We start from the raw sequence: 53002 nt of genomic DNA on the forward strand, positions 1-53002 counted from the left end.
CCCCCAACCGAATCGACCAACGCCACAGCCGAGGACCCGAAGCCACCCACGCCCACCGACACACCCCCAACCGAATCGACCAACGCCACAGCCGAGGACCCGAAGCCACCCACGCCCACCGACACACCCCCAACCGAATCGACCAACGCCACAGCCGAGGTTCCAGAGCCGCTGACGCCCACGGACGCTCTGCCGGTCGTGAACCTGGCGCCGGAGCCGACAGTGGTGGACCTCGTCGCTCAGCCGGTGGTCCCGACATCGGGTGAGTTCGAGCCGGCGGCGGACGCCGACGTCGCACGGCGGTTCTCCGATCTGACGGAAGCAGCGGAGCGTCTGGAGCCGGCGGCCCCGAACGTGGTCGTAGCGAGCGTCCCGCACACGGAACACGCCTCGTTCCCGTCCGGAGAAGTCACCGACGCCCCCGAGGCGAATCCCGCCGCCGAGCCCGAAGTCGGCGGACACCTCGCCGGTCTCGCCGAAGAGGCCGCTCCGGTCGCGGACGCGGAAGTCATCGCGCCCGGTCAGGCCCCCGACGGCGCGGACGTCCGTACGACCGGGGCGGCCGGCGGTCACCCCACGATCGAGACCGGCGACGGCAGGGCCGCCCTGGACGAGACCGACGGCTCGAGCGCAGACGCCGGGCTCACCTCGGATGGGGTGGCGGAGACCGGTGACACCACTCCGGCGAACGACAACGGCACAGCACCCGACGAGACGGCGCAGACCGGCAGCCCCGCCACCGAAGGCGGCCACCGTGTGGAGCCGGCCGAGGAGCCGATGGCCGGGGCCGCGTTCGGCGCGACTTCGGAGGTTGAACCGGTAAGCCCAGCGCCGCGCCGCCCACAGACGCTCGACGAGTGGCTCAGCGGACCGGTCGAGGTCAAGCCCACGCGCGACCGGGAGGATCTGCTGACCGCCTCGACCGGGGAACAGCCGGCCGTCCCGGTCAGTGGCGGAGCTCCGGGCTTCCGGCCACGTTCGCTGGGCGACCTGCCGAACGTCCCGGTGAGCGCGGGAGCGCCGGCGTACCGTCCGCAGACTCCGCCGAGCGTGCCACGCATCGACGACGAGACCACGCCGGGACGCCGGCCGGAGACGCTCGACGACCGGCTTCGCGGGGTGGCCCGGCCCGCCACGCTCGCGGATCATGTTCCCGAGCACGGCCGGGGCCGCCGTCCGTCGAACGGGGGCCCGTCCTGGTCCGCCGGTTCGGGTGAGCACCCCTACGACCGGCAGGCCCGCCGCCCGGCCTCGCTGGCCGACCATCCGGGCCCGGCACGGCCGGCGGCCGCCGACGATCCGGACTCCGGTTCCACTCAGAGCCCGTCCTGATCCACCTGCCCGCAGCCGCACGGTCTCACCAGCCGCCCTCGCACGGCTATCTCGGAGCACCCGAGACAGCCGTGACGACCGGCCCAGCCGTGCGGACGGTCTCACACCACGCGAACCAGCCGTGCGGACCAGACACAAAACCATCCAGCCGTCACGACCGGCCCGGAACGCGTGCGGTGCCCCTCCGAGTGCGGGACGGCAGGTTCCCCGGTCTTTCCGGCTGGCTGTCGGCGCTGTCTCACTCGCGTTGAGTCAGCCCCGACAGCCAGCCGGAATGGGTCACCGGCCGACATGTGGACACTCCCGTCGCCCGGCTGCTCCCACCAGCCGGGACTTCCGGGCTGCCCTCGCCCCGCGCGTGGCCATCCGGGCTGTCGGCGGTCGCGAGTGGACCGGTTGCTCACCGGTTGGTCTCTTCCGGCTGGCTGTCATGGCTGACCCTACTGGCCAAATCGCCCGGCCCGCCCGCCTGCCCGCCCGGCCGCCCGCCCGCCTGCCCGCCCGCTCTCCCGGCCCGCCCTCCCGGCCCGCCCGCCTGCCTGCCCGGCCCGCCCTCCCGGCCCGCCCGCCTGCCTGCCCGGCCCGCCCTCCCGGCCCGCCCGCCTGCCTGCCCGGCCCGCCCGCCTGCCGGGCGGGCGGCGCACAGCGCACCGACGGTGCACCCTGTCGCACTGGCACTCCGGCGCCCTGTCGTCCGGTGAGCGGAGGGCCGGCGTCCAGGGCGATGTGTGCTCGGAGAACACGACACCCGGAGTGGGTGTGACGACACCCGTTACGGGTGTCACGTCTGCCGAACACAGATAGCCGAAATCCGTGTCCCGCCTCCCCGGACGGGGATTCGTTCCTGCGTGCGCTGCCAGCCGGTAAACGTGGTGGTGATGGCGTGTGGCGGCCGGCCGGTGCCGCACGCTGGAGTTCACGGGGCAGCGTCAGCAGCGGTCGCCGAGGAGCCCTCGCGGGCCGGCCGGGTCACCTCGCCGGTCCTGCCCAGCGACGAGCACACCGTTCACGCAATGCCGTCTACATGCGCAACCGCCGCAGCGGACGGGTCTTCACCGGTCTTGGATCGCCGATCACGGATCACGGATTACGGATCACCGGTCACCGGTCATCGAATGCCTGATCCACGTCCGGTTTCCGCTACCCGGCACCGCGTCGTGAGGCCCGGCAAAGCGGGGCCGGACCGGACATGCGCTGGTAGCGAGCTTGATTGATGAGCCAGCAGGGACAGGGCTGCCTCACTCGCGTTGAGACAGCGCCTGCGGCCAGCAGGAATGGGTCACCGGCCACACCGCCGGGGCGGCCCGGGGGTGACCGGGCGCATCAGCCCGGCGGTCGCGGCACTGCCGGTGCCGGCAGGAAGGTCGCGGGTGCGCCACGGAACGGCCGGGTTGTGTGCGGGACGGCGAACGCCGTACCACTGAAGGGGTTCCGCCGTCGGCCGATAGGAGCGCCGGTAAGTACAGTGCGTGCGGGTTGGAACAGAGGGGGAACTTAGGAATGACCGGATACCCGGACGCCGTAGGTGTGGATCCGGACCGGCTCGCGGTGTGTCTCGCGGTCCTGGCCGAGGTGGAGGAGCTGGCGCCGGACCACCCGGACGCGGTGGCGGTGCGGCGGGCGACGGCGGGGCTGTTCAAGACGGTGAAGTTGCAGCGGCGGCGGGAGCGCCGGCAGGCGGTGCTGGCGAACGACCGGGCGGTGACGGAGGCCACGGCCACCGGGGCGCCGGGGCGGATCGACGACGAGACGGCCGGGATTCCGCTGCGCAGCACGGTGCGGGGCGCCACTGCCGGGGTCCTGAGGCAGGCTCGCGGGTGTTACGTGTGCAAGCAGCGGTTCACCGTGGTGGACGCGTTCTACCACCAGCTGTGTCCGCGCTGCGCCGAGCTGAATCACTCGAAGCGGGACGCGCGCACCGATCTGACCGGGCGGACCGCGCTGCTCACCGGCGGCCGGGCCAAGATCGGTATGTACATCGCGCTGCGCCTGCTGCGTGACGGCGCGGATCTGACGATCACGACGCGGTTCCCGCATGACGCGGTTCGCCGTTTCACGGCGATGCCCGACAGCGCGGACTGGCTGCATCGGCTGCGGGTGGTGGGCATCGATCTGCGGGACCCGGCCCAGGTGGTGGGTCTGGCCGAGTCGGTGGCGGCGCGCGGGCCGCTGGACATTCTGATCAACAACGCGGCCCAGACGGTACGCCGTACCGCGGGCTCCTACGCGGCGATCGCGGCGGCCGAGAAGGAGCCGTTGCCGGGTGGCAGTCTGCCCGAGCTGGAGTATTTCGGCACCGCGGGGGCGTCGCCGGCGGCGGCGCTGACCTCGGGTGTGAGCGAGTTGACGCCGCAGCAGATCACCGAGATGGCGTTGACGGCTCGTTCAGTGGCGATCGACGCGGGCGGTCTGGTGCCGGATGTCACGCCGACGAACAGCTGGAGCGACCGGGTGCACGAGGTCGATCCGCTGGAGCTGCTGGAGGTGCAGCTCTGCAACGTGACGGCGCCGTTCATCCTGGTGAGCCGGCTGCGTGCGGCGATGACGGCTTCGTCGTTCCCGAGACGGTACGTGGTGAACGTCTCCGCCATGGAGGGGATCTTCGCCCGCGGCTACAAGGGCGCCGGGCACCCGCACACCAACATGGCGAAGGCCGCGCTGAACATGCTGACCCGGACCAGCGCGGACGACATGTTCGCCGACGGGATCCTGATGACCAGCGTCGACACCGGCTGGATCACCGACGAGCGCCCGCATCCGACGAAGATGCGGCTGCACGAGGAGGGTTTCCACGCCCCGCTCGACCTGGTCGACGGCGCGGCCCGGGTGTATGACCCGATCATCCGCGGGGAGCTCGGCGAGGACGTGTACGGCTGTTTCCTGAAGGACTACGTGCCGGTCGCCTGGTGACGGACAGCCGGACGGGCCGCACCTTCGACGTGGTGCGGCCCGTCCGGTCGGTCACTTGCCGGAGCCGGTCACTTGCCGGAGCCGGTCACTTGCCGAAGCCGGGAATCCGGTTCTGGGTCTGGATGCTGAGCGCGCCTAGCGGGCTCTTGTGCGTCTTGTGCATCTTGTTTGCCTTGTGGGCGCTGCCCCGCTTGTCAGCCTTGTGGGCCTTGCCGTGTTTATCGACCTTGTCGATCTTGTCAATCTTGTCGAACCTGTCCGACTGGTCGAACCTGTCCGACTTGTTGAACCGGTCCCACGGGTCGTGCGCACGGTGGTTCAGGTGGCTGTACTTGAATCCGTGACGGTTCCGGAACGGGTGGGAGTAGGCGCCACCGATGTGGTACCGGCTGCCGTACATGTAGTGCGGGCGGTGCGGCCAGTCGCCGCGCCATCCGTCCCAGTCGTCCCACTCCCAGTCGTCCTCTTCGACCTGGAGGACCCAGACGCGGCCCCAGCGGAGGTCCCATGCCTCGTAGCAGTCGTAGTCCTCCCACGAACCGACGCGCTCACCCCAGCGGCCGGCGCTGCGGCACTCCCACGGGTTGTTGTACACGCCGACGACGTATTCGTCGTCCCAGTCCCAGCGCGGGCCGTTCGAGACGGTCGTGGTGCTGGACGACTGGTCGGCGGCGGGCGCCGCCTGGGCGGGCGCGATTCCGAGCATCGCGCCGGCCGCCAGGGTCATGCCCGCTAGTGCCAACATCCGCTTTGCGTTTTTCATTGTCACACCTTTTCAGGACAAATCGCCATGACGTGCGTTAGCTCATCATGGGCCGCGAGGCGAATCTGGCGTTTACCGGAATGTCGGCCGTTTGGACGATCCAGACAGTGGCCGTAAAGGCAGGAACGAGACCGGCGCGTTTAGCCCAAAGAACGCACTTGACCAGCGGAAATGCGTTTCACGAGCGAGCCCGTACCGGAGGCGGGCGCGGGATTGAAAAAGTCGCGCCGATGACGATAAAACGGTCATCCAGTAACAAATTCGCCATCGGGTAGAGCGAGGTAGGCGGGCCGCAGCACTTCCGTGACCGGCCGCCCATGATGAACCAGCCCAGGCGCGTCGAGCTGATCGAGAAGTGCATCCGCACGCACGCCCTCGAAAGCCCCCACCGGTGGCGGATCGCCCGCCCCGGCCGCGCCCGTCGCACGCTCACCCGGCCCGGCCGCGCGCTCATCCCAGACACTCGGCCCGGCCGCGCGCTCATCCCAGACACTCGGCCCGGCCGCCGGCTCACCGGCCACGCTCGACCCCGCCGTGCCAGCCGCCGGCCCACCCGGCCCGACCGCCGGCTCACCCGCCGCGCTCGCCTGCACCGCAGTCCGGGAGATCGGCCTCGGTTCGCTCCGGGGCCGGGAAGCCGGCTTCCCGGCCCCGGCAGGGCCCGATCCCGCCTGCGGTGGCTCGGCTGATCCCCAGAACGACACCGGGTCGGCTGCCTCGGCCCACACCGATCCGCGGCGCTCACCCGGACCTGATCCGGCGGCGCCGGCCACCCCGGAGTGACCGGCCCGGAACGCGCCGGCGGCCGGATCGGGATCAGCCCCGACCCGATCGCCGCCACCTGCCGGACCGGACCCGGCCGGACCGGACCCGGCCGGATCGCCGCCACCGGCCGCACCCGGGCGCGCGGTCGCGCCGGACCGGGCCGCGTCGACGGCCGCCGCCTCACGCAGACGCCGCAGGCGCATCAGCAGCTCGTCCCGTGACCGCCCCCGCCAGGTGAACACCTCGAACGGGTCCGTCTCGAACGCACGGGCCAGGGCATAGCAGGTGGCGGCCAGGTGGGCGCACGGCATCGGCCAGCGCTCGCACGTGCAGTCCATCGCCACCTCGTCCAGTGACAGCGGCAGCAGGCTCAGCCCGGCCCCGGCGAAGACCGCCTCGATGCCGTCGGGCATCCGCCCGTCGAGCAGGCCGGCCGCGAACCGCGCCTCGGCGACCAGCGCGGTCTCCACCCGGGCCCACTCGGACGCCCCGAAGGCCCGGACCGCGATGCGTGACCGGAAGGCGGCCGGATCGTCCGGCCCACGGACCAGGGCGACCACCAGGCTGCCGGAGACGGTGAGGCTGCGCACGTGCCCGGCGCGCTCGTCGCGCCGCCCGCGGGCGAAGGTCGGGCCCATCCGCAACGCCTCGAGCATGCCGAGGAAGGCCAACGGGAACTCAGTCAACGATCGCCTCCGGGGCCAGAGCGAACAGGTCGCGCAGCTCGCTCGCGGACAGGGCGCTCAGCCAGCCCTCGCCGGTGCCCACCACCCGCTCGGCGAGGATCCCCTTGTCGGCCAGCACCCGGTCGATGCGCTCCTCCAGGGTGCCGAGGCAGACGAGCGTGTGCACATGGACGTCGCGTCGCTGGCCGATCCGGAAGGCGCGATCCGACGCCTGGGTCTCGGTCGCCGGGTTCCACCAGCGGTCGACGTGCACCACATGGTTGGCGGCGGTCAGGTTGAGCCCGGTGCCGCCCGCTTTGAGCGACAGCACGAACACTCCCGGCCGGTCGGCCCGCTGGAACTCGGCGACCATGGCGTCGCGGGCGCCCCGCGGTGTCCCGCCGTGCAGGTAGCGCACCGGCACGCCGAACCGGGCCGCCAGATGTGGGGTGAGCATCGCCCCGAACCGGGCGAACTGGGTGAAGCACAGCAGGCTCTCCCCGGCGCCGAGCGCGTGGTCGACGATCTCCTCGAGCCGGTCCACCTTGCCGGAGCGGCCGGCCAGCGGCGAGTTGTCCTTGAGCAGCAGCGCCGGGTGCACACAGGCCTGCTTGAGTTTCGTCATGGCGGCCAGCACGAGGCCCTTGCGCCATTTCTCGCCGGGTTCGGCGAGCCGCTTCAGCAGGTCGTCGAGGACCGCGCGGTAGAGGCTGACCTGCTCGGTGGTCATCCCGCACAGGTGCCGGACGTGCCGCTTGACCGGCAGCTCGGCGGCGATGCCATGGTCGGCCTTGGTCCGCCGGAGCAGGAACGGCCGGGTCGCCTGGCGCAGGCGGGCGGCGGCGTCCTCGTCCGCGTACCGTTCGACGGGGACGGCGAACCGGGCCCGGAACGTGTGTGCCGACGCCAGCAGCCCCGGGTTGACGAAGTCGAGGATCGACCAGAGCTCGGCCAGCCTGTTCTCCACCGGGGTGCCGGTCAGCGCGATCCGGTTGCGCGCCGGGAAGCGGCGCACCGCCCGTGCGGTCGCCGCCCCGCTGTTCTTGATGTGCTGCGCCTCGTCGAGCACCACCCGGTCCCACGAGACGGCGGCCAGCGCGTCGGCGTCGCGCACGGCGGTCGCGTAGGTGGTGAGCACGATGTCGGCCTCGCCGGCGAGAGCCTGCGGCGCCTCCCGATCGGCGCCGTGCAGCACCCGCACCCGCAGCCCGGGGGCGAACCGGGCCGCCTCGCGCTGCCAGTTGCCGAGCACGGACAGCGGGCAGATCAGCAGCGCCGGCCCGGCCCGGTGATGCAGCAGCAGGGCCAGCAGCTGGACGGTCTTGCCGAGGCCCATGTCGTCGGCCAGGCAGGCGCCCAGCCCGAGCGAGTCGAGGAACGCCAGCCAGGAGAAACCCCGGATCTGGTACGGCCGGAGCGTCCCCACCAGCCCTTCCGGCGGATCGAGGACCTCGAGCCGCTGGTCGAGCCGCCCGGCGAGCAGGTCGGCCAGCCAGCCCTCGCCACGCGCGTCGGTCACCGGCAGCGGCAGCTCCTCGGGCGGCAGCAGGCGCATCACCCGCAGCGCGTCGCCGGCGGTCATCCGCCCGCCCCCGCGTTTCAGGAACGTCAGCCCGGCGGCCAGCCGCTCCGGGTCCAGGAACACCCACCGGCCGCGCAACCGGACCAGCGGCACCTTCGCCTTCGCCAGATCGGTCAGATCGTCCTCGGTGAGCGTGCGCCCGCCGAGCGCCAGCCCCCAGCGGTAGTCGACGAGCTCACGCAGCCCGACGGCACGGTCACGCAGCACATGCGAGACCGGGTCGCGGCCACGCACCTCCAGCGACAGCCCGAGGCTGGGCCGGCGGCGCCACCAGGCCGGCAGCAACACCCCGTAGCCCGCCTCCTCGAGCAGCGCGGCGTGGCTCAGGAACCGGTGGGCGCCCTCGGTGTCGAGCAGCATCTCGCCGGGGTGGGCGCCGTGCAGCGCCCCGGCCAGGGCGGGGTAGAGCCGGGCGGCCCGGCCCAGGCCGGCGAGCAACCGCTCCTGCGGGTGCGCGGTCCACCGGCGCAGCGGGGCCGAGCGGTCCCGCCAGACGTCGGCGGCCGGCACCAGCACGCTCGGCTCGTCGACCGCTTGGAGCAGGAACTCCAGTCGCCACGCGTCCTCCGGCAGCGGCACCTCGTCGGGCATCACCGGCTCGTGCTCGCGCGGATCGCTCAGCCGGAAACAGACCCGCACCTCGGCACCCCGCGCGGCCTGCTCGAACCAGGCGCCGAGCCGCCCGGCCAGCTCGTCGGCGAGCGCCGGGGCGGCCTCGAACTCCGGCTCCCCGGTCAGCGCGGCGAGCCAGCCGTAGTCGGCCAGGGTGACCCCGGCCTCGGCCAGTCTGGTCCGCACCAGACCGTCCACCAGCCGCTCCAGCGCGATCGGAAAGGGGTCGGCGCCGGTCCGCGGAACCTCGGCACGGCAGGCCGGCGGCATCCGGTCCAGCAGGGCGGCACGGCGGACCGCGTCGGCGCCGGTCAGGACCGGCCGCCAGCGGGCCGACGGCCGGGGCCCCTCGATCCGGACGGACGGCAGCACCCGCCCGCGCCGGACCAGGCTCGCCGCGAAGGCACAGAACTCGACCAGCCAGCCGGCCGACGGGGCGACGCGGCCCTCGAACTCGGCCACCAGGTCGAGGTCGAGGAACGGCACCGTCACCACCGGCACCCGCCACTGCCGGGCCCGTGGTGTGCCGCGCCGGGCGGGCAGCCCGAGATGTGGCGAGGCCAGCGGCCCGGCGCCGGTCGAGGGCAGCACGACGGTGACGGTCCGCGGCTCTCCCGCCGGCAACCCGGACGCCGGCGCCGCGAACGGATGCTCCGGCGCGGCCCCGCGCCCGGCGGTGAAGGCGGCCGCGGCCGCGGCGTCCTCCGCCCAGAGGCCCAGCGACCCGTCCGGCCGGAGCAGCCCGTGCAGGACCCGCACCCCGGCCGCGCCCGCGCGGACCACCTCAGTCATGCCGCCGACTCTAGGCGGACCCCCCGACACTTTCCGGCCCCGGCGACGGCCCGGCCACGCCCGGCGTAACCAGCGTCACTCCAGGGTCCAGGTGATCTCCGGTGGGTGGACCCGGGCGCAGAGCGGCCCGCCGTCCCGGCCGGTGAGCCCGAGACGCCCGACCAGCGCGCGTTCCCCCGGAAGGGCGGCCCGCAGCAGATCCCCCGGGACGTCGCCGAACATCAGCTTCGCCCGCCGGAACATGGCGAAGTCGTCGCCGTGCCCGGTCGCGCCCCAGCTCAGATAGAGGAAGCGGGCGCCGGGACGGCCGTGCACCCACGGGCCGCCGACGTCGACCAGGCCGTCGCCGACCTCACGGGTGTCCACGTCCAGCTCCCAGACGGCACGGTCGGCGTGGACCGGCACCCGGCCGACGACCTCCTTGCGGCGCTGCACCCCGACCTGGACACCGGCCAGCCGGAGCTGCTCCGACTGCGGGCCGTTCGCCCGGCCCGGGAGGTCATGACCTTCGATCCGGATCCGCATGCCCCGACTTTAGGGCCTGTCCGGTGGATCACCCATGGCCGCGGCATGGCCCTGGACGATCCACCGGAGGGGTCGCGGGACGTAGCGGAGCGTGAGCAACGCCGAGCGGGTGGCGCCGCGCGGCGCTAGGGTGCGTTCATGGAGGGTGCCGGCGGGGCGTGGTGTGACGGCGCCGTGCTGCGGTTCCGTCGTCACGACCCCGGGCGGCGGCTGTCCGGGGTCCGGGTGCTCTCCTCGGCGTTCCGCGCCGATCTGGCGTACCGTCCCGAGCTCGGGAGCTGGGAGCTGTGCCGGGAGCGGCCGCCGTTGTGGCGGTTGGAGTACCGGCTGGAGCTGACCCACGCCGACGGCACGCGCAGCGAGGAGGGCCCGCGCGAGCTGCGCTGCCCGGATTACGCCGAACCGGAGTGGCTCACCGTGCCGGCGGCCCCGGGTGTGCGGCGGCGGCTGCGCCTGCCCGGCCTGGGCACGGCAGTCGTGTGGTCGCCGTCGGCGGCGACCGGCCGGGCGCTGGTGGCGCACGACGGCGCCGACTACGACCGGCTGGGTGGTCTGGGGCGGTTCGCGGCGACCACCGGGGTCCCGTTTCACCTGGTCCTGCTGCCGGTGCGGTGGCGCGAGGAGTGGTATTCGGCCGATCCGGGTTATGCGGCGCTGCTCGGGCGGCGGATCCTGCCGCGGATCCGGGCGGCGCTGGGCGCGGGCCCGGTGATCGGGGCCGGGGTGAGCCTGGGCGCGCTGGCGATGCTGCACGCCCAGCGCGCGTGCCCGGAGGGTTTCGCGGGCCTGTTCCTGCAGTCCGGCAGCTACTTCCAGCCGCGGTACGACCGGCAGGAGTCCGGTTTCCGGCGGTGGGGGCGGATCGTACGGTTCACCGGCCGGATGCGGGCCGCGTCCACCGGTCCGGCGGTGCCGGTGGCGATGACGTGCGGCGCCGCCGAGGAGAACCTGGCGAACAACCGCGACATGGCGGATTTCATGCGAAAACAGGGGTACCCCGTGGCGTTCGCGGAGAACCCGGACGCGCACACGTGGACGGGCTGGCGTGACGCTCTGCACCCGCATCTGACCGATCTCCTGCGCCGGGTGTGGCCGGACTGATCTGCGAAGGGGAGGCGACGTGGCCGACGTCGAGCACACCATCGGAATGCTGCTGGGCACCGAGGACGACTGGCCGCGCGCCTACGAGGCGTTGCTGCGCCGGCTCGGGCTGGTCACCACGCCGGACGGCCGCACCCACCGGGCCCGGCCGGTACGCGTGACGATCGAACCCTTCAACCTGCGTGACCGCCCCCGGCACGACCTGGTGATCGACCGTCTCGCGTACTGGTACTACCACCCTCGGGAGTGGCTCAAGAAGATCGCGCTGATGGACGACGTCTACCTGCTGAACAGCCCGTTCACCTTCCAGTCGATGGAGAAGCACGCGGCCTACTGCGCGATGATGCGGCTCGGGCTGAAGGTGCCGGAGACGGTTCTGGTGCCGTACAAGAATCCGTTGGAGAACTCGCGGTGGGCGTACACTGCGGCCCGCTACAACCGGCCGTTCGACCTGGAGGCGACGGCGGCCTCGGTCGGCTACCCGCTGTGGATGAAGCCGTACGACGGTGGCGCCTGGGTCGGGGTGTCGAAGATCCGCAATCAGGCCGAGCTGCACTCGGCGTACGACGCGTCCGGTGAGCGGCTGATGCACCTGCAGGCGTCGGTGGAGGGCTACGACGTGTTCGCCCGGAGCTTGAGCATCGGCCCGGAGACGATGGTGATGAAGTTCCGCCCGGAGCAGCCGATGCACGCCCGGTACGAGGTGGATCACCATTTCCTGTCGGCGTCCGCGGGCGACGAGGTGGTGACGATCTCCCGGCTGGTGAACGCGTTCTTCCGCTGGGAGTTCAACAGTTGCGAGTCGCTGGTGCGCGGCGACGACGTGCACCCGATCGACTACGCCAACGCCTGCCCGGACGTGGCGCTGACCTCGCTGCACTACTACTTTCCGTGGGCCATGACGGCGCTGGTGCGGTGGACGGTGTTCTGTGTGGTGACGGGCCGGCGGCCACGGATCGACATGAACACCGCCGACTATTTCGCGATCGCCGAGGACCGGGACCGGACGTACGCCGACAAGCTGGACGGCTACCGCCTGCTCGCCGACGAGTACTTCGAGGTGGACCGGTACCGGGAGTTCTGCGAGAAGAGCCTGGGCAATCTGGACGAGATCGTGTTCAGCTGGGTCGATTCGCAGGAATTCCGGTCATTGCTCCGCGAGACGGTCCGGGCCATGTATCCGGTGCACGAGCACGAGAAGTTCCTGGCGCACTTCGGCGGACTGATCGACGCGTGGATCCGTGACCAGGGGCGTTGACGCGTAACACGTACGCAATCAAGATGTGTCCATGCCTCTATGGGAGCGCTCCCTAGCGATAGCCACAGTCACCACCCTCATGATCGCCGGCGCCGCGGCGCCGGCCTACGCCGAAGAAGTCGAACAGGTCGTCAACGGCGGTTTCGACAACGGCGCCGACCCGTTCTGGGCCAACGGCGGCATGACCATCGAGCTCACCGACGGCCGCGCCTGCGTGAACGTCCCCGGCGGCACCACCAACCGCTGGGACGCCGCGGTCGGGCAGAACGACATCGACCTGGTCGCCGGCGAGACGTACCGGTTCGCCTTCGACGCCTCCGGCGACGCCGGCCACGTGGTCCGGGCCATCACCGGGCTGTCGGTCAGCCCCTACGACACCTACTTCGAGCAGTCGCCCGTCCTCGGCGACCTCACCCACTACGAGTACACGTTCACCGCGAGCACCAGCACCGCGCAGGGCCAGGTCGCCTTCCAGGTCGGCGGCAGCCCGGACCCGTGGCGGTTCTGCGTGGACAACGTCTCGCTGGTCGGCGGCGTGCCGCCGGAGGTCTACGAGCCGGACACCGGGCCGCGCGTGCGGGTCAACCAGGTCGCCTACCTGCCGGACGGCTCGAAGGGCGCCACCCTGGTCACCGCGTCGACCACCGCGTTGCCCTGGGAGTTGCGCACCAGCGCCGGAACCGTCGTCAAGCGGGGCGTCACCAAGCCGCGCGGCGTCGACGTCTCCTCCGGCCAGAACGTCCACACCATCGACTTCGGCGGCTATCGCCACAAGGCCGCGGGGCTCACCCTCACCGCCGACGGCGAGACCTCACGACCCTTCGACATCAAACCCGGGGCGTACGACCAGCTGCGCACCGACGCGCTCGAGTTGTACTACACCCAGCGCTCCGGCATCGAGATCCGTGACGACCTGCGGCCCGGGTACGGCCGCCCGGCCGGTCACGTCGACGTCGCCCCGAACCAGGGTGACGGCGCGGTGCCCTGCCAGCCCGGCGTCTGCGACTACACCCTCGACGTGCGCGGCGGCTGGTACGACGCCGGCGACCACGGCAAATACGTCGTCAACGGCGGCATCTCGGTCTGGGAGCTGCTGTCGGAGTACGAGCACAACAAGGGCTCCCGCAAGGTGAACCTCACCATCCCGGAGAGCGGCAACCGGGTGCCGGACATCCTCGACGAGGCCCGCTGGGAACTGGAGTTCCTGCTCAGCATGCAGGTCCCGGCCGGCAAGCCGAACGCCGGCCTGGTCCACCACAAGATCCACGATCAGGCGTGGACCGGTCTGCCGCTGTTGCCGCACCTCGACCCGCAGCCCCGTGAGCTGCACCCGGTCTCCACCGCGGCGACCCTGAACGTGGCCGCCACCGCGGCCCAGGCGGCCCGCCTCTACAAGCCGTTCGACGCGGCCTTCGCGGCCCGTGCCCTCGCTGCCGCGCGCACCGCCTACGACGCCGCCAAGGCGAACCCGGCCCGGTACGCTCCCGCGTCCGACGGCACCGGCGGCGGCCCCTACAACGACGACAAGGTGTCCGACGAGTTCTACTGGGCGGCCGCCGAGCTGTACCTGACCACCGGCGAGAAGAAGTACGCGGCCGACGTCCTGGCGTCGCCGGAGCACACCGCCGACGTGTTCGGCCCGGTCGCGTTCGACTGGGCGGTCACCGCGGCCGCCGCCAAACTGGACCTCGCCCTCACCCCGAACCGGCTGCCCGGTCTCGCGGCGGTCAAGGCCCAGGTCGTCAAGGGCGCCGAGGAGTACCTGGCGATCCAGAGGCAGCACCCGTACGGCGTCGGCTACGCGCCCGCGAACAACGTCTGGGACTGGGGCTCCAGCAGCGTCATCGCCAACAACCTGGTGGTGATCGCCGCGGCCCACCGGCTCACCGGCGGGGACCGTTACCGCGACGGGCTGCTGACCGGCCTGGACTACCTGTTCGGCCGCAACGCCCTGAACATCTCCTACGTCACCGGCTACGGCGAGGTCAACGCGAAGAACCAGCACAGCCGCTGGTACGCCGCACAGCTCGACCCGTCGCTGCCGCACCCGCCCGCCGGCACCCTGGCCGGCGGCCCCAACTCGTCGATCCAGGACCCGGTCGCGCAGAACCTGCTCAAGGGCTGCACCGGCCAGTTCTGCTACATCGACGACATCCAGTCCTGGTCCACCAACGAGCTCACCATCAACTGGAACGCGGCCCTCGCCCACCTGATCGGGTACGTCGCCGAGACCAGCTGAGTGCCCCGCTCGCCCTCCTCCCCTAGGCTGCCGGTAGGCACCTTCGGGAGGAGGGCACCGTGCGGGCCCTGCGTTTCGCCACCACCCTGTACGCGAACCGGCTGTCCGTCGCCTACCACGGTTACCTGCGCGGCGACCCGATGTCCCGGTTGCACCTGGCGCCCGGCCGCCGCGACCCGTACGCGGTCTATGACGGTCTCCGCGCTCAGGGTGACCTGACGCCCACCCGTCTCGGCAACTACGTCACCCCCAGCCACCGGGTGTGTGACACCGTGCTGCGGGACCGCCGGTTCGGGGTGCGCGCCGCGGACAACGTCGGCCCGCCCCCACCGGGCACCCAGGTCGACATGTCCTTCCTGGATCGCGACCCGCCCGACCACACCCGACTGCGCCGTCTGGCCCAGCCGTCGTTCAGCCCGCGGCAGATCGCCGGCTTCCGCCCCCAGATCGAGCAGACCGTCGACAAGCTCCTCGAGGAAGCCTCCGCGGCGGAGACCTTCGACCTGGTCAGCAAATTCTCCGCGCCGCTGCCGATCGCGGTGATCACCGACCTGCTGGGCGTGCCGGACGCCGACGCGAGCCGGTTCGCCGAACACGGCGCCACCTTCGGCAGCGCTCTCGACGGCATCCGTTCGCTCCGCCACGCGAGCCGCCTGATCACCGCCAGCCGGGAGTTGGAAGACGTCTTCGCCCGGCTCGTCGCCACACGCCGGACGATGCCCGCGCGGCCGGACGACGTGGTCGGCCGGCTGCTGGCCGCCGAGGGCGCCCAGGTCGAGACCGCCGAGATGATGCCGCTACTGCGGCTGCTGCTGGTGGCCGGCTTCGAGACCACGGTCAACCTGATCGGCAACGCGGTCAGCGCCCTGCTCGACCACCCCGGCCAGTGGGCGGCCCTGTGCGCCGACCCGGCCGGGCTCGCCGGGCCGGCCGTCGAGGAGACCCTGCGCTGGGATCCACCGGTGCAGCGGACCGCGCGGTGCGCGCTCGAGGACGTCGAGATCGCCGGCCGGGCGGTCCGGCGCGGCCAGTTCGTGGTCACCCTGCTCGGGGCGGCCGGCCGCGACCCGGCCGTGTTCACCGACGCCGCCCGTTTCGACATCCACCGTGTCGCGGAAGCCGACCACCTGGCCTTCTCCAGCGGCATCCACTACTGCGTCGGCGCACCGCTGGCCCGGCTGGAGGCGACCGTCGCGTTGCAGCGACTGGCCGAACGGATGCCCGGTCTGCGGCGTGCCGGCACGCTGCGGCGGCGCCGTTCCGGCCTGATCCGCGGCCCGATCCGCTTCCCGGTGGCACACTGACACCCGGATCCGGTGAGCCGCACACCCGGCCGGCCGGACACTCAAATCCAGTAGGGCTGCGCCCCCGACTCGGACGGCAGGCCGAACAGGCTGGTCAGCCCGGTGATCCGCAGCTGCCGGTGCACGAACTCGCTCGGATTGCGCAGCAGGAAGCGGGCACCCAGGTCACGGGCCGCCTCGTGACCGGCGACCAACATGCCGACGCCCATCGAATCCATGAACGTCACGAACGTCAGATCCACGATCATCAGCCGGGGACGGTCGCGCTGAAGCGTCTCCAGAACCGCCGAACGCAGCCCGTCGACAGTGGCCGCGTCGAGGCTGCCGCGAACGTCGACCACGGTCGCGCCGTCGGCCTGCCGCCGTGTCGTCATCACGGCCTCGCCCATCACGCCCTCCGAGCTGGCTGACTGCCCGTTCGTCCACCGTACAGCCGTCGCGGCCACCCTCGCAGGCTGCCGTGGAAGACGGCGATCACGGCGCACAACGCGTACGCTCACGGGTTTCTCATCGGCGGGGCCGCCGCTGCCCGTCCGGCCCGCGGTGACGGCCCGATCCCGGCGGTACCACGCGGACAGGCCATGTCGAACCTCATCCACCACACTCGCCGACCGGCGGCAACTCGGGACGCAATGGTTCCCACATCGCGCTGATCAACTCGGCGTCCCGCTTGCGGAACCAGGGAACAGGGTTGACGGTGGCCTGAGGCGGGCTGATGGAGGGGGCGCGGCATGGCCAGATCAGGACTGTTCGCGATCCGCGACGTACGGTCGATGATCCACGAGACGTCCGGAGAGGAAGCCACGCTCAAGAGGGCGGTCGGGATCACCCACCTGACCGCGATGGGCGTCGGCGCGATCATCGGAACCGGCATCTTCGTGGTGATCGGCGAAGGCGCGGGCCTTGCCGGGCCGGCCGTCATCCTGTCGTTCGTGCTGGCCGCGGTGGCCTGTGCCTTCTCGGCGCTGTCCTACGCCGAGCTGGCGTCGTCGATCCCGGTCGCCGGCAGCGCCTACACCTACGCCTATGCCACGCTGGGCGAACTGGTCGCCTGGGTGATCGGCTGGGACCTGATCCTGGAGTACGGGGTGTCGGTCGCCGCGATCGCTGTCGGCTGGGGTGGCAACCTCAACGCGTTCCTGGACGCGGCGTTCGGCGTCGCGCTGCCGGACGCGATCTCGAAGTCTCCGGAGGACGGCGGCGTCTTCAACCTGCCGGCCGTCCTGATCGTCCTGGCGATCACGTTGCTGCTGGTCCGCGGCGTGACCGAGAGCGCGCGGGTCAACCTGATCATGGTGGCCGTCAAGCTGGCCGTGCTGGTCTTCTTCATCGTGGTGGCGTTCGCGAACTTCAGCACCGGCAACTTCACCCCGTTCGCCCCGGCCGGCGTGGACGGCGTGACCGCGGCGGCCGCGATCATCTTCTTCGCCTACATCGGGTTCGACGCGGTCTCCACCGGCAGCGAGGAGGCCCGCAACCCGGCCAAGGACCTGCCGCTGGCCATCCTCGGCTCGCTGCTGATCTGCACGGTGTTCTACGTGCTGACGGTGGTCGGCGCGATCGGGATCGCCACCCCCGAGCAGATGTCCGGCAGCGACGCGCCGCTGGCCACGGCTCTCGACGAGGGCGCCGGGCTGAACTGGGCGGCCGCGATCCTCGCTCTCGGTGCGGTGGTCGCGATCACCAGCGTGGTCCTGGTCATCTTCTACGGCCAGACCCGGATCTTCTTCGCCATGTGCCGCGACGGCCTGATGCCGCGCCGGCTGGCGGCGGTCAACCGCCGGTACGGCACGCCGGCCCGGCTCACCGTCATCCTCGGCCTGCTGATCTCCGTGCTGGCCGCGCTGGTCCCGCTCGGCACCATCGTGGAGCTGGTCAACATCGGCACGCTGTTCGCATTCGTGCTGGTGAACATCGGCGTGATAATCCTGCGCCGGACCCGGCCGGACATGCCTCGCCCGTATCGGGTGCCGTGGTCCCCGTTGCTTCCGATCCTGGGCGTCCTGTTCGCCGTCTACCTGATGGCCGACCTCCCGCTCGACACCTGGATCCGGTTCATCGCCTGGCTCGCGGTCGGCCTGGTGATCTACGCGGCCTACGGGTATCGCCACTCCCGCCTGCGCCGGCAGCCCGCCGGCCCGGCGGCGTCCGGGCCGCTCACCCGGCCGGAGACGCGACCGGAAGCCGCACAGTTCGACAGCACGGATCCGGATGAGACGTCTCCGGATCGACGTCCCGGCGATCGATAGCGCCGACCGCCCGGCCCCGACCGAGCGTCACTCATCGTCAGCTCCGGTCTGCCGATCGCCCGGCCGGGACCCCGGTCACCGCCGAGCGCCGCACGTCACCAGCTCCGGTCCGCCGATCGCCCGAACGGCACCCCGGTCACCGCTGAACGCCGCTCATCATCAGCTCCGGTCCGCCGATCGCCCGAACGGCACCCCGGTCACCGCTGAGCGTCACTCATCATCAGCTCCGGTCTGCCGGATCGCCCGGCCGGGACTCCGGTCACCGCCGAGCGCCGCACGTCACCAGGTCCGGTCCGCCGATCGCGCGGCCGGCACCCCGGTCACCGCTGAACGCCGCTCGTCACCGGCTCCGGTCGTGGAGAGGGACCGGCCGCTCGAGCCCGGCGGGCGCGGCACGGCCGGGAGTGGGCAGCGCCTCGCGTGGCACACGCGGGACAGGGCTGGTCGCCGGGGGCGATCCACCGCGTACCGGAGAAGATGCGGGAGAGAACCGCCTGGAGGGACCGTCGTCAGCCGGCGCGATGGCGGCCGACGTGATCGTGCGCCGGGCGCTGGCGGCCGGGGGATCGCCTCGGACGGGCGGCGGAGGACGGCACCGGGTTGCTGGTCTGCCGAGCGTCCCGCTCTGCGGGAATCGGCCCGGGCTGTTCCGCGGAGATCACCGGCGGTGGATGTCCGGCCGCCGCAACCGGGCCGGCGGCACCCGCCGAGGACGGACCGGCGGCACCCGCCGGCGCCGGACCGCCGGGCGGCTCGGAGGCGGCGGCGGTTCCGGGTGGTGGGGCCGGGAGGTGGGCTTCGGAGGTGGGGGCGGAGGCCGCGCGTTCGTCCCAGGGGGAGACGGGCGGGGTGTGGCGGACGTCCGGGTCGAGGTCGCGGAGGGGGACGTAGACGCGGGCGTCGACCGATTCGGCGAGCAGGAGGGCGGCCATCAGCGCGGTGGGCCGTTCGGCGGGGTCCCGGGAGAGGCAGCGGGCGCACAGGTCGAGGACCTCGGGTGGTAGGCCGTCGATGTGCGGCAGCGGTTCCGGGTCGGCGAAGCGCTGGGCGATGACCATCTCGGTGTGGGTGCGCGCGTTCCACGGCAGGCGGCCGCAGAGGCAGTGGTGGAGGAGCGTGCCCAGCGCGAACATGTCGGCCGCGGGGGTGGCGGGCAGGCCTTCGAAGCGTTCCGGCGCGATGTAGGCGGGGGTGCCCATGACCGGGCCGTCCGGGTCCGGGTCGGGTGAGCCGACGACGGCGGCGATGCCGAAGTCGAGGACCTTGGCGCCGGCGGGGGTGAGCATGATGTTGGCCGGTTTGATGTCGCGGTGCACGATGTCCTCGGCGTGCGCGGCGGCCAGGGCGGCCGCGACCTCGGCGCAGATGCGCACGCCGATGCGCCAGTCCAGGCGGCCGGCGGCCAGGTGCTCACCGAGGGTCTGGCCCTCGACCAGTTCCATCACGATGTACGGGACGTCGCGGCCGGCGGCCGTTGAGGTGCCGAAGTCGTGCACACCGGCGACGTTGGGGTGGGCGAGCCGCGCGGCGGAGCGGGCCTCGGCCCGGATCAGGGCGACGCCGGTGTCCCCGAGGGTGCCTTCCACCGCGGGCGCCATGATCTTGACGGCGACCGGCCGGTCGAGCACGTGGTCGTGCCCGCGCCACACCTCCGACATGCCGCCCAGACCGATACGGTTCACCAGCCGGTACCGGCCACCCAGCGTCCGCATCGCGCCCCCTCCGACCGGGTCTCTCCCGCTCGGATGTGCCGATACCCAGGTCATCCGGGCACAAACGCCGCTTCCGCCCAGCCGGGCCGAATGGCCGGCTCCGCAATTTTCGGACACGGTTAACGACATCGTTATTCGCCGTTCTTGGAAACGCTCCCAAACAAATCTCCGATGTGGAGGGAAAGAGCGGTCCGGGCCGGAAATGAATGGTGTCCGGCGTCACCCTGCGCACCGACGGAGGAAGCATCACGGAGAGTAACGACGGGAAATGGCGAAGCCCTTCCTCGTGGGTCGGGCCCCGCCATCGACAGCGTGGCCGGTGTCGCGCACCGCTGACGTCCTCGGCCGACGTTAGGCCATGTGGATCTTCCCGTCGAGACCGCTGCCGGCAGGGGTGATCACGCTCTCCCGGGCGGTGCCGGTCCGCTCGCGGACGATCACTGTGCGCGACGAAGTCAGGCCAGTTCGGTGCGCAGGTCGTGCGCCCCGTCGGCGCGGGTCGCCTCGTAGTAGAGCCGCTGCCGCCCGTCCGGCAACGCCACCAGGCTGAGGTAGCGCAGCCCGTGCGGCGCGTGCGGGCTGCCGACGGGCGGCCGCTCCTCGGCGGTGAGCCGGCCGAACGTGCCGTCCGGCAGCCGTCGCCCACGGGCCACGCCGGTGCGCTCCTCCCAGTTCTCCCCGGCCGTGGCGCGCCCGTCGTAGGCGGCCGTGATCTCGTCGCCGTCGACCACCACCGCGGAGACCCGCACGCCGCGCGCGTCCCACTCCCCCGGCCGCCCGGTCAGCGCGGTGCGCGCCCAGGTCCAGTGCACGCCGTCCGGGCCGGTGGCGTACCGGGTGGTCATCCGGTCGGCGTCGTCCCAGCTCTCCAGGGGGTGGACCGAGGCCCACAGGTGCCAGCCGTGCTCGTCGTGGTGCAGCACCGGGTCCTTGACGCCGACGGTGTCGTCACCGGCCAGGACGGTGCGAGCGGGCGCGGTGGCCAGGCCTTCCGGGGTGCCGGCCTCCAGCAGGTCGACTCGCCAGTGCTTGGTCCCGGGCGTGGCGGCGCTGACGTAGAGCCGCCACCGGCCCTCGGGGGTGCGTACCAGTGCGGGACGCTCCAGCGACTCGGCGCCGAAGCGGTCCTTGCCGATCTCGGCGACCACGGTGAAGTGGAGCCCGTCGGCGGAGCGGGCCACCACGTTGGCGATCCCGCGCCCGGCGCCGATCGGCAGCCGGAGGCGGTAGGCCAGGTAGACGTGGCCGTCGGCGACGACCGGGCTGGGCGCGCCGGACCAGGCTCCCGGCTCGGCGCCGGGCGGCTCCACCACCACGGTGGAGTCCTCCCATCCGGGCAGGGGCAGGGCGGTGATTCCGATGGTCAAGACGGCTCCCGGTGGTGTTCGGCGACGGTCCCGCCAAGTCTGCATCAGCTATGGGGATTGCGGTGTTTACCCGGTTCGGGCGTGTCGGTCCAGGCTCAGCCAGTCGTCGTAGCGCTCCCCGGTGACGTCCTGCAACAGCGCGATGTCGTCGGCGAAGTACGGCAGCAACGCGGCCCGCTCCTCCGGGGTGGTGCCCGGCCGGTTCCCGCGTTTGCGGTGCAGCAGGGTGAGCAGCGGCCCCCGGGCGGCCAGGCGCAGCGGCACCGGGAAACGGTGGCCGAAGTTCCCGCCGGCACGCAGCATGTTGCGCAGCACCCGGTTCACCCGGTTGTCCTCGACGTAGTGACGGTTCACGTTCTCCCGTGGGATCACGGTGAGCACCCCGGTGCGCACACCGAGGAAGGAGCAGACCCGGTCCAGCGTCTCGGCCGGGCGGTCCTTCAGGTCGCGGTAGCGCAGCAGCAGCACCTGGTCGCGGGAGAAGCGCTGGTAGAGGTGCTCCAACCGGCGGCCGTACCGGCCCAGCTCGATGTAGTGCCAGAAGTCGGCCCAGCCGGCGGCCCGGCGGGACTCCTCGGCGCGGCAGGCGGCCAGGAAGTCGGCCTCTTCCTCGAGGCCGGCCACCCACAGGTGCGTCCAGTTGGAGTGGGCACGGTCCACCGGGTCGCGCAACAGGAGGATCAGCCTCACATCCGGGACGAGCGCCCTGATGCGGTCGTGGGCCTTCAGGTCGTAGAGATAGAAGGGCGTGGCCTCGCCTTTGCGGGAACCGGGCGGGGCCGCGTCGAACAGCTTCTCGTAGTCGGTACGGCGCCACACGTGCTCCTGGTAGGTCTGCACGTCGCCCGGCCCCCCGGAAGTCGGGGGCGGACCGTCGGAGAGGAAGTGCTTCGGCTCCTTGACCTGCGGCAGGAACAACTGGGGGTGGCCGGCCAGCGCGGCGTGCAGCGCGGTGGTTCCGGCCTTCGGCACGCCGGCGATCAGGAAGTCGGGAAGTGACATGGGGTCTCCCCTCGGCTCGAAGTGACACTAAGCCTACAGAGCCGCTAGGAATTTGCGACCCGCCGACTTGATCCCAGATGCCCGATCCGATACTCAGGGTCATCGAAAAAGAGCGATCCGGTCGATCACCGGACCATCGAGATCGGCCGAACTGGCTGATCACCGGTCGGCCGTATCGACGGCAGGCGGAGGATCCCTCGTCAGCCGAACGGCGGAGGGTCAGCGAATCCTGAACATGCGGCGCCACCAGGGCTTGGCCGGCCGGAAGCGGGGGCAGCGGCCAAGCTCGCAAAGCGCGCACTCCGACCCGGAACGGTAGTGCTCATGCGCCCGATACGGGTGCCCACAGACGCAGAGTCCGGTTTGAATCAGCATCGCCTCACCAACGGCGGACAGGCCCGAAGGCTACGGGCGGCCGGCGATTGTTCGCACGAATCAACCGTAGCGCTCACGGACTGCCACCGGACAGTTACCGGTCAAAGTGACCCCGTTCACAGCGCGTAAACGGATAGGTCCGGAAAGTAAGCAAATAACGAGCGCGGTATAAGTCGATCTTGTCCGTTTTTGCGGTGATCCACTCGGGCTTAATGCATTTGCCAGAGACTCTCCGGACTGATCCATTACTACAGGCTATGTCCGTAACGCAACGTAACAAATGTGGGCTTGATCGCGTGCGCCGACCTGCTAGTACTTGCACTAGTCATACTGCAACTGTCAGTTTCAGGTCACCTGTGACCTGAAGCTTTCTCGTGGTCTGTTGACGCTACGTAATCCGTTGCTAGGTTGATTTCCTGAAGCGAGCGGCTGTGCGATGCCCTTCGGGAATTCGCGCAACAAAGAGTCGCATAGCTGCCCCCGGAAGGGACCGACATGGAGCTTTCGCACTTGAATACGAACACCGACAGTAACCGTCCGCACTCACCGACCGTAAGCGTCGTGATTCCTACCCTCAACGAGGAGCGGAACCTGCCGCACGTGTTCGAGAAGCTCCCGCCACTGATCACCGAAGTGATCATCGTCGATGGTGGCTCCAAGGACCGGACCGTGGAGGTGGCCCGCGAGCTGCGGCCGGACGCGGTGATCGTGCAGCAGACCCGGACCGGCAAGGGCAACGCCCTGGCGTGCGGCTTCGCCGCGTGCACCGGCGACATCATCGTGATGATCGACGCCGACGGTTCGACCGACCCGGCGGAGATCCCGCTCTTCGTCGACAAGCTGATCAAGGGCGACCACTTCGTGAAGGGCTCCCGCTTCAGCCACGGCGGCCACAGCCACGACATCACCAAGCTGCGCAAGCTCGGCAACGACGGCCTCAACCTGGTGGTGAACGTCCTGTTCCGGACGCACTTCACCGACCTCTGCTACGGCTACAACGCCTTCTGGCGCTCGGTCGTGCCGGCTCTCGACCTGCCGGACGTCTCGCTGCCCCGCCCGTCCGACGGCAGCAAGCTGTGGGGCGACGGCTTCGAGATCGAGACGATGATCAACATCCGCGCGGTCGCCGAGAAGCTGAAGGTCGGCGAGGTCGGCAGCACCGAGCACGAGCGGATCTTCGGGCAGAGCAACCTGAACACCTTCCGTGACGGCTTCCGGGTCCTCCGCACGATCTTCAGCGAGTTCGGGCGGATGCGCCGCCGTCGCGGCGCCGGCCTCCGCCCGTTCGTCGAGGGACTGCAGCTCATCGCGCCGCCGGTCAGCACCCCGCAGTCGCGCGGTCTCGGCCAGGTCGTGAACCCGCACGCGCCGGCCGTCCCCGGCTACCAGGCCGCCACCCGCCACCCGGCCGACCCGCGACGTGACGCGAGCCACCTCAACCGGGCGGCCCGCCGCGAGGACGTCGGCGCCCGCCGCTCCGACGACATCAACAAGATCCGCAGCCGCGCGCTGGACGACCTCGGCACCCAGCCCACTCAGGACCTGAGCGCCGCCCGGGCCCGGGTGCTGGACGACCTCGGCAGCGTGCAGACCCAGGACATCAACAAGCTCCGCAGCTCCACCTCGCTCGACGACTGAACGCACCGAGCGGCCCTTCCGCCCACAGGAGCACTCCCCTCGTGATTCACACCCCTCTCGCCACGACGATCGTCATTCCCACCTACTCCGAGGTGCGCTGGGATTACCTGACCCGGACGCTGGCCTCGGCCCGCTCCCAGACGCACACGCCTGACGAGATCGTCGTGGTGGTCGACCACAACCCCGCGATGTACGAACGGATCCAGCGCGAGCTGCCCGGCGTCACCGTGCTGCAGAACGCGTTCGCCCAGGGCGTCTCCGGCAACCGCAACACCGGCGCGTTCCACGCCGGCACGCCGCTGATCGCCTTCCTCGACGACGACATCATCGCGGACCCGAACTGGCTGGCCCGCCAGATCGAGCCGTTCGCGGACCCGTCGGTGGTCGGCACCGGCGGGGCGATCCAGCCCGCGTGGGAGGGCCCGGCCCCGCGCTGGATGCCGGCCGAGTTCCTCTGGGCGGTCGGCGGCTCGTACGCCGGCATGCCCACCGAGACCGCCCCGATCCGCAACGTGTGGTCGGCCAACATGATCGTCCGCAAGGAGGTCTTCGAGGCGGCCGGCGGCTTCCGGGTCGGCTTCGGCAAGCTCGGCTCCCGCAACCGGCCCGAGGACACCGACCTGTGCCTGCGCATGAGCCAGGTCGGCGGCGGCCGCTGGATGTACGTGCCGAGCGCCGTCATCCAGCACGAGGTCCCGGCCGAGCGGGCCAGCTTCAAGTTCTTCGTGCGGCGGTGCTACGCCGAGGGCCGGGGCAAGGTCCAGATGGCCGGCCTGCACGAGAACGACGCGCTCGGCGCCGAGCGCGACTATCTGTGGGCGCTGCCCAAGGCGATGTTCCGCTACCTGGGCGCCGGCCTGACCGGCAAGGGCCCGGACAACTTCCTGCGTTCCGGCGGCGTCGTCGCCGGCGTTGCCGCGGCCGGATTCGGTGGCGTCGTAGAGACCGTCAGCTCGAAGCGGCCCAGCCGCCGTACCCCGGTGGAGGCCACCCCGTGACCGCGACTGTCCCGGCCGCGCCGCGGCTCGACGAGGAGAGCGGCATCCTGCCCGCTGTCGTCCTCGACCTGGAACTGTCCGAACCGCTGCCGTCGGTCGGCGCGGTGGCGCCGGACGGCCGCCGGGTCCAGCAGGCCTGGGCGCTGGTCCGGCTCTTCACCGAGCCGCTCGGCACGATCCTGGTGGACGTCGGAGAGCACGGTCTGACCCCGGGCGACCTGGCCACCGCCGTCGAGAAGGAGCTGGGCGACGTGGTGCGCCCACGACTCGGCGGCGCCCCGGTGCCGTCGCACGGCTTCACCCCGGCCGCCGAGCCCGCCTTCCTGGCCGGCCGGCGCACCGCGCTGGCCGCCGCTCCGGACATCACCGTGGTGGTCTGCACCCGGGAGCGGCCCGGCGCGCTGGCCCGCTGCCTGGACAGCCTGCTCGCCCAGCACTACATGCCGGCCCGGATCCTGGTGGTGGACAACGCCCCGGCGACCGACGCGACCGCCGAGGTGGCCCGGTCGGCGGCCCGCCGCGGCCCGGTCGACTACCTGCTGGAGCCGAAGGCGGGGCTGTCGTTCGCCCGCAACTCGGCCGAGGCCGCGACCCGGGGCGAGATCGTCGCCTGGATCGACGACGACGAGCTGGCCGACACGTACTGGCTGGCCGAGGTGGCACGGGCGCTGGTCGAGAACCCGGACGCCGAGGTGGTCTCCGGCGTGATCGTCCCGGCCGAGCTGGAGACCCGCGCACAGATGTGGTTCGAGCAGTTCGGCGGGCACAGCAAGGGCCGCGGTTTCCAACCGGACACCTTCGGCCCGCACACCGCGCACCGGCAGAGCCCGCTCTACCCGCTGCCACCGTTCGGCACCGGGGCGAACATGACCTTCCGGCCCGGTGTGATCGAGCGGATCGGCGGCTGGGACAACGCGCTCGGCGCCGGCACACCCGCCATGGGCTCGGAGGACACCCTGGCGTTCACCAAGGTGCTGCTGGCCGGCGGGACGATCGTCTACCAGCCCACCGCGGTGACCCACCACTACCACCGGCGCGACTTCGAGGGCCTGCACAAGCAGATGGTCGGGTACGGCACGGGACTCACCGCCGCGTACACCAGCCTGCTGCTCGGCCGCCCGGGGCTGCTCTGGCCGCTGATGAGGCTGGCGCCGACCGCGCTGCGTGACCTGACCGGCTCGGACAGCCTGCGGGTGTCGACTCTGCAGGACGATTTCCCGCGAGAGCTGCTGACGGCCAACCGGCGGGGGATGATTGCCGGACCGCGTGCGTACCTCCGGGGTCGGCGTGCCGCCCGGGCGAAACTCCGGGAAACCCGCTAAACGATCAACGCGGCGTAAGCTTCCACCGCCCTGGCCTGGGCGGTGGAAGTCTCGCCAACAGTGTGGAGGCTCTTTTCATGGGGGACCAGCCGACGTCCGACCGGAAACGGACGCCGGAGGCAGCGACCGCGAAGGACGCGGACTCGCGACCCGACGAGACCGTCGTGATCACCCGGCTCGCGCCGGAGGATCAGGGCGGGAGTGAAGAGGCCACCCGGCCGCTCGCGGAACCGGCCCGGTCGGCCGGCGAGGACACGGTCGTGATCAAGCCGGGCAGGCCGGCGAGACCGGTTTCGCCGGACGACACCGTGCTGATCAAACCGGCCAGGAAGCCGTCGCCGGACGACACGGTGGTGATCCGGGCGACCGGACCGTCCAAGAAGCGGCCCGCGGGCGACGACACCGTCATCATCCGGCTGCCGCAGGCGCCGAGGAAGGCCGCCGCCAGGAAGAAGGCGGGCAGCGACGACACCGTCATCATCCGGCTGCCCGGCGGGCCCAAGCCGAAGACCACCAGCACGCAGGCGCTGACCACGGTCCGGAAGCGGGCGGCCGGCGACGACACCGTTCTCCTCCGGCTGCCGCAGGCGCCGAAGAAGAAGGCGGCCGGACGTGTCGCCGTCGACAAACGGGCCGTCCACGACGACACGGTCATCATCCGGCTCCCGGCCGAGCCGAAACCCGTTCCGCGTACGGCCATCGACCTCGGCTGGGCGCCCTGGGTCATCGCCGTGTCCACGATCGGCGTGGTGCTGATGGCCATGGCGTACGCCGGTGGCCGTGCCGAGTCGTCGTCGGCCATGGCCTTCTACTGGATCGGCCAGGTCATCGTCTTCTCCCCCGTCGTGTTCCGGCTGCTCAGCCGGCTGGCCGGGGTCGCCGAGTCGTTCATCCTGGTGATGGGGCTGGCGCTGAACCAGTACATGCTGAAGTGGATGTACAGCCCGGACCAGTTCCGGTTCCCCGACGAGCTGCAGCACTGGCTGGCCACCACGCTGATCACCGAGTCCGGCGAGCTGTTCCGGCAGAACAACGCGCTGCCACCGGCCGTGCACTTCCCGGGCCTGGCCGAGATGGGCGCCGGGCTGGCGCTGCTCACCGGGCTGCCGGTGACCGCGGCCGGCACCATCGTCGCCGGCGTCGCCCACCTGATCTTCGTGGGCCTGCTGTTCGCCGCGGTGCTGCGGGCCAGCAACTCGCCGGCGATGGCCGGTGTGGCCTGCGTGACCTACGCGACGGCCATGCACTACCTGTTCTTCAACTCGATGTTCCTGTACCAGACCGCCGCGCTGCCGTTCTTCATGCTGACGGTGTGGGCGCACCGCCGCTGGCGCACCGGTGGCGGCCGCAAGTTCTTCGCGCTCGCCGTCGTCGGCATCACGATGACCACGGTGAGCCACCACGTCACGGCGTTCGCCCTGGTCGCGACGCTGCTGCTGCTGGCCGTCACCGAGCTCGTGCTGGAGAAGCCGCGGCCCTGGGAGACGCTGATCCTGCCGGCCGTGGCGCTGGCCGTCGTCTGCTGCTGGATCGGTTTCGTAGCACAGGACGTCATCTCGTACCTCGAGGCGCCGGTGGAACGTCTGGCCGCCTCGCTGAACCAGATGTTCGGCGGGGCCGCCAGTGAGGAGGCGGGCGCCGCCAAACCGGTGCCGCTCGTGCAGCTGGCGGTGCAGGGCATGGGCCTGCTCGGCCTGCTCGTGCTCTTCCTGGCGGTGGCCCGGGACATGATCCTGCGCAAGGACCGGGACACCTGGCGGTGGGCGGCGCTGGTCGGCGGCGCGGTGTTCTTCGCCGGCAACGGCGCCCGGTTCCTCGGCACCAACGGCCCGGAGATCGCCGGCCGCCTCTCCACCTTCACCTACGTGCCGATGTCGATCATCGCGGCCATCGCGATCGTGTACGCCGTGCAGATCATCCCGGCCAAGGACGCGGACGGACGGCGCTGGCTGTCGGTGCCGCCGCCGGGTGTCGCGGTCACCACCGGGCGGCGGCTGGCCGGCCAGGTGTACATCGGAACGGCGCTGATCACGCTGCTGATGATCGGCGCGCGTACCGGCGGGTGGCCGCCGGTGTCGGCGCTGCTGCCGGGGCCGTACCTGGCGGCCGCCTACGAGCGGTCGGTGGACTCCTACGGCGTGGAGGCGGCCCACTGGCAGGAGCGGACCCTGCCCCGGGAGGCCCGGGTCGGCGGCGACATCACCGCGGTGGCGCTGTCCTCGACGTACGGGCGGACCGACCCGGTCCGTGAGGTGGGCGAGCTGTTCTACGCCGCCTCGTGGACGTCGGCCGAGCAGGAGCGGGCCGAGCAGCTGGCGGTCAACTACCTCGTCGTGGACGTGCGGCTGGGCGACCTGCTGCCGTCCAACGACGCGTACTTCCAGGACGACCCGATGGCCGGGCAGATCACCGAGCCGCTGAGCGAGACGCAGCTCGGCAAGTTCGACCGGGTCAACTCGATCTCCCGGCTCTACGACAACGGCATCGTACGGATCTACCAGATGGGACCCTCGTGAACCCGGTACGCGCCGGTGTCCTCGCCGGCCTGACGGTCGTGGCAGGGCTCGCCGTCGAGTTCGGCCCGCTCGCCCTCTCCGTTCCGGGCGGCCTGATGCTCGCCTTCGTGCTGCCCGGCCTGGCGATCAACGACGCGCTGTTCCGGCGCGGCCGCCGCGACATCGGGATGGTCGAGCGGATCATCCTGGTGCCGTCGCTGAGCCTGGCCGTGCTGGTGCTCGGTGGGCTGCTGCTGTGGGCGCTCGGCGGCAACCTGAACCGGACGAGCTGGATGCTGGTGTGCGCGGTGAGCACGCTGGCCTCCATCGGTGTCGCGGTGTACCGGACCCACACCGCGGTGGCGGCCAGCGCCCCGGGCGCGGGCGGCGGTGGCGAGCGCCGGATCCCGGCGATCTCCAGGCAGCGCCTGATCCGCGACGTGCTGCCGCTGGCCCTGGCGGGCGTGCTGCTGGCCGGTGTCGGCGTGTGGTCGTTCACCGACTCGCAGCAGACCTACGATCTCGAGGTCACCTCGCTGTCGGCCGCGCCGCCCGGGCCGGTGGACGCGGCCGGCAACCGGTCGCTGCAGGTCAGCGCGGCCGGGCTGGGCGCCGCGGCCGGGCCGTACACGATGGTTCTGACCGGCACCTCGGGCGAGGAGCTGAGCAGGCACGACATCACCCCGGACACCGACGGCGACTGGACCGGGCGGCTCACCGTCCCGGCCGACGAGCGGGTCACGGTGAACCTGTTCCGCGGCGGCGACCCGGCCGCCTTTCGTACCCTGATCATCGCTGCCGCCTCTTAGGACTCGCCTGTATGACGGACATCGCGCCCACCACGCCCCGGCGCGGCCGCCTCTGGCTGGCCGCGGCAGGGGTCGTCGCCCTCGCCCTCGCCATCGCTTTCGCCGTCACGGTCGATCCGGCCGGTGAGGGGACACCGGTGGCACAGACCTCCTCGATCCCGGCATCCGCCCCGGGTTCGGCCGCCCCGCGCGACGAACCGGTGGCCAACGCCGATCCGCGGTCGGCGCGCGCCCAGATCGCGCTCGCCCGCGCGCCCGGCGCCTGGCCGGGGGCCAACGGCCTGTCCGGCGTCAACGGCTTCCCGGTGCTGAACACCGCCTCGGTCAAGGAGTTCTGCTCGACCCGCGGCCGGGACTGCAAGGTGGCGCACACCTACACCGACCGGACCAGTTACGACTCGATGACCCGCGGCTCCGGCTGGACGTTCGAGTACTTCGCGGACTTCGACGGCGTCCTGGTGATCTCCCAGTCGCTGGTTCCGGACAAGGGCGAGAACCTGGTCGCCGACTGCGCGGCCGGCGTCTACGACCAGAACTGGCGTGACTTCGGCGCGCTGATGGTCCAGCACGGGCGCGGCGACTCGGTCGTCCGGCTGGGCTGGGAGATGAACGAGCCGACGATGGCCTGGCGAGGGCTGAACGCCGCCGACTACATCGCCTGCTACCGCAGGGCCGCCGACGCGCTGCGGTCCGCCAGCCCGCGGGTGATGCTGGACTGGACGATCAACGGGCACAACACGCCGAAGGATCTGTGCGGCGGGCTGAGCACCAACTGCTACCCGGGCGACGACTACGTCGACATCATCGGCATCGACAACTACGACCATCACCCGTGGTCGCCGACGAAGGCCGACTTCGACCGGACCGCCGCCGCGCCGGAGGGCCTGAACTGGCTGTTCGACTTCGCCCGCGCCCACGGCAAGCTGTTCTCGGTGGGCGAGTGGGGCATCATGCCGACCGCCGACGCCGGCAGGGACAACCCGGAGTTCATCCGCTGGATGCACGCGTGGTTCGCCGAGCACGCCCCGTACCTGGCGTACGAGGCGTACTTCCAGCGTTGTGACGGCGACTTCTCGCAGTCGTCGATCCTGCGGCCGAACGACGCGAAGTGCCTGCCGAACACCGGTTCGTCGGACGTCTACCAGGAACTGTTCAAGCGCTGAACCGGGGGCTGGTGGCCATCGCCTTGTACGCCGCGGTGGACCGCGGGTCGGTGTCGAACCGCCAGCGCTCCGGGTAGTTGGGGTGGGTGTCGGTGTCGAACCACACCGACCCGCCGATCGCCGGGCGCTGCGCCACGTACTCGGAGAACTCCGTGATCCAGTCCGCCTTGCTGGTGCCGCCGTAGTCCTTCGAGCCGACCTCGGTGATCAGGATCGGCTTGCGGGAGGCGTACTTCTGGTAGATGGGGTCGAAGAGGGTGGGCGGCTTCTCCCGGTCGAAGTCGTAGCCGGACACGCCCACCCAGTCGACGAACTTGTCGCCCGGGTAGTACGCCTCCATCCGGTTCCAGTGCTCGTCCGGGCTGGATCTCCAGTTCGGGCTCCACACCCAGGACACGTTGTCGGCGCCCTGGTCGTCGAAGATCTCCCGCAGGTGGCGGAAGCACTTGATGAACCCCTCGGGGTCCCGCTTGTTCTGGAAGCCGCCCCACTCGTACCAGCGGCCGTTCATCTCCCAGCCCCAGCGCAGCAGGGTCGGGCGGTCCAACTGCTTGAGGCGGCGGGCGGCGGTGGCGATCAGCTCGTCGGAGTCGCCGCTGAGGATCTTGTCGTACTTCGGGCCGCGCCACGACACCATCGGGATGGCCTTCTTCGGCATGCCCTCGATCGACGTGGGCAGCTGGTCCGGCCAGGCGTAGAAGACGTGCACGATCCGGTGGTCGCGGCCGAGCTGCTTGCGCCGGTATCTGACCGCCTCGGGGTAGCTCATCCCGGTGAGGCCCAGGTACGACCCGAGCAGCGCCTTGCCGGGCGTGAACGGGACCACCCCGCCCAGCTTCGCCGGGTCCGCGACGGCCGCGAACGGGCTGGGAGTGGCGGACGGCGGCGCCGGTTCGACCGGGCCGGTGGCCGACGGCGTACCGGAGACGGTGTGCGTGGTCTCGCGGGAGGCGGCCTTCCACATGCCGTAGACGCCGGCCGCGGACGCGGCGCCGAGGGCGCCCAGCCCGAGCAGCCCTCGGCGGGTCAGGCCCTGCTCCCCCTCGCGGTGCCCGGAGCTCACGTCAGGTTCCGGCCGGCGAGGCGGGCCGTCTTGCGCACCAGCCGCCAGCCCGGCTGGGCCAGTTGCTTGACCCGCGCGGCCAGCTTCGGCCCGCCGCCCTCGACCAGCGCCACCAGGTCGGCGCCGGTGTGGTCGGGGGTGGGCTGGAAGCGGGGCACGGCGAACCGGCGCTCCGACGGGGTGTGCGGGCGGCGGCCCACCTCGGTGGCGTTGTCGTGCCCGGAGGCCTCGACCACCCGGCGGACCCGGTCGCTGTTGTAGCCGTGCGGGTACGCGAACGACCGCACCTTCATCTGCAGCCGCTGCTCCAGCTGGTCGTGGCTGCTGACCACCTCCTCGCGCAGTTGCGTCTCGGAGAGCACGTCGAGCGGGTGGTGGATGAGGCTGTGGTTGCCGATCTCGACACCGGCGGCGGCCACCTCGGCCAGCTCGTCCCAGGTGAGCATCGGGCCGAAGTCGGGCGACCACCGGCCCAGCCAGCCGGCGTGACCGCCGAGGTGGCCGACGGACGCGTACAGGGTGGCGCCGGCTCCGGCGGCCCGCAGGGCGGGCACTCCCTGGGTGAGGAAGTCGCGGTAGCCGTCGTCGAAGGTGACGGCCACCATCTTCTCGGTGATGCCGGCCTCCAGCAGGTCCAGCGCCTCGGTGAGGCCGGCCAGGCGATAGCCGGCGGCGCTGAGCGCGTGCAACTGCTCGGCCAGCCGCTCCGGCGGAACCGCCAGATCACGCAGTGGACCATCGACGGCCGACACCGAGTGGTACATCAGCGCAGGCAGCGTGGTCCAGGTATGGGCCACCGAAGCGGTCACCACGTTCCCCCCATTACTTCCAGGTCGTCGGCCGGGAACCTTACCAATCCTCGGGATCTCTTCGGCTCCCCCGTTCGCACGGTGTCGGATCACTAGCCATCTGACACTACAGCGAGTAATCTTCGAGGCCTTCCGATTCCCCGGCCAGCGCAAACATAGTCACAATGCAGCTACGCAGAGTGACATGTGAACTTCCGTCGCTCCGGATACGTATCAGAAGACGACACCGAACCCGCTCTAACCCCGGGAGCGCGCACCATGTTCCGCCTCATTCAGCTGCACACCGAAGCAGGCGTGCCACGCATCGGCGTCGAACCCGACGGCTACGTCAGCGCTCGCGCCGCACTGGCCCACTACCGCACCGCCCCGGCGACCTACTTCGCCGTCGGCCGATTCGACCACGAGGGCACCCTCACCGAGGTGATCCTCGACCCGATCTGCGGGCTCGACGGCGCCTGCCAGCGCCCCGCGTCGGTCATCCACGCCACCACCTACGAGCGCCTCTGCGAGCGCTGCGCCTCCGGCCTCGACGTGCTCACCGTGCCCCAGCTGGCCCGCCGCCTCGGCATCGCCTGCCGCCTCGCTCCCCCGGTCGCCCGCTTCCGGCAGACCGGGATCGCCGGGTTGCGCGCGCCCTCCGGCAACCGGATCGCCCGCGAGTTTCCCGAGCACGTCCACGACCCGATGTGGCGCCAGGAGCTCTGCGGCGACCTCGCCCGCAGCACCGCCGCCCTGAACGGCCTGCTCATCGGGGTCGGTGCGCTCAGCCACCGTCAGGTGCTCGACCTCTTCCCGGCGCTGTGCGCGCTCGGCGACGAGCTTCCGGCCGGGGTCCGCGCCGATCTCGCCCGGGCCACCGCGCGGCCGCTCTCCCCGGCCGGCGTCTGCGGCCTCCGGCTCGGGCTGCACCCCCTCTCCTGAAAACCCGTTTCCTCGTACGCCGGAGGGCGCGATCCCCGCGCCACCGGCGTCCCGTGCCGCGGGTTCCGGGCTGAGACCGGTGGTCCCGGCCGGTGCTCAGGGCGGTCCCACACGCATCGGGACCGCCCTGAGAACCAGCCGAAGTCGATCTACAGCCGGATCCGGACCACCGTGCCCGCGCCGCGGCACGTGGCGCAGGTGGAGACGTACGCGTCACCACCACGGAGGGCCAGACCGCCCGGGGCGGTCAGGCCCGACGTGACCACGGTGCGGGAGCCCCGCTTGCCCACCCGCAGCAGGACGGCGCCGTCCAGGACGTACAGCTCCCCGGCCGGTGACCAGGCCAGGTCCGCGACGCCGGTGAGGCCGGAGGCGTACACCTGTGGGGCCCGGCCCGGCTCGATCCGCCAGATCCGGCCGTCCCGGGCCGCCCGCTCGCCGACGTAGTAGGCGCCGTCCGGTCCCTCCGCCACCGAGGTGGGCCGCGCCCCGGGGGTGTGCCGCGGCAGGGTGGCGACCGTCTGGAGACGGCCCCGCCGGCTGACCCGGAGCAGGGCGCCGCCGGCGGCGTCCACCACCAGATAGCCCTGCCCGGTGGCGAGCACCGCGACCGGATCGGCCGGGATCTCCCGCGCGCCCAGGTCGGCCATCGCCGCCCGGAGCCGGCCGACCCGCGCCATCCCGGCAGTCTCCGGGGCCGGGCCGCCGCCCAGCCGTACCGTGTGCACCGGGTCGCCCTCGGCGGTGACGGTGACGTCCGACGGGCCCAGCGCGTGCGCCCCGGCCGGCGAGGCGAGCGACGGCAGCCCCGACTCGGCCCGCCACTGCCGCCCGGACTCGGCCACGGTGATCGCCCCGGACGTCCCGAAGCAGGCCCGCCCACCGGCGCCGGCCCGGCACGGCCCGGCGCCACCCCGGCCACCCTCGGCGATGTAGAGCTCACCGCGCGGGCCGAACGCCAGCCCGCGCGGATTGTCGAGGCCACGGGCCACGACCTCCACCGCCGGGCGGACCGCGGAGCCGGGCGCCGGCTCGGCGGCGTGCGCCGGGCTCGCACCGGACAACAGCCCGAAAACCGTGAGGACAACAGCCTGACGGGACCGGAACATGATCAACTAAACCCCCGTGTAGTCGTTTTGTCCCACCGCCACCCTGTCCGGAAGCACGGCCCGCGGGGACGGCTGAGTCGGACATCCGACGAGAGGGCGTACCGGTACGGTCGCCCCATGACGCGCACCTTCCCCGCCCTCGTGGCCCGGGCCCGGCGCCTGGCCGGTGACGGGCGGCGCGCCGTCCTGGGCATCACCGGCCCACCCGCCGCCGGCAAGACCACCCTGGCGACGGAGCTGGTCCGGGCCCTGTCGGCCGGCCCACCGGACGGTCTCGGCCCCGGCCGGGTGGCGCACGTGCCGATGGACGGCTTCCACCTCGCCGACGTGGAACTGGACCGGCTCGGCCTGCGGGACCGCAAGGGCGCCCCGGACACCTTCGACGCGTACGGCTACGCCAACCTGCTCCGGCGGCTGCACGAGGACCGCGACGAGATGATCTACGCACCCGGGTTCGAGCGGCTCCTGGAACAGCCGGTCGCCGGCAGCATCGGCGTCCCGCGCTCGGCCCGCCTGATCGTGACCGAGGGCAACTACCTGCTGCTGGACGAGCCCCGGTGGGCGCCGGTGCGGGCCCTGCTGACCGAGGTCTGGTACACCGACCTGGACGACGGCGAACGCCTCCGGCGGCTGGTCGACAGGCATGTCCGGTTCGGCAAGACCCCGGACGCGGCGGTGGCGTGGGCCACCGGCACCGACGAGCGCAACGCCGAGGTGATCAAGGCCACCCGGGACCGCGCCGACCTGATCATCGGCTCCGGGCCGGGGACGGACCCCGGCTGAGCCCGTTCTCAGGTTCTGTCGCACCCGAGTGGCATGCTTGCCCTCATGTCGGTGGATGAGGCGGCGGTCGCGACCGAGCCGCGCGGGCGCGGCCCTCGGGTGGCCCGGTTCGGCGCGATCCTGTTCGTGGTGCTGGGGCTGCTGTTCGGCGTCCCGCTGGTGACCCTGGTGTGGTCGGGCAACGACTGGCCGGGGCTGGTGGCGGCGGCCGGCACGATGCTGTTCGTGGCCGTCGTCCCGCTGTTCCCGTGGCTGATGTTCCGGGGGCACGGCGGTCACAACGACCGGGCCGCGCGGATCGCCGACACGCTGCTCGGCGTGATCTGGGTGCTCTTCACCTGGTCGGTGCTCGGCCAGTTGTCCGAGCTGGCCCTGCTGGCGGCCGGGGTCGCCGACCCGCTGCGCTCACGGGTGGTCACCGCCGGCGTGCTGGTGATCTCCACCGGCCTGCTGCTCTGGGGCTACCGCGAGGCGATGCGGGTCTCCCGGGTGCGGGAGGTCGACGTAGTGCTGCCCCGGCTGGGCCGCGGGCTCGACGGGCTGCGTGTGGTGCTGATCACCGACACCCACTACGGGCCGATCCACCGGGCCCGCTGGTCCCGCGGCGTCACCGAGGTGATCAACTCGCTGGACGCGGACATCGTGGCGCACACCGGCGACATCGCCGACGGCAGCGTGGAGCAGCGGCTGGAGATGGCCGCCCCGCTGGCCGACGTGCGCGCCCGCCATGCCCGGGTCTACGTGACCGGCAACCACGAGTACCACAGCGGCGCCCTGGGCTGGGTCGCGCACATGGAGAGCCTGGGCTGGGAGACGCTGCACAACCGGCACGTGGTGGTGACCCGCGGCGGCGACTCTCTGGTCGTGGCGGGGGTCGACGACCGCACGGCCGGCGGTTCCGGCCTGCCCGGTCACCGCACCGACCACGAGGCCGCCCTCGCCGGCGCCGACCCGGAGCTGCCGGTCCTGCTGCTGGCCCACCAGCCGCGGCAGATCAGCGACGCGGTCGCCCACGGCGTCGACCTCCAGTTGTCCGGCCACACGCACGGCGGCCAGATGTGGCCCTTCCACTACCTGGTCCGCACCGATCAGCCGAGCCTGCAGGGCCTGTCGCGCCACTCCGAGCGGACCCAGCTCTACACCAGCCGGGGCACCGGCTTCTGGGGCCCGCCGTTCCGGATCCTCGCGCCCAGCGAGATCACCCTGCTGACGCTGCGGTCCGCGGCATGACGACGGTCTCCTTCGACGAGTTCGAGCGGTCCATGTGGTCCGGCCGGGCCGAGATCTTCAGCGACTCGGTGGCCACCCTGTGCGCCCACACCGCCCCGGACCTGCTGGACGCCGCGGCCGGCGACGGTGACCTGTCCGGTCTCCGGCTGCTCGACGTGGGCGCGGGCTCGGGCACGGTGGCCCGGCTCGCCGACGCGCGCGGCGCCCGGGTCACCGGTGTGGACGCCGAGCCGAGCATGGTGGAGCTGGCCGCGAAACGGGTGCCCGGCGCGGAGTTCCGCCAGGCGATCCTGCCCGTGCTGCCGTTCCCGGACGCGACCTTCGACGCGACCGTCGCCAACTTCGTGATCAACCATGTCGGTGACCCGGTCGCCGCCGCCGCCGAGATGCGGCGCGTCACGCGGCCCGGCGGGCGGGTCGCCGTGACGATCTGGCCGCACCCGAAACCGGTGGCGCAGCGCCTGTGGGACGAGATCTTCGACGCGGCCGGCGCGGTCCGCCCGGCGGACATGCCGCGCGTCGACCCGGCGGTGGATTTCGCCCGGGACCAGGCGGGCCTGGCCGGCCTGCTGAGCGGCGCCGGCCTGATCGAAGCGTCCGCCGTCGAGGTCTGCTGGACCCTGCGCATCCACGCCGACCAGTGGTGGGCCGGCCCGGCCGCCGGCATCGGGCTGACCGGCCTGATCCTGACCTCCCAGGACGAGGCGACCGTCACCCGGATCCGCCGGGAGTTCACGCAGCGCACCGCCCCGTATCGCGGGCCGGACGGCGTGCTGGCCGTTCCCACCGCGGCGGTGCTCGCCCGGGGGACCGTCCCGAGCTGATCCCCGTGTGTGAGGTTCGGGTGCGATGCGCGGCCGGACTCCACACGCCAGGCTCTCGACCACCCCGGCGCAGGCGGAATGTCGGGAATAAACCCGTTGAGTAGTCCACATCGGGCCGAGCACGATAGGGGCACCGCCTTCCCCATCGTCCCGAGGACTCTTCATGCGCCTGCTCCGCGACCTGTGGGACACAAGCCCGAGTCGCACCGCACTCGTCGGCTTCCTGATCGTGCTCGGCGCGTCCGGTTCGGCCGGCGCGTTAGCCCTGGCCGGCCCGGTCCTGGTGGACCGGTCCGGCCCGCTCTTCACCCTGCTGTCCGTGGCGCTCGTCGCCTCGGTGCTCAGCGACGTCGTCGTCGGCCTGGTGGCCGCCCGGCTGACCGCCGACTGGGCCGCCCGCGCCCGCCGCCGGCTCAACCGGGTCGCCTTCGGCCAGGACATCCCCACCCTGGAGAACACCCCGGTCGGCGAACTGCTCGACCGCATCGACTCGGACGTCTACCAGGTCGGCGCCGAGCTTCGTGGCAGCGGCGTGCGCCTGGCCCAGTCCCTGGCGGTGGCCTCGCTCTCGGTGCTGACCACCATCTTCGTCTGGTGGCCGGCGGCGGTCGCGATGGTCCTGGTCGGACTGCTGCTGTTCACGGTGATGAACAAGCCGATCCAGCGGATCGGCCCCATCCGCATCGCCGAGGAGGAGGCCTGGTCCGACCTGGCCGCGGTGATGGAGGAGGCCATCCACGGGCAGGACGACGTGCGCACCAGTCTCGCCGCCCCGTATGTGCTGCGGCTCTTCGCGCAGCGCTCGGCCGAGGTGCTGCGCCGCGGCCGCCGGGTGTGGCGATCCTCCGCCAAGATCACCACGGCGGCCGGATCGATCACCCGTTCGCTGATCGCCTTCCTCGCGGTGGCCGGCGCCTGGGCGCTGTACGCCGGGCAGATCGACGCCGCCCGCCTGACCGCCGTGTGGCTGCTCGCGCTCGGTTTCGGCGGCACCCTCGAGCACCTGACCCGGATGGTCCCCGAACTGCAGAACGCGCTGGGCGCCTGGGGCCGGGTGCAGCTGCTGGCCGAGGTACCGCAGGAACCGGCCGACGGCGTCCCCCCGGTCGACGGCGACCTGGTCGTGCGAGACCTGACGTTCCGGTACGGCGAGGCCGACAGCGGCCGCCCCCCGGCACTGCGCCACGTGAGCGTCACCTTCGCCCGCGGCAGGTCGTACGCGCTGATCGGCCGTACCGGCTCCGGAAAGTCCACACTGGCCAAGGTGCTGACCCGGGCCGTGGACGTGCCGCCCGGCACGGTGTTCCTCGGCGGCCTCGACATCAACGACATCGGTGTGGACGGTCTGCGCCGGTGGACCGCGATCGTCCCGCAGCGTACCGAGATCCTGTCCGGCACCCTGGCGGAGAACATCGCGCTCTTCGACTCCGAGCTGCTGCCCCGGGCCGGCGCGGCGCTCGACGAGCTGGGCCTGACCTCCTGGGCCGACGGGCTGCCCGACGGCCTGGACACCAAGCTGGGCGAGGGCGGCTACAAGCTCTCGGCCGGCCAGGAGCAGCTGGTGGCGTTCGCCCGGATCCTGGTCCGCGACCCGCAGGTGGTGATCCTCGACGAGGCCACCGCCCGGATGGACCCGGTCACCGAGTCCTGGGTGCAGCGGGCCACCGACCGGCTGTTGCGGGGCCGGATCGGCGTGATCGTGGCGCACCGGCTCTCCTCGGTGCAGCGGTGCGACGAGGTGGTCGTGCTCGCCGACGGCGAGGTCCTGGAGGCCGGCCCGCTGCGCGAGTCGCGCCGCTTCGCCGAGCTGATGGCGAGCAGCAACCTCGCGGTGCCGGCCGCGCCGCCGGCCGGCGGCGGGGTGATGGTCGCCGAACGCGACTGGGACACCGCCATGCGCGAGGAGCTCGGCCCGGACGCGCTGACCAATCCACTGCCCACGGTGGATCCGCCGGCGCTGCCGCAAGCGCCTCCGGCCCGCACCATGCGGGAGATCGTCCGGCTGACGCTGAACGACAAACGGTTCGGCCTGGCCGCGTGCGGGTTCTTCGTGCTCATGGTGCTGTTCGGCTTCGACGGGGCGATCCTGCCGCTGCTGTGGACCGATGTGGTCGACGGCGTCGGCAACCCGCTCTATCCGGCGCTCGGGCTGGCGGTGGCGCTGCTGGCGCTGATCCCGACGCTGTACTACACCGGGGCCTGGTTCCCGGAGTGGTGGGTGCGGCAGATGCTGCGGATCAGTCTGCGCCTGGTGAACGGCCAGATCGGCCCGCGCCGGGTCAGCAAGCACACCCCGGCCGAGGTGGTGGCGCAGGGCGGCGACACCGAGCGGGTCGTCATGCTCGCCGACAACGTCATCGACAACTCGGTGGCGATCTTCGCGCTGGTGTCGATGACGTTGTTCTCGCGGTCGTTCGTGCCGGGGCTGCTGTTCGCCGGGACGATGATCCTCTCCGGGCTGGCGGCCACCCTGTTCGGGCCACGGCTGGAGCGGGCGGCCCGCAGGACCGTGGCGGCCCGGGCGGCGTTCGCCACCTCCCTGGTGTCGTCGCTGTCCGCGGCCCGCACGGTCAAGCTGGCCGGCGCCACCGAGCCGGTGCTCGCGCACCTGGCCGACCTCGACGGCGTCCGCAGCGACCTGCAACGGCGGGAGATCGCGATCCAGGTGTGGGCACGGTCCACGCCGTCGGTCGCGAGCGGGCTGCTGCCGATCGCGGCGTGGGCGATCTACCTGAACGGGCACATCACCGCGGCGGCGGCGCTGATCGCGGTGTCGGTGCTCGGCTCGGCCCGCTGGTTCGCGTGGACCACGGCCTCGCTGGTGTCGCACTACCCGTCGGCGAAGGTGTGGACCCGGCGGACGGCCGCCATGACCGGCGTCACCGAGTACTCGGCGGACGTCGCGGGAGTGGACATCTCCGCCGGGACGGCGCCGGCGCCGCCGACGGCGCCACGCAGTCCGCTGCGCACGCTGGAACTGTCCGGCTTCAGCGCGGTGCACGAGAACGGCGCCCAGGGCGTACGCGATGTGGATCTCGCCGTGCACCGTGGCGAACTGGTGCTGGTGGTGGGCCCGGTCGGCTCCGGCAAGTCGTCGTTGCTGCGGGCGCTCGCCGGGATCGTGCACCACACCGGGCAGTTGCGGTGGAACGGCGAGCCGGTCGGTGAACCGGAGCTGTTCCTGCGGCCCAACCAGGTCGGCTACGTCGCCCAGCTGCCCCGGGTGCTGTCCGGGACGGTCGCCGACAACATCCAGCTCGGGCACGAGGTGGATGCGGCGGACGCGGTGTCGGTGGCCCAGCTGGAGCACGACCTGGCCGCCGCCGGCGGTGGCCTGCAGCTGCTGATCGGGCACAAGGGCACCCGGCTCTCCGGCGGCCAGCTCCAGCGGCTGGCCCTGGCCCGGGCGCTGGCGCCGCGGACCGAGCTGCTGATCGCCGACGACGTCTCGTCCGCGCTGGATGTGACGACCGAGCTGGAGCTGTGGCGGGCGCTGCGCTCACACGGCGTGACCGTGGTCGGCTCCACATCGAAGCGGGCCGCCCTGGCCCAGGCCGACCGGGTGGTCGTGCTGATCGGCGGCCGGGTCGAGGACCAGGGCACCTGGGACGAGCTGGCCGGCCGCTGGGGTCACCTGGCCGGCTGAGGCGGTTCCGCGGGTGCGGCTTTCGGATACGGTCGAAGGCCGCACCCGCTTCGCGTCCGCCGATCCCTTGAGTCCCGGGGATCCGCGCCGATCGTGCGGGTCAGCCCCGAGGAAGGAGTCCCGGCATCAGCACCCCCCGATCCGAGGCCGCCGCCGTGCCGGTCCCCCGCGCCGGCTTGCCCGCCGTCCCCGCTGAGCGGGCTTTCCTGCTGCTCAAGCCGGACTGTCTACGGCTGGGGCTGAGCGGCTTCGTGGAGCGGGCCGTCGAGGCGGCCGGGCTGCGGGTCGTCTGCCGGCATCGGGTCAGCCTGTCGCCCGGCGACGTCCGGCACCTGTGGTCGGAGTACGACGACGCCGGGCACAGCCTGGCCCTGGCCTTCCTGGACCGCTACCTGACCGGCGAGCCGTCCGAGGTGTGGCAGCTCGCCGGGCCGGACGCGTTCGAGGCGGCCCGGCTGATCAAGCGCGAGGTGCGGTCACGGCACGCGGCCGGGCCGTTCGCCAACGTGGTGCACGGGGCGCAGCGGCGGGGTGAGCTGGCCCGCCAGGCCAACCACCTGCTCGGCCGCTGCGGCGCCTGCGCGGCGCCGTTCGTCTCGGACGAGCCCGCGCTCGACCCGCCCCGGCCGCCGGGCCTCGACTTCCGGCAGCACGCCGACCTCGCCGCCCTGGTGGACGAGCTGTGGCCGCTCCTCCAGGACGTTCCCGCCGATCCGGGGCCGGTGCGACTCGACGGCGGCGACACCGGCCGGGCGATCCATCTCGGCCCCGACCGCGAGCACACCCTCGACTCGACGGTCACCGCGCTGTGGCACGCGCTGCCCGGCGCCGGCCTGCGCCACCCCGTGCTGCTGGCCCTGCACGCCGGCTACTCCGGCGGCACCCCCGTCGCGGTGGGCGGCCGCCGGGCCCTCCGCGCCTGCCTGCGGACACTGCGTGAGCACGGCATCCGCAACTGCGGCGAGGGCCCCTACCGTCCGGCCGTCTCCGCTATCTGAGCAGACGGTGGGCCAGCCACTCCACGGCGAGCGGGTAACGGAAGTCGATGCCGCCGTGCTTGGCCGGGAACAGCTCGAAAGCGATCTTCTCCTCCGGCACGCCGATCCGCCGCAGGCCGTCACGGAACGCCTCGGCGCCCAGGTCGAGGAACCACTCGTCGCGGGTGCCGGCGTCGATCCACACGGCGCGCAGGGAACGCAGCTGCTCGGCGTACCGGTCGATCATCCGGATCGGGTCCCACTCCAGCCAGCGCTCCCACAGCTCCGGCCGGAGCTGCCCGGACCGGGGGTCGAACGGCAGCCGCGGGGTGCCGTCCGGGTCGGCGGAGAACGCCGCGGTGCAGCCCAGCAGGAGGCAGAGCGACATGTCCTCCTCCTTGGTGAAGGACACACGCGACTGGAAGTCCTTCCACCAGGCGAGGATGTCGCCGTCGTAGTCGCGCAGATGCCGCACGCTCTTGGCGAACTCGCCGAGATAGCAGTACTCGTACAGGGCGTCGCCGGCGTGGGTGGCCAGGGCGCCGAACAGGTCGGGCCGCAGCATCGGGGTGATCATCGCGCCGAAGCCGCCGGACGACTTGCCGCTGATGGCCCGCGACTCCCGGTCCTGGATGGTCCGGTACCGGGCGTCGACGAACGGCACCACCTCGTCGCAGAGGTAGGAGTGGTACTTCCCGGTGCCGGGCGAGTCGACGAACTGCGAGCCGCCGTAGGCCGTCCACGCGTCGACGTACACCAGGACGCAGCCGGGCGCGCGGCCTTCGGCGAACACCCGGTCGGCGGTCTCGAGGAACGGCTCCCGGAACGGCTGCCGGTTCGCCCACATGGTGACCTGGCCCGAGTAGCCCTGGATGACGTAGATGCTCGGGTACCGTTCGTCGCCCTGCTCGTAGCCGGGCGGGGTGTAGACCCACAGTGGCCGCACGTGCGGGTCGCCGAGTGGGTTGTCCCGCAGCAGCCGCGACTCGATCGTGTCGTGATGCAGGGTGCCGGCGAGTTCACTGGTCCAAATCGACATGACCGTCAGTCAACTATCTTTTCCCGATGACCGCACCACGGATGGCGTGGCTCGACGGGCTTCGCGCCGTCGCCGTACTGCTGGTGGTCTATGCGCATCTGACCCGCTTCGTCTTCACCGATCTGCGTGCGGTCACCGGCGAGTGGCTGCACGCCGGAACCGCCGGGGTGATGTTGTTCTTCCTGGTCAGCGGCTACATCATTCCGGCCTCGCTGGAGCGGCGCGGCGATCTGCGGGCGTTCTGGCGCAGCCGGGCCCGCCGCCTCCTGCCGCTCTATCTCGCCGTGATCGCGGTCCTGGTGGTCGCCCACCCGCCGGCCGAGCCGGCCGCCGCCGTGGCCGGTCACGCGACGATGCTGCCGTTCCTGCTGGGTGTGCCGCTGGTCACCCCGGTGTTCTGGACGCTCTCCTTCGAGATGGCGTTCTACCTTCTCGTCACCACCCTTTTCACGGTACGGGCGCAGCGTTCCCTTCTCCCTCCGGTGATCCTGGCCGTCCTCGGCGCGGCGACGGCCCCGTTGGTCCCCCTGCGGCTCGGCACGATCCCGGCGGCCGGCGCGGCCGTGCTGGTGCTCGGGCTGGCCGGGGTGCTGTCCCGCCGCCGCTGGGCGGAGACCGCCGGTGGCCTGCTGCTGGGCGTGCTGGCCCTGGGCCTGCTGCTGTTCAACATGGATCCGGCGCACGCCGCCGACGGCCTGCTGATCGTGGCCGTGATGTTCACCGGCACGGTGATCCACCGCGCCGATCACGGTCGGACGACGTGGCGGCGGGCGGCCGTGGTGATCGCCGTGGTGGCGGCCGCGCTGCTGACCGTCTGGCTGGGCGAGCTGATCACGCTGAATGCGCTCACCCCGCGCTACGTGACCCGGTCGGTGCTGACCCTGCTGACGTTCGGTGGCGCCTTCGCGGCGGGCATGCTGCTGCGTCACCGGCGCACACCCCGATGGGCGGCCCGGATCGGGATCATCAGTTATTCGGTCTACCTGGTGCACTACGTGGTGCTCGACCTGGGCCGCCCGATCCTGTCCTCGCGGGTCCCGGATCCGCTGCTGGCGGCCGGTTACCTGGCCGTCGTCCTCGGCGTCTCCTGGCTCACCCACCGCTACATCGAGGTGCCCGGCCAGCGGCTGGGGTCGCCGCGCGCCGGGCGGGATCCCGCCCCGGCGGAGAGCCGACGATGACTTGTCCACGCATCGCACCGCCGCGCCGTGAGGACAACGGAACGCCGGCGTGCCGCGGTTTTCACGGCAGAGTCTTGACAGTCAGCGGGAGGCCCACGAACGCGGCGAACGGTTCCAGCGCCTGCCGTGCCCGCTCCGGGTCGAACACGGCCAGCGGCCGCACGGTCACGGTCACCGCCTTCTTCCCCAGCGTCCGCTTCCAGGTGGCCATCACCCGCCCGTCCCGGACCAGCGTCGACTGGAAGACCCCGTTGCCGCCCGGCACCACCTCGGCCAGCTGACCGGCGGTGGCCATCATCGACCGGTCCTTGTAACCCAGCAGGTACTCGTCGAAGCCGGGCAGCGCCCACCACCCGGTCACCGGGCCGGCGTCGAGCACCGCCGGATCGGCCCACATCTCCACGCCCTCCACCTCCACCGGCCGCAGCCCGGCGGCGGCCACCCCGGCCCGGGAGTCGGTCAGCGTCAGCCCGGTCCAGCCGGCGAAATCCTTGACCGTGGTCGGGCCGTGCGACCGGAAGTAGCGGTGTGCCAGGATCGCCAGCGCCTCCTCACGGGATGGGCTGTTGCGCTCCCCCGCCCACTCGTCGAGCAGCACGAACGTCTGCTCGGCACCACGGTTGGGCGCTATCGCCGTCAGCGCGCGCTGACTCGAATACCAGAGAAGGTGGTAGCCGCGCTGCCCGGTGACGGCGACGCCGCCCTCGGTGAGCGCGGCCAGGCACTCGGAGCGGGTCAGGCGGCCGCCGGCGCCCGCGAGGGCGGCGGCGAGGATCTCCATGGACCGCTCGGCGGTCTTCTCGTCGAGCCCGAGCTGCTCCCAGCGGCGGGCCACCCCGCCCAGCGCGCGCACCCCGGTCAGCGCGAGCATCCAGTGGGCGTCGGCGGACGGGACGAGATGCACCGTGCCGCGCATCGGCCACGTCCGGACGACGTCACGCCGCTCGGTCGCCGCCACCACCTCGGGCAGCGTGACGCCGGGCAGGCGGGCGCCGAGCGACCAGAGGACGCTGTTGAGATCCTGCGCCTGCATGGCGCCGAACCACTCGACGATGCCCGGCACGTCCGGCAACGAACGCGGGCCGAGAAGAAGGCTGGTCATGCGAAGGCTCAGGGCCGTGGTGGTGTCCACGACCCTGAGCCTAGAAGCGGGGTACGACAGAAATCAGCGGCCGCGCTGGGCCCGGTACCGCTTGATCAGCGTGTTCGTCGACGAGTCGGCGTCGTCGGCGGGCGCCGACGACGAGGTCAGCTTCGGCGCGAGCTGGTTGGCCATCACCTTGCCGAGCTCGACACCCCACTGGTCGAACGAGTTGATCTCCCAGATCACGCCCTGGGTGAAGGTGATGTGCTCGTAGAGCGCCACCAACTGCCCGAACGTCGCCGGCGTCAGTTTCTCCGCCAGGATCGTGGTGGTCGGGTGGTTGCCCTGCATCACCCGGTGCGGCGCCACCTTCGGGTCGGTGCCCTCGGCCTGCACCTGCTCCAGCGTCCGCCCGAAGGCGAGCGCGCCGGTCTGTGCCAGGAAGTTCGACATGAACAGGTCGTGCATCTCGCCGATGTCGTGGTTCGGCACGCTGAAGCCGATGAAGTCCGCCGGGATCAGCTTGGTGCCCTGGTGGATCAGCTGGTAGAAGGCGTGCTGGCCGTTGGTGCCGGGCTCGCCCCAGAACACCTCGCCGGTCTGGAAGGTGACCGGCTCGCCGGACAGGCGCACCGACTTGCCGTTGCTCTCCATGGTGAGCTGCTGCAGATACGCGGCGAACCGGTGAAGGTACTGGGCGTAGGGCAGCACGGCGTGCGACTGGGCGCCCAGGAACGTGTCGTACCAGACGTTGAGCAGGCCGAGCAGCGCCGGGACGTTCTGCTCCAGCGGCGCGGTGCGGAAGTGCTCGTCGATGGCGTGGTAGCCGGCGAGCATCTCGGCGAAGTGCTCCTTGCCGATCGCGATCATGACGGAGAGCCCGACCGCGGACGGCAGCGAGTAGCGGCCGCCGACCCAGTCCCAGAAACCGAACATGTTCGCCGTGTCGATGCCGAAGTCGGCCACCTTCGCGGCGTTGGTGCTGACCGCCACGAAGTGCTTGGCGACCGCCTCGTCACCCGAGGTCAGACCCTTGAGCAGCCAGGACCGCGCGTGCTTGGCGTTGGTCAGCGTCTCCTGGGTGGTGAAGGTCTTGGACACCACGATGAACAGGGTGGTGGCCGGGTCCAGGTCGCGGGTCTTCTCGAACAGATCGGTGGGATCGATGTTGGAGACGAACCGGCACTCGATGTCGCGCTGCGCGTAGTCCTTCAGCGCCTCGTACGCCATCACGGGGCCCAGGTCGGAGCCGCCGATGCCGATGTTCACCACCGTCTTGATGCGCTGGCCGGTGGAGCCCTTCCACTCGCCGGAGCGGACCTTCTCGGCGAACGCGCCCATCCGGTCGAGCACGTCGTGCACGTCGGCCACCACGTCCTGCCCGTCGACGACGAGCGAGGCGTCACGCGGCAGGCGCAGCGCGGTGTGCAGGACCGCGCGGTCCTCGGTGATGTTGATGTGCTCACCGGAGAACATCGCGGTGGTTCTCTCACCCAGCCGCGCCCGGCGGGCCAGCGCGAAGAGGGCGGTCAGCACCTCGTCGGTGACGAGGTTCTTGCTGTAGTCGACATACAACCCGGCGACCTCGGCGGCGTAGCGCTCACCGCGCTGCGGGTCGCTGCCGAACAGGTCACGCAGATGCACCGCCGAGAACTTCTCCGCGAGCCCCTGCAGACTCTGCCACTCGGCGCTGTCGGAAACGCGTTCGCTCATCTCTCCCACTCCGAACCTGGACGACGCACAAAATCGTGGCACGATCCGCGGCCCGGCACCCGCGAACCGGCCGGGTCGTTACCCTGCCCGCGAGGTTAGTACCCGTCCAGGGCCGGTGTACCCGGTGTCCCCCTTCTCACTCCGGTGGACCGGCCGCGTATTTTCAGGCCGTTCGGAATTGTCGTACCCGGCGTCTAGGTTCTGCGGCATGGTTTCCGCGGCGTACTCGTACCTCGGCTCGTCGGCCCTCGACGACGGCCTCACCCTGCAGACCTCCGGCGGCCCGGCGGCGCATCCCCGGTTCTTCACCGGCTTCCTCACCGATCCCGGCGCCGCGGCCACCGGCCTGCTCGCGGTCGCCGAGGTCGCCCGCACCCGGTATTTCCGGCCGCTGCCGCCGGCCAGCCTCGACCCGGTGGTCACGGCCGGCTCCGACCGGCTGCGGTTCGAGTCGTTCTCCGGCTGCTGCGGCGTCTACGCCCGGATGGACGTGCTGCCCGGCGGGCTCGACGGCGACATCGTCGCGCACGGCACCACCAACGTCGACGTCAACCTGCCGTTGCAGCGGGCGCTCACCCGGGTCGGGCGGGCCGACCCGATGCACATGGCGGTCGGGCCCGACGACCTCACCGTCACCACCTTCGACGGCGAGCTGGTGGAGAAGAAGGTGCCGCTGCCGTCTCGCTGGCTGCGCGGCTTCGCCGAGGCCCAGGTGCTGACCGCCCGCTTCGACCCACGTGCCGAGCTCGGCGTCACCGAGGCCCGCGTGCTGCTCAACCGGCTGCCGGCCAACGACAAGTCGGTGCTCTGGGCGGTTCCGGCCGGGCGTTCGCTGCGCTTCACCTCCCGGCCCACGCCGGGCGCGGTCTGCCTGCCGGGCGCCGGGCGCCTCGCCGCCCTCAAACCCTTCCTTCGGTACGCGACGAGCCTCGCGGTCTACGGCCCGGCCGTGGCGGCGGGCAGCGGTCCGGTCGCCAGCACCTGGGAGCTGAGCATGCCGTCGCTGCGGCTGTCGCTGACCCTGTCGCCGGAGCCGTACCGTGGCTTCTCCGGCGAGGGCGCGGTCCTCGACTCGCTGGCCAGCGACGAGGCCGCCGACGACGCCGACCTGATCAGCGCCCTGCTCTCGTGGGACCCGACGATCGACGTGGACGCGCTGGCGGGGGCCTCCGGGCTGGACGCCCGCCGGGTCCGCGACGCGCTCACCCAGCTCGGCACGGCGGGGCGGGTCGGCTACGACGTGGCCGAGGCGGGGTATTTCCATCGGACACTGCCCTACTCAGCGGACGTCGTGGAGAAGATGAATCCCCGTCTGGCCGGCGCCCGCACCCTGGTCGCCGCCGGGGCGGTCACCCCCGGCCCGGAGGTGTCCGTGGTGGTCAGCGGCGCCGAGACGTACCACGTCCGCGACGCCACCTCCTGCACCTGCCCGTGGTGGGCCAAGCACCGCGGCGAGCGGGGCCCGTGCAAGCACGCCCTCGCCGTCCGCATGGTCCTCGCCGGGGAGACCGCCGACCTGGACGCGGCGGAGGCCCCGGCATGACGCTCGCCGTGCAGATGCTGGAGCGCCGGGCACAGTCCGGCGACCACGCCGGAGTGGCCCGGCTGCTGCTGCACCTCAGCGAGGAGGAGCGGCTCGCCTTCGGCAAGGTGGTCGAGGCCGCGGTCAAGGGCGCCGACCCGGCGTTGTGGTGGCGGGCCGCGGTCAACCCCGCACCGGCGTGGGCTCTGGCCGTCATCGGCACGGCGCCCAGCGCCGCCAGGGCCGCCGGCCTGCTGACGCACCGCAATCTCCGGGACAGGTGGCGGCTGATCCCGGTCGACCGGTTCCTGGCCATCGCCCAGGCCCGCCGGCTGGACTGGCTCGGTGACCTGGGGACCCGGCTGATCCGCCGCCGGCGCGCCCGCGACGACTCGGACACCGGGCAGTGGGTGTTCGTCGCGTCGATCATGCGGGCCGGCGGGGTCGAGCCACCGGTCACCGAGGGCGTCGTTAACGGCTGGCTGCGCGGTCTGCTGCGGCCGTTCGGGGATCGAGGCCAGAAGCGGCCCCCGCTGGACGTGCGCATGCGCGAGGACCCGTTCCTCGACGTGCTGCTGCCGGCCGTCTTCGAGTTCGACGGGATGGGCGGTGTCATCACCGGCTTCTCGTGGGCCGCGTCGGACGGCCCGCCGACCGCTGCCCGTCACTTCACCACCGCCGTCGTGTCGCTCGTCGCCGAGGGCCGCCTGGAGCGCAAGGAGATCCTGGCCGCTGTCGTCGACCGGCTGCTGCGGGGCGACAAGCCCAATTCGCTGCGCCCGTTCGTGCAGCTGCACGACGAGCTGGCGCCGACGGTCGACGAGATCGCGGCGTCCACCCTCGACTACGCGCGGATGCTCGGCGACGGCGCCGGCCCGGTGGCCACGCTGTCCCAGCGTGCGCTGCGCGTGCTCGACGACGCCGGGCGTCTCGACCTGGAGACTCTGCTCGACGCCAGCGCGACCGCACTGTTGCGCACGGAGAAGACCCTGGTCAAAGGCCAGCTCTCCTGGCTGGAGAGGGTGGCTCTCCGGGAGCCGGAGCGGGCCGGTGAGGTGTCCTGGGCGATCGCCGCGGCGTTCGGTCACCCGGCCCTCGACGTTCAGGAGCGGGCACTGACCCTGGTCGGCAAGCAGATTCCCCGGCTCGCGCCGGAGACCGTGGCCCGGCTCGCCGAGGCGGCCGCGGTCCTCGGCGGTGATCTGCCGGCCCGGGCCGCGGCACTGTTCGGCGCCGCCGCCCCGGTGGCCGGGCCCTTGGGCGTGCCGTCGCTGCCGCCGCCCCCGGAGCCGGCCCTCATGCCGCCGCCCATCGCCTCCGCCGCCGAGCTGGCCGAGGAGCTTGCCGCGCTGCTGCACGATCAGTCCGGTGTCCGCTGGGAGCGGGTTCTCGCCGCGCTGGTCTCGCTGCACGCCGCCGACGAGCGGGCCGCGCTGGCCGCCGCCCTGAGCCCGGTGATCGAGCGGCATCCCGACCGGTTCGAGGAGATCGGACGGGACTCCGGCTCGCCGTTCGTCTGCCTGGCCACCGCCGTGCGGATGGTGGTCGACGCGCCCCGCCACGACAGCACCCACCAGCAGCTGCTCAGCGCCGTGCGGATCGCCTGGCAGGAGGGCCGCCGCGGCGGGGCCGGCTCGAAGCTGTCCGACAGGCCGGACGGCGTCCTGGCGCTGCGCGCCGCCGAGGTCGCCGTGCACCTCAGCGGCTCGATGATGCCGATGCTGGTCGCCACGCCCACCCATGTGACCGGCAGCCTGGACCCGGCCGTCCTGCTGGAGCGGCTGTCCCGGGCCGAGGCGGAGGGCTGGCAGCCGTGGCCCTTCGACCTGGAGCAGGCCCTGCTCCGGCTGCCCCGCGCCGCCGTCCCGGCCGGGGTGTCCACCCGCGCGGCGGCGCTCACCTCCCCCGCCGGCCGGCAGTTCGCCCAATGGCTCGCCTCCGGCGGCCTGCCCGACCCGGTGAGCGAGCTTTTCACCCAGCACGGCGCCAGGCCCGCCGGCCGCCGCCACAGCTGGGACGCCCAGGTGCCCCGCCGGGTGGTGGCGACGCTGCTGCCGTCCCGTGACGGCGGCCTGCGCCTGGAGCGGCAGTTGCTCACCCTCAAGCCGTTCGCATACCCGGTTCACCGGCCGAACCACTTCTACGGAGCCGAGGAGGTGCTGGCCATGGTGCTGCCCCATCACCGTGAGGTGGCCGCGGCGTGGGCGCTGGGCGACGTGGCGTCGACGGCCGACCAGGGGCAGAAGGGCCGCGGGAGGCTGCTGCCGATGCTGGCCGACCGCGCCGGCCCGGTCGGCCCGGCCATGGCCACCGCTCTGGCCTACACGTTCGGCGCCAAGCACCAGCCCGACCGCGCCGCCGCCGTGGACGCCTTCCTGACCCTCGCCGCGGCCGACGCCGCCGGCCGGCCACCCCGCTCGGCGGCACACCCGTCCGAGCCCACCAGCGGGACCATGGTCGGGGCCGCGATCGGTGACCTCTGCTCGGACGGCGCCGTCAAGCTGAACCGGGTCGTCCCCGGGTTGGCCGACGCCCACCGCGCGGGCGCGACGGTCGCGGTCTGGGAGGCGATCGCCGCGGCGCTCCCCGTACTGTTGCAGGCCCCGCAGGGGTCGCTACCCGACCTGCTGGAGCTGGCGACCCAGGTGGCCGTGACACTCGGCGCCCGCGCCGACATCCCCGCGCTGACCGAAGCGGCGGACCGGCCGGGCACGACCCGCCTGGTTCAGGAGGCGAAACGCCTGCGCTCCGCCCTGGCGCCATAGCCGCCCGCCGGGGTGGCCGGGCGGCGCGGGCGTCAGCGGGGCCAGAGCGGGTCCGAGGCGTGGTCCTCGGCGTCGCGCATGGCGCGGAGGATGTTGCGGTTGGCGAGTTTCTCCAGTTCGGTGTCGGACCAGCCACGGTCGCGCAACTCGGCGAACAGGCGCGGGTAGGCGGAGACGTCGGACAGCCCGCTGGGCACCTCCGGGGTGCCGTCGAAGTCGCCGCCGATGCCGATGTGGTCGACGCCGGCGACCTCCCGGGCGTGGTCGACGTGGTCGGCCACCTGGGCGACGGTGGCGTACGGCTTCGGGTTGGCGTCGAGCCACGTCCGGAAGGCCGGCTCGTCGGCGTGGCCGATGATCGGTGACGTGGGCACCGGGGCGCTGTCCTCGCCGGGGTGCGGGCCGCGCGGCCAGCCCTCGCCGAGCGGGGGCAGGCCGAGACGTTCCCATTCGGCGTCGGCGGCCTGCGTCCAGTCGCGGACGGCCGCGGAGACGAAGAACGAGACGAAGGTCAACTGGATGACGCCCCCGTTGCCGGGCAGCCGGGAGAGGACGTCGTCGGGGACGTTGCGGGGGTGGTCGGTGACGGCGCGGGCGCCGGAATGGCTGAAGATCACCGGTGCGAGCGCCTCGTCGAGGGCGTGGCGCATGGTGTCGGCGGAGACGTGGGAGAGGTCGACGAGCACGCCGAGGCGCTGCATCTCGCGTACGATCGCCCGCCCTTCGGCCGTGAGGCCGCCGTGCACCGGGTCCTGGGTGGCGGAGTCGGCCCACGACGTGTGGTGGTTGTGGGTGAGGGTGACGTAACGGATGCCGAGGCGGGCCAGGGAGCGCAGCACGCCGAGTGAGCCGCCGAGGCAGTGCCCGCCCTCGACGCCGAGGAGCGAGGCGATCCGCCCGCCCGCCATGGCCCGTTCGACGTCGGCCGAGGTGTAGGCGATGGCGAGGTCGTCCGGGTAGGCGGCGACCATCCGGTGCACCAGGTCGATCTGTTCGAGGGTGCTGGTGACCGCCTCCGGCTCGGGCAGGTCAGACGGCACGTAGACGGACCAGAACTGGCCGCCGACTCCGCCGGTCCGCAACCGTGGCAGATCGGTGTGCAGGGGTGGTCGTTCCTTCTCCAGCCCGGCAACGGCCGACCCGTGCCATTCGCGCAGCCGCATCGGCAGGTCGTTGTGGCCGTCGATGATCAAATTCATTCCCTCTGGCTACCTGGTGGCGGCCGTCCGGTGCAAGCGATTCGGCCCGTTCGGGGCTGAACTTCGGCAACCGGGTGGCACCGGTGCGGGTACTCGGTGGGCACCCGCCGCCCTGGAATCTCTTTCACATGCCCGGCCGACAACGTGCCGGACAACAGG

General features: G+C 72.2%; 36 protein-coding genes and 1 pseudogene. 22 read left to right on the plus strand and 15 right to left on the minus strand.

Annotation, left to right across the window (positions count from 1 at the left end; all coding sequences use genetic code 11):
* The first annotated feature begins 198 nt into the window (after positions 1 to 198).
* Together AB0I88_RS27785 and AB0I88_RS27790 are read left to right on the plus strand one after the other, a co-directional pair.
* The gene (locus tag AB0I88_RS27785; protein WP_361030710.1) at positions 199 to 1332 is read left to right on the plus strand and encodes a hypothetical protein; all 1134 of its coding nucleotides are present in this window, start codon (positions 199 to 201) and stop codon (positions 1330 to 1332) included.
* Between the two features lie 1500 nt (positions 1333 to 2832).
* On the plus strand, positions 2833 to 4242 hold the full coding sequence (locus AB0I88_RS27790) for an SDR family NAD(P)-dependent oxidoreductase (protein WP_361030713.1): 1410 nt from the start codon (positions 2833 to 2835) through the stop codon (positions 4240 to 4242).
* Positions 4243 to 4327: 85 nt separating this feature from the next.
* On the opposite strand, the gene AB0I88_RS27795 is transcribed toward AB0I88_RS27790, so the two are convergent.
* From AB0I88_RS27795 to AB0I88_RS27810, 4 genes are all read right to left on the minus strand, one after another.
* Complete coding sequence (locus tag AB0I88_RS27795) at positions 4328 to 5005, minus strand: hypothetical protein (protein WP_361030716.1); 678 nt, start codon at positions 5003 to 5005, stop codon at positions 4328 to 4330.
* Between the two features lie 245 nt (positions 5006 to 5250).
* Positions 5251 to 6456: a hypothetical protein gene (locus AB0I88_RS27800; protein WP_361030719.1), complete on the minus strand. Its 1206-nt coding sequence runs from the start codon at positions 6454 to 6456 to the stop codon at positions 5251 to 5253.
* Positions 6449 to 9421: a DEAD/DEAH box helicase gene (locus AB0I88_RS27805; RefSeq protein WP_361030722.1), complete on the minus strand. Its 2973-nt coding sequence runs from the start codon at positions 9419 to 9421 to the stop codon at positions 6449 to 6451. Before AB0I88_RS27805 ends, AB0I88_RS27800 begins: the two co-directional genes overlap by 8 nt.
* 75 nt (positions 9422 to 9496) lie before the next feature.
* On the minus strand, positions 9497 to 9946 hold the full coding sequence (locus tag AB0I88_RS27810) for a DUF5990 family protein (protein WP_361030725.1): 450 nt from the start codon (positions 9944 to 9946) through the stop codon (positions 9497 to 9499).
* A gap of 138 nt (positions 9947 to 10084) precedes the next feature.
* Between AB0I88_RS27810 and AB0I88_RS27815 the strand changes: the two genes are divergently transcribed.
* The 4 genes from AB0I88_RS27815 (at position 10085) to AB0I88_RS27830 (ending at position 15848) form a co-directional block, all read left to right on the plus strand.
* Positions 10085 to 11047: an esterase gene (locus AB0I88_RS27815; protein WP_361030728.1), complete on the plus strand. Its 963-nt coding sequence runs from the start codon at positions 10085 to 10087 to the stop codon at positions 11045 to 11047.
* A 19-nt stretch (positions 11048 to 11066) separates the two neighbouring features.
* Entirely contained in the window at positions 11067 to 12305 is a 1239-nt protein-coding gene (locus AB0I88_RS27820; RefSeq protein WP_361030731.1) for a hypothetical protein, read from the plus strand.
* A 79-nt stretch (positions 12306 to 12384) separates the two neighbouring features.
* Positions 12385 to 14544 carry a glycoside hydrolase family 9 protein gene (locus tag AB0I88_RS27825; RefSeq protein ID WP_361030810.1) on the plus strand — a complete coding sequence of 720 codons (2160 nt, stop codon included), beginning with the start codon at positions 12385 to 12387 and terminating at the stop codon, positions 14542 to 14544.
* A 59-nt stretch (positions 14545 to 14603) separates the two neighbouring features.
* Positions 14604 to 15848, plus strand: a complete 1245-nt coding sequence (locus AB0I88_RS27830) for a cytochrome P450 (protein WP_361030734.1) — start codon at positions 14604 to 14606, stop codon at positions 15846 to 15848.
* A 41-nt stretch (positions 15849 to 15889) separates the two neighbouring features.
* Here AB0I88_RS27830 and AB0I88_RS27835 read toward each other — a convergent pair whose 3' ends face one another.
* Positions 15890 to 16237 (minus strand): STAS domain-containing protein, encoded by a 348-nt coding sequence (locus AB0I88_RS27835; RefSeq protein WP_361030736.1) that lies wholly within the window; start codon positions 16235 to 16237, stop codon positions 15890 to 15892.
* Between the two features lie 342 nt (positions 16238 to 16579).
* Between AB0I88_RS27835 and AB0I88_RS27840 the strand changes: the two genes are divergently transcribed.
* Positions 16580 to 18097, plus strand: a complete 1518-nt coding sequence (locus tag AB0I88_RS27840) for an amino acid permease (protein WP_361030739.1) — start codon at positions 16580 to 16582, stop codon at positions 18095 to 18097.
* A gap of 812 nt (positions 18098 to 18909) precedes the next feature.
* Here the strand turns inward: AB0I88_RS27840 and AB0I88_RS27845 are convergent.
* The 3 genes and pseudogenes from AB0I88_RS27845 to AB0I88_RS27855 form a co-directional block, all read right to left on the minus strand.
* Positions 18910 to 19809 (minus strand): annotated as a pseudogene (locus AB0I88_RS27845) (serine/threonine-protein kinase); the annotation flags it as partial.
* Positions 19810 to 20264: 455 nt separating this feature from the next.
* A complete protein-coding gene (locus tag AB0I88_RS27850; protein WP_361030742.1) occupies positions 20265 to 21176 on the minus strand; it encodes a hypothetical protein in 912 nt (303 codons plus the stop codon).
* A 66-nt stretch (positions 21177 to 21242) separates the two neighbouring features.
* Complete coding sequence (locus AB0I88_RS27855; protein ID WP_361030745.1) at positions 21243 to 22178, minus strand: sulfotransferase; 936 nt, start codon at positions 22176 to 22178, stop codon at positions 21243 to 21245.
* 936 nt (positions 22179 to 23114) lie between these two features.
* Between AB0I88_RS27855 and AB0I88_RS27860 the strand changes: the two genes are divergently transcribed.
* The 6 genes from AB0I88_RS27860 to AB0I88_RS27885 all read left to right on the plus strand — a co-directional run bounded on the left by AB0I88_RS27860 (position 23115) and on the right by AB0I88_RS27885 (position 30978).
* Positions 23115 to 24191 (plus strand): glycosyltransferase family 2 protein, encoded by a 1077-nt coding sequence (locus tag AB0I88_RS27860; RefSeq protein ID WP_361030748.1) that lies wholly within the window; start codon positions 23115 to 23117, stop codon positions 24189 to 24191.
* A 41-nt stretch (positions 24192 to 24232) separates the two neighbouring features.
* A complete protein-coding gene (locus AB0I88_RS27865; RefSeq protein ID WP_361030750.1) occupies positions 24233 to 25189 on the plus strand; it encodes a glycosyltransferase family 2 protein in 957 nt (318 codons plus the stop codon).
* A complete protein-coding gene (locus AB0I88_RS27870; RefSeq protein WP_361030753.1) occupies positions 25186 to 26511 on the plus strand; it encodes a glycosyltransferase family A protein in 1326 nt (441 codons plus the stop codon). The genes AB0I88_RS27865 and AB0I88_RS27870 overlap by 4 nt, the downstream gene beginning before the upstream one ends.
* Before the next feature lie 77 nt (positions 26512 to 26588).
* On the plus strand, positions 26589 to 29027 hold the full coding sequence (locus AB0I88_RS27875; RefSeq protein ID WP_361030756.1) for a hypothetical protein: 2439 nt from the start codon (positions 26589 to 26591) through the stop codon (positions 29025 to 29027).
* Positions 29024 to 29815 carry a DUF1616 domain-containing protein gene (locus tag AB0I88_RS27880; protein ID WP_361030758.1) on the plus strand — a complete coding sequence of 264 codons (792 nt, stop codon included), beginning with the start codon at positions 29024 to 29026 and terminating at the stop codon, positions 29813 to 29815. The genes AB0I88_RS27875 and AB0I88_RS27880 overlap by 4 nt, the downstream gene beginning before the upstream one ends.
* Positions 29816 to 29826: 11 nt before the next feature.
* Complete coding sequence (locus AB0I88_RS27885) at positions 29827 to 30978, plus strand: glycosyl hydrolase (protein WP_361030761.1); 1152 nt, start codon at positions 29827 to 29829, stop codon at positions 30976 to 30978.
* On the opposite strand, the gene AB0I88_RS27890 is transcribed toward AB0I88_RS27885, so the two are convergent.
* Positions 30968 to 32041, minus strand: a complete 1074-nt coding sequence (locus AB0I88_RS27890; RefSeq protein ID WP_361030764.1) for a glycosyl hydrolase — start codon at positions 32039 to 32041, stop codon at positions 30968 to 30970. The genes AB0I88_RS27885 and AB0I88_RS27890 overlap by 11 nt on opposite strands.
* Positions 32038 to 32853: a polysaccharide deacetylase family protein gene (locus tag AB0I88_RS27895; RefSeq protein WP_361030767.1), complete on the minus strand. Its 816-nt coding sequence runs from the start codon at positions 32851 to 32853 to the stop codon at positions 32038 to 32040. The genes AB0I88_RS27890 and AB0I88_RS27895 overlap by 4 nt, the downstream gene beginning before the upstream one ends.
* A 255-nt stretch (positions 32854 to 33108) precedes the next feature.
* On the opposite strand from AB0I88_RS27895, the gene AB0I88_RS27900 reads away from it, so the two are divergent.
* Positions 33109 to 33771 (plus strand): hypothetical protein, encoded by a 663-nt coding sequence (locus tag AB0I88_RS27900; RefSeq protein WP_361030770.1) that lies wholly within the window; start codon positions 33109 to 33111, stop codon positions 33769 to 33771.
* A 149-nt stretch (positions 33772 to 33920) separates the two neighbouring features.
* Here the strand turns inward: AB0I88_RS27900 and AB0I88_RS27905 are convergent, their stop codons facing one another.
* Positions 33921 to 34880, minus strand: coding sequence for a ScyD/ScyE family protein (locus AB0I88_RS27905; protein WP_361030773.1), 960 nt, complete (start codon positions 34878 to 34880; stop codon positions 33921 to 33923).
* A gap of 117 nt (positions 34881 to 34997) precedes the next feature.
* On the opposite strand from AB0I88_RS27905, the gene AB0I88_RS27910 reads away from it, so the two are divergent.
* The 5 genes from AB0I88_RS27910 (at position 34998) to AB0I88_RS27930 (ending at position 42361) form a co-directional block, all read left to right on the plus strand.
* A complete protein-coding gene (locus tag AB0I88_RS27910) occupies positions 34998 to 35663 on the plus strand; it encodes a nucleoside/nucleotide kinase family protein (protein ID WP_361030776.1) in 666 nt (221 codons plus the stop codon).
* Between the two features lie 45 nt (positions 35664 to 35708).
* A complete protein-coding gene (locus AB0I88_RS27915) occupies positions 35709 to 36893 on the plus strand; it encodes a metallophosphoesterase (RefSeq protein ID WP_361030779.1) in 1185 nt (394 codons plus the stop codon).
* Positions 36890 to 37717 carry a class I SAM-dependent methyltransferase gene (locus AB0I88_RS27920; RefSeq protein WP_361030782.1) on the plus strand — a complete coding sequence of 276 codons (828 nt, stop codon included), beginning with the start codon at positions 36890 to 36892 and terminating at the stop codon, positions 37715 to 37717. The genes AB0I88_RS27915 and AB0I88_RS27920 overlap by 4 nt, the downstream gene beginning before the upstream one ends.
* A gap of 163 nt (positions 37718 to 37880) precedes the next feature.
* The gene (locus AB0I88_RS27925) at positions 37881 to 41363 is read left to right on the plus strand and encodes an ABC transporter ATP-binding protein/permease (protein WP_361030785.1); all 3483 of its coding nucleotides are present in this window, start codon (positions 37881 to 37883) and stop codon (positions 41361 to 41363) included.
* Between the two features lie 155 nt (positions 41364 to 41518).
* Positions 41519 to 42361 (plus strand): hypothetical protein, encoded by an 843-nt coding sequence (locus tag AB0I88_RS27930; RefSeq protein ID WP_361030788.1) that lies wholly within the window; start codon positions 41519 to 41521, stop codon positions 42359 to 42361.
* Here AB0I88_RS27930 and AB0I88_RS27935 read toward each other — a convergent pair.
* Complete coding sequence (locus AB0I88_RS27935) at positions 42354 to 43379, minus strand: alpha/beta hydrolase-fold protein (RefSeq protein WP_361030791.1); 1026 nt, start codon at positions 43377 to 43379, stop codon at positions 42354 to 42356. The two genes, AB0I88_RS27930 and AB0I88_RS27935, sit on opposite strands and share 8 nt — an antisense overlap.
* A 26-nt stretch (positions 43380 to 43405) precedes the next feature.
* Here AB0I88_RS27935 and AB0I88_RS27940 point away from each other — a divergent pair, with 26 nt between their 5' ends.
* Positions 43406 to 44560 (plus strand): acyltransferase, encoded by a 1155-nt coding sequence (locus AB0I88_RS27940; RefSeq protein WP_361030794.1) that lies wholly within the window; start codon positions 43406 to 43408, stop codon positions 44558 to 44560.
* 61 nt (positions 44561 to 44621) lie between these two features.
* On the opposite strand, the gene AB0I88_RS27945 is transcribed toward AB0I88_RS27940, so the two are convergent.
* Positions 44622 to 45692 carry a winged helix DNA-binding domain-containing protein gene (locus AB0I88_RS27945; RefSeq protein WP_361030797.1) on the minus strand — a complete coding sequence of 357 codons (1071 nt, stop codon included), beginning with the start codon at positions 45690 to 45692 and terminating at the stop codon, positions 44622 to 44624.
* Between the two features lie 33 nt (positions 45693 to 45725).
* Positions 45726 to 47357, minus strand: a complete 1632-nt coding sequence (gene pgi / locus AB0I88_RS27950; protein WP_361030800.1) for a glucose-6-phosphate isomerase — start codon at positions 47355 to 47357, stop codon at positions 45726 to 45728.
* A gap of 208 nt (positions 47358 to 47565) precedes the next feature.
* Here pgi and AB0I88_RS27955 point away from each other — a divergent pair, with 208 nt between their 5' ends.
* Together AB0I88_RS27955 and AB0I88_RS27960 are read left to right on the plus strand one after the other, a co-directional pair.
* On the plus strand, positions 47566 to 48900 hold the full coding sequence (locus AB0I88_RS27955; RefSeq protein WP_361030802.1) for an SWIM zinc finger family protein: 1335 nt from the start codon (positions 47566 to 47568) through the stop codon (positions 48898 to 48900).
* Entirely contained in the window at positions 48897 to 51644 is a 2748-nt protein-coding gene (locus AB0I88_RS27960; protein WP_361030804.1) for a DUF6493 family protein, read from the plus strand. The genes AB0I88_RS27955 and AB0I88_RS27960 overlap by 4 nt, the downstream gene beginning before the upstream one ends.
* A gap of 32 nt (positions 51645 to 51676) precedes the next feature.
* Here AB0I88_RS27960 and AB0I88_RS27965 read toward each other — a convergent pair whose 3' ends face one another.
* Entirely contained in the window at positions 51677 to 52843 is a 1167-nt protein-coding gene (locus AB0I88_RS27965; protein ID WP_361030807.1) for a dipeptidase, read from the minus strand.
* Positions 52844 to 53002: the final 159 nt, after the last annotated feature.

It is taken from the genome of Actinoplanes sp. NPDC049802, assembly GCF_040656595.1.
In the GTDB taxonomy this organism is placed as follows: Bacteria; Actinomycetota; Actinomycetes; order Mycobacteriales; family Micromonosporaceae; genus Actinoplanes.

Excerpts from the sequence above, each read along its gene's own strand:
- AB0I88_RS27915 (WP_361030779.1), top strand. The coding sequence starts at position 35,709 with ATGTCGGTGGATGAGGCGGCGGTCGCGACCGAGCCGCGCGGGCGCGGC.
- AB0I88_RS27885 (WP_361030761.1), top strand. The coding sequence starts at position 29,827 with ATGACGGACATCGCGCCCACCACGCCCCGGCGCGGCCGCCTCTGGCTG.
- AB0I88_RS27920 (WP_361030782.1), top strand. The coding sequence starts at position 36,890 with ATGACGACGGTCTCCTTCGACGAGTTCGAGCGGTCCATGTGGTCCGGC.
- AB0I88_RS27935 (WP_361030791.1), bottom strand. The coding sequence starts at position 43,379 with ATGTCGATTTGGACCAGTGAACTCGCCGGCACCCTGCATCACGACACG.
- AB0I88_RS27965 (WP_361030807.1), bottom strand. The coding sequence starts at position 52,843 with ATGAATTTGATCATCGACGGCCACAACGACCTGCCGATGCGGCTGCGC.
- AB0I88_RS27840 (WP_361030739.1), top strand. The coding sequence starts at position 16,580 with ATGGCCAGATCAGGACTGTTCGCGATCCGCGACGTACGGTCGATGATC.
- AB0I88_RS27855 (WP_361030745.1), bottom strand. The coding sequence starts at position 22,178 with ATGTCACTTCCCGACTTCCTGATCGCCGGCGTGCCGAAGGCCGGAACC.
- AB0I88_RS27925 (WP_361030785.1), top strand. The coding sequence starts at position 37,881 with ATGCGCCTGCTCCGCGACCTGTGGGACACAAGCCCGAGTCGCACCGCA.
- AB0I88_RS27940 (WP_361030794.1), top strand. The coding sequence starts at position 43,406 with ATGACCGCACCACGGATGGCGTGGCTCGACGGGCTTCGCGCCGTCGCC.
- AB0I88_RS27960 (WP_361030804.1), top strand. The coding sequence starts at position 48,897 with ATGACGCTCGCCGTGCAGATGCTGGAGCGCCGGGCACAGTCCGGCGAC.
- AB0I88_RS27835 (WP_361030736.1), bottom strand. The coding sequence starts at position 16,237 with ATGGGCGAGGCCGTGATGACGACACGGCGGCAGGCCGACGGCGCGACC.
- AB0I88_RS27795 (WP_361030716.1), bottom strand. The coding sequence starts at position 5,005 with ATGAAAAACGCAAAGCGGATGTTGGCACTAGCGGGCATGACCCTGGCG.
- AB0I88_RS27900 (WP_361030770.1), top strand. The coding sequence starts at position 33,109 with ATGTTCCGCCTCATTCAGCTGCACACCGAAGCAGGCGTGCCACGCATC.
- AB0I88_RS27910 (WP_361030776.1), top strand. The coding sequence starts at position 34,998 with ATGACGCGCACCTTCCCCGCCCTCGTGGCCCGGGCCCGGCGCCTGGCC.
- AB0I88_RS27810 (WP_361030725.1), bottom strand. The coding sequence starts at position 9,946 with ATGCGGATCCGGATCGAAGGTCATGACCTCCCGGGCCGGGCGAACGGC.
- AB0I88_RS27905 (WP_361030773.1), bottom strand. The coding sequence starts at position 34,880 with ATGTTCCGGTCCCGTCAGGCTGTTGTCCTCACGGTTTTCGGGCTGTTG.
- pgi (WP_361030800.1), bottom strand. The coding sequence starts at position 47,357 with ATGAGCGAACGCGTTTCCGACAGCGCCGAGTGGCAGAGTCTGCAGGGG.
- AB0I88_RS27815 (WP_361030728.1), top strand. The coding sequence starts at position 10,085 with ATGGAGGGTGCCGGCGGGGCGTGGTGTGACGGCGCCGTGCTGCGGTTC.
- AB0I88_RS27790 (WP_361030713.1), top strand. The coding sequence starts at position 2,833 with ATGACCGGATACCCGGACGCCGTAGGTGTGGATCCGGACCGGCTCGCG.
- AB0I88_RS27825 (WP_361030810.1), top strand. The coding sequence starts at position 12,385 with ATGATCGCCGGCGCCGCGGCGCCGGCCTACGCCGAAGAAGTCGAACAG.
- AB0I88_RS27875 (WP_361030756.1), top strand. The coding sequence starts at position 26,589 with ATGGGGGACCAGCCGACGTCCGACCGGAAACGGACGCCGGAGGCAGCG.
- AB0I88_RS27805 (WP_361030722.1), bottom strand. The coding sequence starts at position 9,421 with ATGACTGAGGTGGTCCGCGCGGGCGCGGCCGGGGTGCGGGTCCTGCAC.
- AB0I88_RS27955 (WP_361030802.1), top strand. The coding sequence starts at position 47,566 with ATGGTTTCCGCGGCGTACTCGTACCTCGGCTCGTCGGCCCTCGACGAC.